This window comes from Micromonospora sp. CPCC 205558, assembly GCF_036902955.1.
In the GTDB taxonomy this organism is placed as follows: Bacteria; Actinomycetota; Actinomycetes; order Mycobacteriales; family Micromonosporaceae; genus Micromonospora.
Genome location: NZ_JBAKHR010000019.1, coordinates 115,344 through 157,004, shown reverse-complemented (window position 1 = coordinate 157,004; position 41,661 = coordinate 115,344). Strand labels below are relative to the sequence as shown.

General features: G+C 72.1%; 43 protein-coding genes (1 of these 43 cut by a window edge). 19 read left to right on the top strand and 24 right to left on the bottom strand.

The features are described 5' to 3' along the window. Positions 1–1,018 precede the first annotated feature (1,018 nt). Positions 1,019–1,801 carry a DedA family protein gene (locus tag V6U86_RS22000; RefSeq protein ID WP_334505902.1) on the bottom strand — a complete coding sequence of 261 codons (783 nt, stop codon included), beginning with the start codon at positions 1,799–1,801 and terminating at the stop codon, positions 1,019–1,021. On the opposite strand from V6U86_RS22000, the gene V6U86_RS21995 reads away from it, so the two are divergent. Genes V6U86_RS21995 through V6U86_RS21985 form a run of 3 tightly spaced genes read left to right on the top strand, consistent with a single transcriptional unit; the run spans position 1,800 to position 3,661 of the window. Further along, positions 1,800–2,582 carry a carbon-nitrogen hydrolase family protein gene (locus tag V6U86_RS21995; protein ID WP_334505900.1) on the top strand — a complete coding sequence of 261 codons (783 nt, stop codon included), beginning with the start codon at positions 1,800–1,802 and terminating at the stop codon, positions 2,580–2,582. The two genes, V6U86_RS22000 and V6U86_RS21995, sit on opposite strands and share 2 nt — an antisense overlap. A gap of 44 nt (positions 2,583–2,626) precedes the next feature. Beyond that, on the top strand, positions 2,627–3,127 hold the full coding sequence (locus V6U86_RS21990; protein ID WP_334505898.1) for a DinB family protein: 501 nt from the start codon (positions 2,627–2,629) through the stop codon (positions 3,125–3,127). A 9-nt stretch (positions 3,128–3,136) separates the two neighbouring features. Next, positions 3,137–3,661 carry a GNAT family N-acetyltransferase gene (locus tag V6U86_RS21985; RefSeq protein WP_334505896.1) on the top strand — a complete coding sequence of 175 codons (525 nt, stop codon included), beginning with the start codon at positions 3,137–3,139 and terminating at the stop codon, positions 3,659–3,661. Here V6U86_RS21985 and V6U86_RS21980 read toward each other — a convergent pair. The 6 genes from V6U86_RS21980 to V6U86_RS21955 form a co-directional block, all read right to left on the bottom strand. Then, positions 3,651–4,292: a histidine phosphatase family protein gene (locus V6U86_RS21980; RefSeq protein WP_334505894.1), complete on the bottom strand. Its 642-nt coding sequence runs from the start codon at positions 4,290–4,292 to the stop codon at positions 3,651–3,653. The genes V6U86_RS21985 and V6U86_RS21980 overlap by 11 nt on opposite strands. Before the next feature lie 33 nt (positions 4,293–4,325). Then, on the bottom strand, positions 4,326–5,777 hold the full coding sequence (locus V6U86_RS21975; protein WP_334505892.1) for a serine/threonine-protein kinase: 1,452 nt from the start codon (positions 5,775–5,777) through the stop codon (positions 4,326–4,328). Positions 5,778–5,874: 97 nt separating this feature from the next. Further along, the gene (locus tag V6U86_RS21970) at positions 5,875–6,078 is read right to left on the bottom strand and encodes a hypothetical protein (protein ID WP_334505890.1); all 204 of its coding nucleotides are present in this window, start codon (positions 6,076–6,078) and stop codon (positions 5,875–5,877) included. Positions 6,079–6,080: 2 nt separating this feature from the next. After that, on the bottom strand, positions 6,081–7,145 hold the full coding sequence (locus V6U86_RS21965) for a LacI family DNA-binding transcriptional regulator (RefSeq protein WP_334505888.1): 1,065 nt from the start codon (positions 7,143–7,145) through the stop codon (positions 6,081–6,083). A 102-nt stretch (positions 7,146–7,247) separates the two neighbouring features. Beyond that, positions 7,248–8,135 carry a helix-turn-helix domain-containing protein gene (locus V6U86_RS21960; RefSeq protein WP_334505886.1) on the bottom strand — a complete coding sequence of 296 codons (888 nt, stop codon included), beginning with the start codon at positions 8,133–8,135 and terminating at the stop codon, positions 7,248–7,250. Between the two features lie 142 nt (positions 8,136–8,277). After that, positions 8,278–8,517 (bottom strand): DUF397 domain-containing protein, encoded by a 240-nt coding sequence (locus V6U86_RS21955; protein ID WP_088947853.1) that lies wholly within the window; start codon positions 8,515–8,517, stop codon positions 8,278–8,280. Positions 8,518–8,781: 264 nt separating this feature from the next. Between V6U86_RS21955 and V6U86_RS21950 the strand changes: the two genes are divergently transcribed. Beyond that, positions 8,782–9,432 carry a GGDEF domain-containing protein gene (locus V6U86_RS21950; protein ID WP_334505877.1) on the top strand — a complete coding sequence of 217 codons (651 nt, stop codon included), beginning with the start codon at positions 8,782–8,784 and terminating at the stop codon, positions 9,430–9,432. 152 nt (positions 9,433–9,584) lie between these two features. Here V6U86_RS21950 and V6U86_RS21945 read toward each other — a convergent pair whose 3' ends face one another. From V6U86_RS21945 to V6U86_RS21930, 4 genes are all read right to left on the bottom strand, one after another. Beyond that, positions 9,585–9,779, bottom strand: coding sequence for a DUF397 domain-containing protein (locus V6U86_RS21945; RefSeq protein WP_130400667.1), 195 nt, complete (start codon positions 9,777–9,779; stop codon positions 9,585–9,587). Next, complete coding sequence (locus V6U86_RS21940) at positions 9,770–10,513, bottom strand: DUF5753 domain-containing protein (protein ID WP_334505916.1); 744 nt, start codon at positions 10,511–10,513, stop codon at positions 9,770–9,772. Before V6U86_RS21940 ends, V6U86_RS21945 begins: the two co-directional genes overlap by 10 nt. Before the next feature lie 403 nt (positions 10,514–10,916). After that, a complete protein-coding gene (locus V6U86_RS21935; RefSeq protein ID WP_334505875.1) occupies positions 10,917–11,384 on the bottom strand; it encodes a hypothetical protein in 468 nt (155 codons plus the stop codon). Positions 11,385–11,487: 103 nt separating this feature from the next. Continuing rightward, on the bottom strand, positions 11,488–11,979 hold the full coding sequence (locus V6U86_RS21930; RefSeq protein ID WP_334505873.1) for a type II toxin-antitoxin system PemK/MazF family toxin: 492 nt from the start codon (positions 11,977–11,979) through the stop codon (positions 11,488–11,490). A 50-nt stretch (positions 11,980–12,029) separates the two neighbouring features. Between V6U86_RS21930 and V6U86_RS21925 the strand changes: the two genes are divergently transcribed. Together V6U86_RS21925 and V6U86_RS21920 are read left to right on the top strand one after the other, a co-directional pair. Beyond that, positions 12,030–12,545 carry an NUDIX hydrolase gene (locus V6U86_RS21925; RefSeq protein WP_334505871.1) on the top strand — a complete coding sequence of 172 codons (516 nt, stop codon included), beginning with the start codon at positions 12,030–12,032 and terminating at the stop codon, positions 12,543–12,545. Positions 12,546–12,571: 26 nt separating this feature from the next. Next, a complete protein-coding gene (locus V6U86_RS21920; protein ID WP_334505869.1) occupies positions 12,572–13,813 on the top strand; it encodes a hypothetical protein in 1,242 nt (413 codons plus the stop codon). Positions 13,814–13,840: 27 nt separating this feature from the next. Here the strand turns inward: V6U86_RS21920 and V6U86_RS21915 are convergent, their stop codons facing one another. From V6U86_RS21915 to V6U86_RS21895, 5 genes are all read right to left on the bottom strand, one after another. Further along, entirely contained in the window at positions 13,841–16,615 is a 2,775-nt protein-coding gene (locus V6U86_RS21915; protein ID WP_334505867.1) for an ABC transporter permease, read from the bottom strand. Between the two features lie 256 nt (positions 16,616–16,871). Then, entirely contained in the window at positions 16,872–17,399 is a 528-nt protein-coding gene (locus V6U86_RS21910; RefSeq protein ID WP_334505865.1) for a DUF2267 domain-containing protein, read from the bottom strand. Positions 17,400–17,521: 122 nt separating this feature from the next. Then, a complete protein-coding gene (locus V6U86_RS21905) occupies positions 17,522–18,808 on the bottom strand; it encodes an MGH1-like glycoside hydrolase domain-containing protein (protein WP_334505914.1) in 1,287 nt (428 codons plus the stop codon). Between the two features lie 131 nt (positions 18,809–18,939). After that, positions 18,940–19,761 (bottom strand): sugar phosphate isomerase/epimerase family protein, encoded by an 822-nt coding sequence (locus V6U86_RS21900; RefSeq protein ID WP_334505863.1) that lies wholly within the window; start codon positions 19,759–19,761, stop codon positions 18,940–18,942. After that, on the bottom strand, positions 19,762–20,799 hold the full coding sequence (locus V6U86_RS21895) for a zinc-dependent alcohol dehydrogenase (RefSeq protein WP_334505861.1): 1,038 nt from the start codon (positions 20,797–20,799) through the stop codon (positions 19,762–19,764). It abuts the gene before it with no gap. Positions 20,800–20,914: 115 nt separating this feature from the next. Here V6U86_RS21895 and V6U86_RS21890 point away from each other — a divergent pair, with 115 nt between their 5' ends. Genes V6U86_RS21890 through V6U86_RS21875 form a run of 4 tightly spaced genes read left to right on the top strand, consistent with a single transcriptional unit; the run spans position 20,915 to position 24,788 of the window. Next, complete coding sequence (locus V6U86_RS21890) at positions 20,915–22,309, top strand: ABC transporter substrate-binding protein (protein WP_334505859.1); 1,395 nt, start codon at positions 20,915–20,917, stop codon at positions 22,307–22,309. Further along, positions 22,306–23,262, top strand: coding sequence for a carbohydrate ABC transporter permease (locus tag V6U86_RS21885; RefSeq protein WP_334505857.1), 957 nt, complete (start codon positions 22,306–22,308; stop codon positions 23,260–23,262). The genes V6U86_RS21890 and V6U86_RS21885 overlap by 4 nt, the downstream gene beginning before the upstream one ends. Continuing rightward, positions 23,262–24,128 carry a carbohydrate ABC transporter permease gene (locus V6U86_RS21880; protein ID WP_334505855.1) on the top strand — a complete coding sequence of 289 codons (867 nt, stop codon included), beginning with the start codon at positions 23,262–23,264 and terminating at the stop codon, positions 24,126–24,128. The genes V6U86_RS21885 and V6U86_RS21880 overlap by 1 nt, the downstream gene beginning before the upstream one ends. A gap of 54 nt (positions 24,129–24,182) precedes the next feature. After that, positions 24,183–24,788, top strand: a complete 606-nt coding sequence (locus tag V6U86_RS21875; protein ID WP_112589720.1) for a class I SAM-dependent methyltransferase — start codon at positions 24,183–24,185, stop codon at positions 24,786–24,788. 127 nt (positions 24,789–24,915) lie between these two features. Here the strand turns inward: V6U86_RS21875 and eccB are convergent, their stop codons facing one another. Then, positions 24,916–26,307, bottom strand: a complete 1,392-nt coding sequence (eccB, locus tag V6U86_RS21870) for a type VII secretion protein EccB (protein ID WP_334505851.1) — start codon at positions 26,305–26,307, stop codon at positions 24,916–24,918. Positions 26,308–26,435: 128 nt separating this feature from the next. On the opposite strand from eccB, the gene V6U86_RS21865 reads away from it, so the two are divergent. Both V6U86_RS21865 and V6U86_RS21860 read left to right on the top strand, forming a co-directional pair. After that, complete coding sequence (locus V6U86_RS21865; RefSeq protein ID WP_334505849.1) at positions 26,436–27,155, top strand: spermidine synthase; 720 nt, start codon at positions 26,436–26,438, stop codon at positions 27,153–27,155. Between the two features lie 97 nt (positions 27,156–27,252). Further along, a complete protein-coding gene (locus tag V6U86_RS21860) occupies positions 27,253–27,429 on the top strand; it encodes a hypothetical protein (protein WP_334505847.1) in 177 nt (58 codons plus the stop codon). 16 nt (positions 27,430–27,445) lie between these two features. Here the strand turns inward: V6U86_RS21860 and V6U86_RS21855 are convergent, their stop codons facing one another. Beyond that, positions 27,446–29,248: an acyl-CoA dehydrogenase gene (locus V6U86_RS21855; protein WP_334505845.1), complete on the bottom strand. Its 1,803-nt coding sequence runs from the start codon at positions 29,246–29,248 to the stop codon at positions 27,446–27,448. A 153-nt stretch (positions 29,249–29,401) separates the two neighbouring features. Between V6U86_RS21855 and V6U86_RS21850 the strand changes: the two genes are divergently transcribed. From V6U86_RS21850 to V6U86_RS21840, 3 genes are all read left to right on the top strand, one after another. After that, positions 29,402–29,824, top strand: coding sequence for an MmcQ/YjbR family DNA-binding protein (locus V6U86_RS21850; protein ID WP_334505843.1), 423 nt, complete (start codon positions 29,402–29,404; stop codon positions 29,822–29,824). Between the two features lie 57 nt (positions 29,825–29,881). Continuing rightward, on the top strand, positions 29,882–30,919 hold the full coding sequence (locus tag V6U86_RS21845; RefSeq protein WP_334505841.1) for an SMP-30/gluconolactonase/LRE family protein: 1,038 nt from the start codon (positions 29,882–29,884) through the stop codon (positions 30,917–30,919). An 82-nt stretch (positions 30,920–31,001) separates the two neighbouring features. Then, the gene (locus tag V6U86_RS21840) at positions 31,002–31,697 is read left to right on the top strand and encodes an alpha/beta fold hydrolase (RefSeq protein WP_334505839.1); all 696 of its coding nucleotides are present in this window, start codon (positions 31,002–31,004) and stop codon (positions 31,695–31,697) included. 48 nt (positions 31,698–31,745) lie between these two features. Here the strand turns inward: V6U86_RS21840 and V6U86_RS21835 are convergent, their stop codons facing one another. The 3 genes from V6U86_RS21835 to V6U86_RS21825 form a co-directional block, all read right to left on the bottom strand. Continuing rightward, on the bottom strand, positions 31,746–33,008 hold the full coding sequence (locus V6U86_RS21835; protein ID WP_334505837.1) for an MFS transporter: 1,263 nt from the start codon (positions 33,006–33,008) through the stop codon (positions 31,746–31,748). Then, the gene (locus V6U86_RS21830; protein ID WP_334505835.1) at positions 33,005–33,601 is read right to left on the bottom strand and encodes an ArsR/SmtB family transcription factor; all 597 of its coding nucleotides are present in this window, start codon (positions 33,599–33,601) and stop codon (positions 33,005–33,007) included. Before V6U86_RS21830 ends, V6U86_RS21835 begins: the two co-directional genes overlap by 4 nt. Positions 33,602–33,665: 64 nt before the next feature. Further along, a complete protein-coding gene (locus V6U86_RS21825) occupies positions 33,666–35,249 on the bottom strand; it encodes an LLM class flavin-dependent oxidoreductase (protein ID WP_334505833.1) in 1,584 nt (527 codons plus the stop codon). A 113-nt stretch (positions 35,250–35,362) separates the two neighbouring features. Here V6U86_RS21825 and V6U86_RS21820 point away from each other — a divergent pair, with 113 nt between their 5' ends. After that, a complete protein-coding gene (locus V6U86_RS21820; RefSeq protein ID WP_334505831.1) occupies positions 35,363–35,959 on the top strand; it encodes a MarR family winged helix-turn-helix transcriptional regulator in 597 nt (198 codons plus the stop codon). 93 nt (positions 35,960–36,052) lie between these two features. On the opposite strand, the gene V6U86_RS21815 is transcribed toward V6U86_RS21820, so the two are convergent. Next, positions 36,053–37,564, bottom strand: coding sequence for a phosphoesterase (locus V6U86_RS21815; RefSeq protein WP_334505829.1), 1,512 nt, complete (start codon positions 37,562–37,564; stop codon positions 36,053–36,055). A gap of 147 nt (positions 37,565–37,711) precedes the next feature. Continuing rightward, entirely contained in the window at positions 37,712–38,374 is a 663-nt protein-coding gene (locus tag V6U86_RS21810; RefSeq protein ID WP_334505827.1) for a hypothetical protein, read from the bottom strand. Between the two features lie 424 nt (positions 38,375–38,798). Between V6U86_RS21810 and V6U86_RS21805 the strand changes: the two genes are divergently transcribed. Beyond that, positions 38,799–39,761, top strand: coding sequence for a helix-turn-helix transcriptional regulator (locus V6U86_RS21805; RefSeq protein WP_334505825.1), 963 nt, complete (start codon positions 38,799–38,801; stop codon positions 39,759–39,761). 77 nt (positions 39,762–39,838) lie between these two features. Here the strand turns inward: V6U86_RS21805 and V6U86_RS21800 are convergent, their stop codons facing one another. Next, positions 39,839–40,243, bottom strand: a complete 405-nt coding sequence (locus V6U86_RS21800) for a winged helix-turn-helix transcriptional regulator (protein WP_334505823.1) — start codon at positions 40,241–40,243, stop codon at positions 39,839–39,841. An 87-nt stretch (positions 40,244–40,330) separates the two neighbouring features. On the opposite strand from V6U86_RS21800, the gene V6U86_RS21795 reads away from it, so the two are divergent. Continuing rightward, positions 40,331–41,188 (top strand): SDR family oxidoreductase, encoded by an 858-nt coding sequence (locus tag V6U86_RS21795; RefSeq protein ID WP_334505821.1) that lies wholly within the window; start codon positions 40,331–40,333, stop codon positions 41,186–41,188. A gap of 170 nt (positions 41,189–41,358) precedes the next feature. Continuing rightward, on the top strand, positions 41,359–41,661 hold the 5' portion of the coding sequence (locus tag V6U86_RS21790; protein ID WP_334505819.1) for a GNAT family N-acetyltransferase. The gene runs 159 nt beyond the window's last position; 303 of the gene's 462 nt are visible here — the first part of the coding sequence; it begins with the start codon at positions 41,359–41,361; its stop codon lies off the right edge, out of view.

Sequence of the window (41,661 nt, the reverse complement as noted above, 5' to 3'; positions counted from 1 at the left end):
CGCGGCGCCAGGTCCCTGTATAACGACCGCCGGGCCAGGGTCATTCCGGGGTTAGCCCATCCCATCGGCCACCCGAATGGAAGCGGCGCCGTGGTCGGTCGTGGGGGTTGCAACGACCGGCGGGCCGGCGTCATTCCGGGTTGGCCCATCCCGTCGGGCACCCCGAATGGAGGCGGTGCGTGCGGTCGGTCGTGGGGACTGCAACGACCGGGCCGTGGCTGGCATTCCAACCTGCGCGACCAGCCCTCAGGGGCTGGCGGCGGGCGGTGGTCCTGCGATCGTCAGGATGTGTAACGACCCCGCCCCGGCCATGATTCCGGCCCACGAGTGCACCCGACCACACCCCACAAACACCCACCACCAAACAAACCACCCATCCCGCCTCGGACGACACCGTCGAAACACCCCAGGCCGGGCTTAATCCACTCGCCTTCATGGAAGTCGGGGTATCCGAGACGCCGTGACACCCCGACTTCATGAAACCCGAGTCGATCATGGAGGCTCGGCCAGCGCATGCCCGGCCTCCGGCTCCGCGTGACCCACGGACGGCCTACTCGGCGCAATCCACGCGGCACAACCCCACACGGCACAACCCACGCGGCGCAGCCCACGCGGCGCAACCAACGCGGCCGGCCCAGGCGGCACAACCCACGCGCCGCAGCCCACGGCGCAAACCAACGCGGCCGGCCCAGGCGGCACAGCCACGCGCCCGAGCCCCACCCGGCACAATCCACCGCGGCCGGCCCACGCGGCACAGCGCACGCCGCCGCAGCCCACGCTGCACAACCCAACGCGGCGCAACCACGCGGCGCAATCCAACGCGGCCGGCCCACACGGCACAACCCACGCGCACAACCCAACGCAGCGCAACCCACGCGCCGCAAACAAGCGAGGCGCAGCCCACGCGGCCCGGCCCGCAGGAGACGCGGATGTCATACGGGGGCGTCATCCGACGCGCCCGCAGCCAACGCCGGTGCAATGCGGGGGTGCAGAGCAAAGGAAACCAGGGAGGGGCTGGCTAGCGCTCGTCCGAGGCCCACGATCCACTGCGGTAGAGGGTGCCGCGACCGCCCGGGTCAGGCACCCCGTTCAGCGCGCTCTGCTCAGGTTCGGTCGGCTCGGGGTTCCGTGCGGCGCGGCGGGCTCGCAGCACACGGGACCCGACGAACCAGGCGGCGCCCGCCACGCAGACCACGATCACCACTTTCTGAAGCGTGCCGACGTAGCCCTCGACGAGGTGCCAGTTGTCGCCCAGCAGGTAGCCGGCGAGCACGAAGGTGGTGTTCCAGATCAGGCTGCCCAGCGTGGTGTAGAGCAGGAACGTGCTCACCGGCATCCGCTCCACGCCGGCCGGAATGGAGATCAGGCTCCGGAAGATCGGGATCATCCGGCCGAAGAAGACCGCCTTCACGCCGTGCCGCAGGAACCACGCCTCGGTCTTGTCCACGTCGCTGAGCTTCACCAGTGGGAGCCGGGCCACGATGGCGCGCATCCGGTCGCGCCCCAGCGCCGCGCCGATCAGGTAGAGCGCCAGCGCGCCCAACACCGAGCCCAGCGTGGTCCAGAAGATCGCCCCGACCAGACTCATCCGGCCCTGCGCGGCGACGAACCCGGCCAGCGGGAGGATCACCTCACTGGGGATCGGCGGGAACAGGTTCTCCAACGCCACCGCCAGGCCGGCGCCTGGCCCGCCGAGTCGTTCCACCAGGTCAGTGACGTAGCCGACGATCCCGTCCTGCGGTGGTTCCGCTGCGGCGGCGGGGGTTCCGGTGGCGAACACGGCGTGGGACGTTCGAATCATGCGCCCACGTTACGAAGTCATCCTGAGAGTCGACCATGAGGCGGTCCGCCCGGCCGCGCGGGTAGACGACACCGGCGGGGGTGCGGAAAGCCGCACCCCGCTTCGGCTCGCGGTGGTGCAGCCGCCGTGCGTACCCCTGGATGTCGCGGCAAACGCGCGGGCGCACGCCGCCGTGGTCCGCGCGGCGCGCGCCCGGCTGGTGGTCTTTCCGGAGCTGTCACTGACGGGGTACGAGTTGGACGCGCCGGTCGTGTCGGTCGACGACCCGCGGTTGAGGCCGCTGGTCGAGGCGTGCGCCGAGACAAACACGTTGGCCCTGGCCGGCGCGCCGGTCGCGGGTGACCACATCGCGATGCTGGCGGTGACCGGCGGCGGTGCGACCGTGGCGTACCGGAAGATGTGGTTGGGGGACGCGGAGGCCCGCCGGTTCCGGCCCGGCGACGCGCCGGTCGTGCTCGATGTGGACGGTTGGCGGGTGGGCCTGGCGATCTGCAAGGACACCGGCGTGGCCGCCCACGCGGACCGGACGGCCGCGCTCGGGATCGACGTGTACGCGGCGGGCGTCCTGGAGGCCGCCCGCGACGCCGCCGTGACGGATCAGCGGGCGCACCGGACCGCCACCACCCATGGGGTCTGGGTGGCGGTGGCGAGCTTCGCCGGGTCGACCGGCGGCGGCTACACGGAGGCGGCGGGGCGGTCGGGCATCTGGACGCCGGACGGTGAGGTCTTCGCACGCGGGGGCACCGACCCGGGCGAGTCGGTCAGCGCCAGCATCAGCTGACCTCGGTGTTTGCGCGGCGGCGATGACCTTGGAATGCTTCGGGAATGACCTCCTTCCCGGGGACCTTCGCCGATGACGTCGTCGGCCAGTCAGCGCAGGCGCAGTTCGAGGCGTTCATCGACGAGCACCGCAGAGCGCTCGACGGCTACCTGGACGGGCTGACCGAGGAGCAGGCTCGCCGGTCGTTGGTGCCGTCCCGGACCACGCTGCTGGGTCTGGTGAAGCACGCCGCGTTCGTGGAGAAGGTCTGGTTCGACGAGGCTGTCACGTGTCGGCCCCGCTCGGAGATCGGCATCCCCGCCACGCCGGACGAGTCGTTCATCCTCGGCGACGGCGACACCATCGCCAGCGTCCAGCGCGCACACCGGGATGCCTGCGAAGCCTCCCGCCGCGCCACGTCGACCCTGGGCCTGGACGACCTGCTGCGCGGCAACCGGCGCGGTCCGCTGCCGCTGCGCTGGGTCTACCTGCACGTGCTGCGCGAGCTTGCCCAGCACTGCGGGCACGCGGAGATTCTGCGCGAGCAGATCCTGGCCGCCGAATAGCATCGTCGAATGCCCGAGTTGGTCGCGCCCACCATCCGTCTGCATGCCGCCTGGCTGGAGGCGCACGACGAGTGGGGGCCGGGCCGCCATGAGGACGGTTTCGGGCTACGCCCGGCCGACGAGGTGTGCTCGCCCGACGGGTTCGCGGCGTGGGTGGCCCAGCTGACCGACCAGTCCGATCCGGAGAATCCGCAAGACGCCGGTCGGGGGCGGAGCACGTACCGGTGGATCGTCGAGGACGACCGGGTGCTCGGCGGGATCGCGCTACACCACGAGCTCGACGACTACCTCCTGCGGGTTGCCGGCCAGATCGGTTACGGCATCCGGCCGTCCGCGCGGGGTCGGGGGCTGGCAAGCTGGGCGCTCGGCCGGATCCTCGCTGAGGCGCGGGCGCTCGGGTTGGGTCGGGTGCTGCTCGTCTGCGAGGCCGGCAACACCGCCTCGGCGAGGACGATCGAGCGCCAGGGCGGCGTCCTGGAGGAGATTCGGGACACCGAACTCGGCCTGGCCCGACGGTACTGGATCACGCTCTAGCCCACCCGCCGGTGTCGGCGAAGCGGCGCAGCGTCCAGCGTGCCGGCGGCCAACCGCCGGGGTCGTGGTCGGTGGTCCATTCGGTGATCGAGGCCGGTGGCACGTCCAGGTCGAACGCCCGGAATACCGGCTGCGCGGCGAGCGCGTGGAACGCGCCCTCGACGGTTTCGCTGTGGCCGACCAGGACCACTGTGGAGCCCCGGTGCCGGTGGGCGATCTCCATGATCGCGCGGCTGACGCGGACCACCAGTTCGGCCCAGCTCTCGTTGCCCTCCTCGAACGGTCGGAACACGCCGCCACCCGGCACCGCGTGTTCGGTGCGGAACCGGGCAGTGGGCAGGCCGTCGGCGTACGGGGGTGTGTGCCAGGTGCAGAGACCACAGTCGGCCACCGGCCGGACGCCGAACGCCGCGCCGATCGGTTGCGCGGTCTCGACCGCCCTGCGCAGCACCGATGAGTAGACCGCCACCGGGCCGTCGGCGGCGACCTCGACGGTGAGCCGCTTTGCCAGGTCGTGTGCCTGCTCGTGGCCGAGGGCGGTGAGGCCCTGACAGCCACGTGGCCCACCGACGATTCCTTCGAGCTGGTGGACCGACTCGCCGTGTCGCACGAAGATCAGACGTGTCCGCATCGGGACATCATGCCAGCGGTATCGACGGAGGTATCAGTCGTCCGTACGGCCGGTGGTGAAGGTGTCGGCCCGGGTGAGCAGAGCGTCCAGTTTCGCGCCCGTCTGCGCTGGTAGGCGGTCCCGCCGCACCAGCTCGGCGATGTGGTCACGCAGGTCGGCGACGCGCTTGGCGCGGTCCCGCGTGCGGCGGTTGAGGTCGGCGAGCTCGTCGCGCAGATCTTCGGCGGTCTTCCGGTCGACGTCGCCGCGGGCCACCGCGGTGGCGAGGACGGCGGCGAACTCGCTGGTCACCTCCCGGAGACTGACCGGTATCTGCTGCCCGACAGTCGGGGGCGCGGTGCTGGCCGCGGAGGACGGCGAGGGTGGTGCGGCCGGCGTCGGCGAGTGCGTCGTGGGGGCCGGAGCGGAGGTGGAGGGCGCGTCGGCGATCTCGGCCGGGTCGGGGGTGCCCTGGTTGCCGAACGGACCCTCCGCGAGCAGGGCGCCGACGCCGATCAGCACGGCGAGGACGGCCGCGACGAGGACGGGGAGGGCCCGACGGGATCGGCGTCGGGCCGGCGCGGCGGCAACCGGGGCGGGACGGGCCACCACCGACCGGTCGATCAGGGTGGGCGGGTGGGCGGCCGGCCGGATACGCAGCAGCTCGGTGGGCGGCTCGACCGGCTGGCCGGCGCCGAAGCGGCGGGCCAGGTGCGCGGCGCTCGGCCGGTCGGCCGGGTTCGTGGCCAGGCAGGCGACGGTCAGGTCGGCGATGTCGGCGGGGAGGCCGGGCATCCGCAGCGGCCGCACCGGGGTGCCCCGCCGGTGCACCTCCAGCGCGTCCTCCCAGCTCTGCACGGGCAGTGGCGCCTGCCCGGTGAGGGTGCGGTAGAGCAGTGCGCCGAGGGCGTACACGTCACTCGCCGGGTCGGGCGGGCCGGCGGTCAGCCGTTCCGGGGCGAAGTAGGCGGGGGTGCCCATCAGCGGTTCGCCGGACTGGCTGTCGAGGCCGCCGAGCGCCGCGATGCCGAAGTCGAGCACCTTGGCGCCGGTGTCGGTGAGCATGACGTTGCCGGGCTTGACGTCGCGGTGCACGACGCCGATGCGGTGCGCGGCGGCCAGCGCGGCGGCGATCTGCCCGGCCACCCGGACCGCCTCCGGCCAGGGCAACGGCCCGGACCGTAGCCGGTCGGCCAGGTTGTGACCGTCGACCAGCTCCATCACCAGGTACGGGACGACGACGCCGCCGGCCAGGGTCGCCTCGGCGTAGTCGTACACCTGGGTGACGTGTGGGTGGGTCAGCCGGGCGGCCGCGCGGGCCTCGCGTTGGATGGTGGCCCGTAGCTGCGGGTCGGTGGCGAACTGCCCGGCGAGCACCTTGATCGCCACCGGCCGCCCGAGCACCTCGTCGTCGCCTCGCCACACCTCGGACATGCCACCGAGACCGATCCGCTCGTGCAGTACGTAGCGGTCGTGGAGGCGGAGGGTGGGCGTGAGCGGTGACATGGCTTCACCAGTCTGCCTGGCAACACCGCTCTCGACCACTCTGCGTGCCCGGCCCCGCACTGTTCGTCCCGTGCGTGCCGGAATGGGATTGGTGCGGTCAGGAGCAGCGCGGGGCGCCGGGCAGCGGTCGCGGCTGGATGCGGTCGGCGAGTCGGCGCAGGGCGAGGGCGGTGGCCTGCCGGGTCGGGGCGAGCCGGGCCCGGCGGGGGTGTTCGACCTGGACCGGAGCGTCCGGTCGGGCCGAGTTGGCGTGTCGGTTCATGGCGTCGAGTGCGGCGACGTACCCGGTGGAAAGTTCCATGGTCAACTCCTTGGGACAGGTCCGGTGGAGTCCCGGACGACGAGTGCGGTGGGCAGCAACACCTGACCGGCCGCGGCGTCCGCCGGCGGGTCGAGCAGCAGTTCGGCGGCGATCCGGCCCTTTTCCTCGGCCGGTTGCCGGACGGTGGTGAGGCCGGCCGCGGCAGCCTCGGGGACGTCGTCGAACCCGGTCACCGAGACGGTTGGACGATCATGGGCCGGCCGCGCGGCCAGGGCGTCCAGCACACCGAGCGCGAGAACGTCGGAGCCGGCCAGCACGGCGGTCGGCGGTGCGGGCTGGTCGAACAGCCCGGCGATGGCTGCGGCGGCCGCCGGACGGCTGTTGCCGGGCGCGTTGACCAGCGTCAGCTCGGGCCAGCCGACGCCGACCTCGGCGAAGGCGTCGGCGAACCCGGTGAGCCGCCCCCGGGTGGTCGGGTGCGGGATCTGGTCGACCCCGGCCACTGTGAGCGGGCCGGCCGGCGCGTCGGGCAGCACCGACTCGGCGAGCAGCGCCACCCGACGGTGCCCGAGCCCGGCGATGTGCGTGGCGGCACTGCGCGCGGCGGCCCGCTCGTCGATGCCGACGAACCGTTCGTCGGCGCCGGCATTGTCGCGGGGGGCCGTGCTGACGAACGGCAGCCCGCGCTGGCGGATCACGTCCAACGCCCATTCCTCGTCGCCTACGCAGTAGACGCAGAACCCGTCGACAGCGGCGTTCTCCACCGCCCGCCGGGCGTCGGTAACCGCCGTGGGCAGCGGCACCAGCAGCATGCTCATGCCGTGCTGCTCGGCCGCCGCGCCGACGCCGGCGAGGAAACGGACCGCGAACGGGTCGGTGAAGGCGTACGACAGTTGCGAGGTGAACAGCACACCGATCGACCCGACGAAGCCTCGGCGCAGCGAGCGCGCGGTGGGGTTGGGGCCGGGGTACCCGAGTTGCCGGGCAGCGTCCAGGATCCGCTCGCGCAGCGCGGCGGAGAGCTGGTCGGGGCGGCTGTAGGCGTTGGACACGGTGCTGCGGGAGACGCCGACGGCGTCGGCCACGGCTTGCAGTGTTGGCTTCACCGGCACCTCTCTGTATCGATCCAGTCTGTATCGATACAGAGACTAACCCGGCGGTCGGCGTCGGTCAATACGTGAGCTGAGCGGGGGTCGGCGCGGTCGGGGTCAGGCCGGGTAGGTCTCGTCCAGCAGCCGGCCGAGGATCTCCGCCGTACGCTCCGGCGGCTCGGCCTCGACACAGAGCCGCTCCATGGCCACCGCGTAGTAATCCAGGTCGTCGCGCTTGTCGAGGTAGATGGCGCTGGTGAGCTGTTCGATGTAGACGATGTCCGGTAGCTCCTGGTCGCCGAAACGCAGGATGGTGTACGCGCCGCCGGCAGCGGCGTGGCCACCGGCGGCGAACGGAATGACCTGGAGCCGGATGTGGGGCGACTTGGTCGCCTCGATGAGCGCGGCGAGCTGGCCACGCATGACTTCGGCACCGCCGATGGGGCGGCGCAACGCCGCCTCGTCCACCACGGCCCAGAGCTGCGGGGGGTTCTCCCGCTGGAGCAACTGCTGACGCTGCATCCGCAGTGCGACGCGCCTGTCGATCTCGGCCGGACCAGCCGTGCCGTGCCCGAGCAGCACGACCGCCCGGGCGTACTCCCGGGTCTGCAGCAGGCCGGGCACGAACTGCACCTCGTAGCTGCGGATCAGCGCGGCGGCGGCCTCCAGGCCCAGGTACGACTGGAACCAGGACGGCAACACGTCGCCGTAGCGGTGCCACCAGCCGGGGCTGTTCGCGTCCCGCGCGAGCTTGAGCAGCGCGTCGCGCTCCTGCTCATCGGTGACGCCGTAGAGGGTCAGCAGGTCGGCGACGTCGCGCTCCTTGAAGCCGACCCGGCCCAGCTCCATCCGACTGATCTTGGATTCGGAGGAGCGGATCTCCCAGCCGGCGCCCTCCCGGGTCACCCCGCTGGACTCCCGAAGGCGGCGCAGTTGGGCGCCGAGCAGCATGCGCAGCACGGTCGGCCCGGTTGTCGGGCCACCCTCGGCGGGAACCATCGTCACGTGCGGACCTCCGGACACCGACCCACGGCGGCCGGGCGCCCCGGCCCGGCCGACGTGTAAGCATGCCATGGACCGACAGTGAGGTGAACTCCTCCGCGTCGGTGAATAAGTCCCGTCTCCGGGACGACCTACCCCCGGACGGTCAGTTGATCAGGTGGTCGAAATCGCCGTCCCGCGCACCGAGAACGAAGGCGGCGATCTCATCCACCGTGTAGATCAACGCCGGCCCTTCCGGGTGTCGTGAGTTGCGGACCGCGATGCCCGCTCCCCCGGGCAGTTCGGCCAGTTCGACACAGTTGCCGCTGGGGTTGCTACGGCGGCTCTTCTGCCAGCTCAGCGGGGGCAACTGGTGGATCGGTACGCCATTGGGTGGCTGATGCATGGAGGCGTCTTTCTGTTACGAGCCCGCCGGTGGCCGTGGGAGGAGCGGTAACGGCGAGGGGGTGCGGTATCGACATTGGACGGTTCTGCACGTGCATCTGCTATTGCATCTGCATCCGACGGCGAGCATGATAACGCACATGATCGGTGCCCATCCGTTCACTTTGTGTTACCCCCACACGGGCGACGATCAGGCAAAACTGGGCCCGACGCGGCGTCCCGCGTCAACCGAAGGCGGGAGGCGGTCGCGGCGATGGGAGGGTTCGTGCCGGATCCGATGAGTGTCGCCTCTGGCATCTGCGCGGCCGGCGCACTGCTCTCCTCCTGGCAACTGCGCCGACGGGCGGTCCGCGCCGAGGCCGAGATCGGCCACCTGCAGGCCGAGTTGGCCGCCGAACGGCACGCCGCCAGCCACGACCCGCTCACCGGGCTGCCCAACCGACGGGCCTTCTACCGCCTGGCCGCCGCCCTGCTCACCGACGCCGCCGGCCAGCCGCTGATCGCCGTGGTGCTCGACCTGGACGACTTCAAGCAGATCAACGACCGGTACGGGCACGCCGCCGGCGACCAGGTGCTGATCAGTGTGGCCGAGCGGCTCGCCGGCTTCGCCGGGGACAATCTCGTCGCCCGCCTCGGCGGTGACGAGTTCGCCGGCCTGCTCTCCAGCCCCACCGTCGACCGCGTCTGGATCGAGCACTCCACCCGCCGGCTCGCCGAGACCGTCGCCGCGCCGATCCGGCTGAACGGGTGCAGCGTCCGGGTCACCGCCTCCGTCGGGCTCGCCCCGGTGACCGGTCCGGCCCAGCTCACCGACGCGCTCAGCCGCGCTGACGCGGCCATGTACCAGGCGAAGAGCCTCGGCGGCGCCCGGTTGCCCCGCCAACTGGTCGACAGCGCGTTCCTCACGGAGCGCTGACCGCTCAGGTGACCGGCGCTCCTCGCCCGGCGCTCGCGCTCGGCGTTGGTGCTCGGCGTCCGCGCCCGGCGTTCGCGCTTGATCCACTCGGCTTGCCGGAAGTCGGGGTGTACGGGCTGCCCTGATACCCCTTTTCCGTAAACCCGAGTGGATCAGCGGCCGGCCACACGGACCGCGTCGACGAACGACGCCCAGGCGGCCGGAGCGAAGGTCAGGGTGCCGCCGTCGCGGTGCTTACTGTCGCGCACCAGCACCCGACCGGGCAGGTTGTCGGCCACCTCGACGCAGGCACCGCCGTTGTTGCTGCTGCGGGTCGCGGTACGCCAGCGGGCGTCGCTCATGTCCATGTCGTGGCCACTTCCCTGATCAGCTCGATCGACCGGCGTCGGGGGACCGCCTCACCGGTGACGCTCTCCCACCTGCGTCCCAGGCTAGCGACGTCGAGGGGATCGGTCACGACCTGACCGCGGAGTTGGTTGTCGAGATATGCCAATTCCGTCCCGTCGGGCAACCGCCCCAGGATGAAAGGTCCGGCCAGCCCGGTGTGCCACGGGCACTCGGCCGGAATGACCCGAACCTGCACGTGTTCCCACTCGGCCACACTCGCGAGGTGGGCCAGTTGGCCGGCCATCACGGCGCGGTCGCCGACCGGCCGGCGCAGCACCACCTCGTCGATCACCGCAACCAGCTGCGGTGGAGCGTCGCGGCGAAGGATCGCCTGCCGTTCGAGGCGACCCGCCACGATCAGGTCCACCTCGGACGGTGCGACCAGACCACCGGTGTTCAGCACCGCGCGGGCGTACCCCTCGGTCTGAAGCAGTCCCGGCACGAGCAACGGCTCGTACCACCGAATGCCGGTGGCGTCCTGTTCCAGTTCGGCCCAGGGCCGGAACCATGGCAGGTCACGACGGCGGAACGGCTCCGGCCAGAGGTCGGCCGCGTCCCGGCGCAAAACCTCGGCCACCGCCACCCGGGTACGCGGATGCGGAATGCGCCCCGACGCGAGCCACCGCGCCGCCGTCTTCGGGTCGACGCGGACCTTCTCGGCCAACGACTCGACCGTCTCGCCCGCCTCGGCCATCGCCACCCGCAACGCCTCGTTCGCCACCAGATCCTCCCGCCGCTCTCGGTGCCGTGGCTGACGAGCTGGAAGCCCTCGCCCAGCCGGCGCACCGCGACGCCGCTCGATGCACGTTGCGGCGGACGATAACCACGCTGCGTGCCCGTGTCTGCGGGCTACCGGCGTGTTGCGGTGTGACGTGTCGGCGCGCATCTCGGAGGCCCCCCGACCGCCCCCGAGATGCCCCGACAGCGTCCCATGGCTCGCGTCCCGGCCCACCCGCGCTCGAAGTGGATCGCGGCGGCCGTGCGGGGGGCACTACCACCGGGCTGGCGCTGCGGAGCTGATGTCGCAGACGATTCAGCTCCAGAGGCAACCAGCCGCACACCTCCGGCTCCCGCAAACCGCCGGATTCCTCCGCCACTCAGCGCGTCCGGTCGAGGTCGCGCAACGCCGCGTGCGCGAGAGTGACCAGACCCACCGGTGACACCAGCCCACGCACGATGCGCGCCGCCCGGTCCCGGTCGGCCGCCGCAGACCACACCGCCGCCAACTCTGCGAGCAACGGATTGGCACGGTCGGCCGGGTCCGGGTCGCGCAGCCGCGCGGCCATCGCGTGGGTCGCGGTCACGACCGAGGGGTACGCGGCACCGCCCGCCGGCAACAACCGGCTCAGCTCGTCGGTCACCGGCACCGCGTGTACGACGGCCAGCACCTCGCCATACGCCCGCCAGTGCGCGTCGGTCATCGGACCGTCGAGCGCCTGCTGGTCGGAGACCCACGGCACCACCGAGAGGCGACAGCCGTCGTGGTCGACGGACAGCCGTCCGTCGTTGGCTCGCAGCGGCGCGGTGATGCCCGGCACCCCCTGCTCGGCCAGGTACGCCGTCACGTCCACACCTGCTCGGTCACCTGCCGCACGACGTCCTGCACCATCCGGACACCAGGTGCGTCAATGTCGGCCTGCCCCACCTCCGGGGCGGGCCGCTGGGCGCTCAGCGCCAGCCGTAGCCGGCGCGCAACGCCTGCCCGACCCGGTCGAACCGGGGCCGATCCAACACGGCGCCTTCGCGGCGGATGCTGTCCTCGCGCATGGTGAGCACCCGGTCCAGCCGGACCCAGCTCGGCCGGTTGTCGCGGTCCCACTCACCCGGTCCGAGCGCGAACCAGTGCCGCTGCCCGTCCCGCTCAGTCTGGCTGGACAACATCAGCCCGAACAGGGTCCGGCTGTGCCGCCCGACGACCAGCACCGGCCGGTCCTTGCCCTGGCGGGGGTCGTCCTCGTACGGCACCCACGTCCAGACGATCTCACCCGGGTCGGCCTGACCGTCCCGCTCCGGGGCGTAGGTCAGCTCCCGACGCTGCAACGCGCTCACCTGACGGCGACGGGCCACCTGCGCGGGCGTCGGCCCGGTACGCCGGGGCGACGGGATGACCGCGCCGACCCGGGAGATACGAGCCGCGACATTCCTCAACAGACCAGCCACGGCGGGCAGCCTACCCGTCGCCACGGCGGGCGGTGCGGCAGACTGGCCCGATGAACGAGCTGCCCCGCGACCTGCCGATCCTGGAGCGACGCGCGGTGCGGGTGGTGGTCATCGACGGCACCGAGCGGGTGTTGCTGTTCCACACCCACGACCCGGACCACCCCCGGCTGGGCACCTGGTGGGAGCTGCCCGGCGGCGGCATGGACCCCGGTGAGACCTATCGCGACACGGCGGTGCGCGAACTGCGGGAGGAGACCGGCATCGTGGTCACCGCCGACCAGGTGGGCGCGCCGACCTGGCGGCGACGGGCCAGCTTTCTGCACCGTCAGGTGCGGCACCTCCAGGACGAGGTGGTCGTCACCGTACGGCTGGCCGGCCCCGGCCCGGACGTGGACGAGGCGCACCGTCTCGACTACGAACGGGAGGACTACTTCGGCTTCCGCTGGTGGCCGGTGCCGGAGGTGGTGACCAGTCAGGAGCGGTTCTACCCCGGGCAGATTCCCCGGCTGATCACCCCGTTTCTCGCCGGCAGGGAGATCGACGAGCCGTTCGAGCTGTGGTCCTGAACCAGGACGGCGGGCAGAGTAGGGGCATGACGACCGATCTGCACGGGCCGCTCTCCGCGTACGCCGCGCGGCTGCACGCCACGGCCGGCGACCGGCACCACGTCGCCTCCCCGCTCGGTGCCTGGCTGCTGCTCGCGGTCGGCGCCACCGCTGCGACCGACCCAGACCCGGCCACCGCGGAGCTGGCACGCGCCCTGGGTGTCGACCTGCCGAGCGCGGCCGAGGTGGCCCGAACACTGTTGGACGCGCCGCACCCGCTGGTCGGGTCCGCCACGGCGCTCTGGCACCTACCGGGGCAGGGCGACGGCGGGCCGGCCGGGTGGCGGGCGGCGCTGCCGAGCACGACGGAGGTCGGCGTACTGCCCGATCAGGCCGGGTTGGACGCCTGGGCGCGCGAGCACACCCTCGGCCTGATCGAGACGTTTCCGCTACGTGTCCGGCCGGACGTGGTGCTGGCCCTGGCCAGTGCGTTGGCCACCCGGGTGTCCTGGGCTACCCCGTTCGACGTCGCCGACGCCCGCGCGCTCGGCGTTGGCAGCCCGTGGGCGCACCAGCTGCGGCGGGCGCTGCGCAGCCCGAACCAGGGCCACCGGTGTGCCATCGTCTCCACCGCGCGGGCCGGTGACGTGATCGTGCACGCCGCGCCGGCCCAGACGACCGAGGGCGCAGGGCTGGTGGTCGTCTCGGTGGCCGCCGCACCGCAGGTGCCGCCTGCCGACGTGCTGGCCGTCGCGTACGACCTCAGCGCCGGCGTGGCCGACGGAACGCAACCGGCCGGCAGCCGATCCCTGTTCGACCTGCCGCTCGGCGTAACTCCCCTGTGGACGATCAACGAGGAGCGGGTACGCACCCGGGCCCGGGACGGCCGCGAAGAGCGACACCACGCCGTACTCCCCTGCTGGTCGGCCCGGAGCGAGCATGACCTGGCCGCCCCGACGCTCGGTTTTGCGGCCGCGTCGGAAACGCTGGCGAAGGCGCTGACCCTGGCGGTGGAGAGCTTCGAGGCGCGACAGACGGCGATGGCCCGGTTCGGCCGGTACGGCTTCGAGGCGGCGGCGGTGACCGGCATGGTCGGGGTGGTCAGTCTGCCGCCGGAGGGCGTCGCCCGCACCGCCGAGCTGCGCTTCGGCAACCCGTACGCCGTGGTGGCCGTCGCCACCGACACCCGGGGTGACGGTGGCACCGGGCCGTGGCACGGGGTGCCGGTCTTCTCCGCCTGGATCACCGAGCCCGAGGAACTGCCCGAGGCCGACTCCGCCGACCGGTGACCCGGGGCGGCGAGCCGTGGGTGGTCGTCACTGCTCGCCGAGGAGAACGGCGATCGGCAACCGCCGGATCACGATCGCCGGCACCAGCGCGGCGAGCACGGTGAGCAACAGCGCCGCCACGGTGACGGCCAGTGCCAGCAGCGCCAGCCGCCCGTCCACCCGGCCGACCAGCAGGGCGACCGAGCCGAGGCCGGCAGCGGCCCCGAGCGCGCAGCCGAGCACCCCGATGCCGAGCGCCTCGTAAACCACGAGGCGGTTGAGCGCGAAGTCGGGCCAGCCCACGGCCCGGAGCGCGGCGAATTCTGCCGACCGCTCCCGCACGTTGAGGTACAGCACGTCGGCCACGCCGAGCACCCCGAACAGCAGCACTCCGCCGACCGCCACCAGGTCCACTGCGCGTACCCGCACGGAGACCGCCTCACCGAGCAGCGAGCCGACCATGCCATCGTTGAACGCCCAGAGCGCCGCCACGACCAGCGTCACCGCGCCGACGCCAGCGGCCAGGCTCGTCGCGCCGGCGATCGTCCGCGCGGGTGCCCGTCGGAGATTGGCCACCGCAAGCCCGGCGAGACTTCTCGCCGCGGCTCGCCGGGCCGGCGCCACGCTCGGCTGCAGTGCCTCCGCCGACCGGGTCCGGGCGGCCCGCAGTGCGGGCAGGGCGCTGGCCGCCGCGGTCAGTAGCACCGCGAGCGGCACGCACAGCAGGGTCACCGCGCCGGAGACCTGTATGTCGGCAAGCCAACCGAGGAGCGCCGACAGGCCGGCGCCGAGCACGCCCGCCGTCAGTCCGAGTGCCGTGGTCTCGGCGAGGATCAACATGCTCAGCCGCCAGCCGGGCCAACCGATGCAGGCCAGGACGGCCAGCTCGCGTCTGCGGACTCGAACCGCCGTGGAGACCGCGTTGCCGACGAGCAGGGCGCAAACCACCAACAGCAGCCCGAGCAGCAGGACGTTCTTACGATCGACGGCGGTGACGATCTCGGTCGCCACGCCCTTGCGGGTACGCGCTTCCACCAGGTTCAGGTCGGGCCGACCGAACTCGCCCGCCGGTAGCAGCACCGGACTGCGTACCGTCGACCCACCCAGAACCACCTCGACGGCCAGGCCGGTCTGCCGTACGACCTCGTCCGCCACCATCCGGACCCGCTCCCGGGCCACCTCGTCGAACCGGTCGATCCCGGCGACCCGGATCCGCACGGAACTCAGCGGGGCGGCGGCCAACGCCGGCGCGACGCTCGCGTACAACTCGCCGGCGGCGGTCAGAGTGGTTACCAGGCTGGGCGGGTGGCGCGGGTAACCGAGCGGGTCGTCCCCGGCGAGCAGTGGACGGTTGCCGAGCAGAGCACGGGAGCGTGCGTCGGCACCAACCGGCGGGGTCGGACGGTAGAGGTCGAGGGCCTGCTGCGCGGTGCCAGCGGCGGATTCGAGCGCGTCGGGCGCGAAACTGCCCACCGGGGTAACGGACCACCCCGACCGGCCGGACAGGCTCACCGGATCCCCGGTGGCGACACCGCCGGTACCGAGCCAGGAGTCCCGCCACGCGTCGCCGATCGTCGGGTCGGCCGCGTCAGGCCCGTCGGATCGGGGCAGCAGTTGGTCACTCCCGTCCGGCTGCGGCGCGTAGGTCGGTGGACCGGGCCGGAGCAGGGCCATCATGAAGGAGAGTGGAGCGCGCTCGGCCAGGGCGGCATCGAGCCGGGCGCGGTAGAGCTGCGCCAGGTCGTGCTGGGCCGCCTGCGACGGCCCCTGCGCCGAGTCGCGTAGCAGCGGCCAGAGCGCCTGCGTCGCGGCGCCGGGCACCTGGTCGGCGACCCGGCCGGTCAGCCGGGACACGGAGATGTCCATCCGCTCGTCCACGGCGAGGGTGTCCGCGGCGAGCACCGGCAGCGTCCGGCCGGCCGGGCCGCTCGGCGGTAGGGAGGAAGCCCCGGCGACGCGGCCGGCCGGGGCGACGGCGTCGACCCCGGTCAGGTAGCGGCCCTGACGCACCGCCTGATCGAGGCCGACCAGGCGCGCCTCAGCCGCCGGATCGATCGCGGCGATCACCGCCGGTGCCACCGACGGCAGCTCGATCTCCAGCCGGTCGGTCGTCGGCACCGCGGACGCCGGACGGCCGGACGTGAACACCGAGGCACGCCGGAAGGTGCCGTCGGGCAGCAACTGGTACGCCTCGATGGTGCTGACCTGGGTGCGCCGGGCGTCTGGATCGAAGCTGCCCGCCGCGATGTCGCACACCTGCCGACGCCGGCCGTCAGGCTGCACCTCCAGCGGGCCGCCGCCAGCGGTGCCGGGGCACTCGGCGGCGGACACGGGCTGGCGGACCCGGGTGCCGTCGGCGTAGATGAACACCTGACTGTTCATGTCGGCCAGTGGCACCAGAGGGCGCCGGGAGATGTAGAGGTAGGCCGGCGCGGCCGCCACCGTGCTCAGTCCGCGGTCCCCGCTGATCCGGGGGGCGATCTCGATGACCTGCCGCTCGGCTGACCGGTCGACCTGCTCTGTCACGTCCAGCCGCAGTTCGGGCTGGATGTCGGCGATTCCGAGGACCGCCAGCGGGGCGGCCACCTCGACGCCGGCGATCTGTTCGATCTGCCGCCACTGGTCCAGCGTGATGCCGCCATAGGCCGCGGTGGGTCGGTCCTGACGCAGCAGGCCGGTGGCCGGCGCCGCAGGGTGGACCAGGATGTCGTACGACGGCCGGAACTGCCCGTCGACGGAACCGGTCGCGACCAACCGGGATGTGCTCGCGGCACCGGTGAGCACTGTGAAACCGGTGGTCGCGACCAGGACAGCGGAGAACACCGCCAGGGATCGGCCGGGAGTGTTTCGCAGCTGCGACCGAACCATTCGCCACATGGCGTCAGACGACCTGTCTGTCGTGGATGCGGACGGACCAGTCGCGATCGGTCGGCCACACTTTGGTGCTCTGCCCGCTCGGACCACGCGGCTCCGTCATCGCCCAGCCCCCGCACTGCTCGGCACGAGAGGCGAAAGTACCGAACGAGGCGCGGACACATCAACCCCGTGCAACGTGAGTGGATCTCGCCGCAGCGGCCGGTCAGGGCGTGTACGGGCCGGGCGGCGTGAGCCTGGGGCTGCCGTCGCCGTCGCGCGGCAGTCGCGCCACCATCTCCCGGAACTCCCGTACCGTCATCGCCGCCCGCAAGGTGGCGAAGACGGCCCCGGTTCCGGCCCGCGCGGTGGCAGGGTCCACCCCGGCGCGCTGTCCCACCCTGTGCAGGAACTCAGTTGGGCCGGCATCCGCCGGCGGCGGAACGGCGGTGGCGCCACCGACATCCAGGCCCACGCCGGTGTCGATCGCGTCCATGCCGGGCTCCGGGCCGACGGGCACGACCGGATCCGGGGTCGGGCCGCCGGTCCCGGCCACATCCGGGGCTGGGCCGCTCAGGTAGCCGCCGACGTCGTTCGGAAGATGCCCGACCAGGTCGTCGGGCGCGCCGCCGGTCACCCGCTCGGCCAGCGTCTGGAGCACGGCGCGGGCGAGCACGGCTGCCTGCTCGGCCGGCAGGCCGGACCGGTCAGACACCGCATCGATGAAGTACGGGAACCCGTCGCCGTCGGTCACGCTCGGGCGGTTACCCCTGGCCGGGCGCGACAAACTGCCGCTAGGCCAGCAGACCCTCGGCCAGCAGGTGGTCGAAGATGATCTGGTCGACCGGCGAGGTGCGGTGGCGGCCGGCAGCGCGCTCAGTCGGCCAGCAGGTCGAGCAGGAGCGCGGCGGTCCAGCTGAACGCCGGCGAGCCGAGCCCGGCGCCGGTGTCCGGGTGGAAGTACTCGTGGCAGCCGGCCCCGGCGACCAGCCCGATCATCGAGCGGCGCAGCCCGGCGGCCAACTCCGGGTGCCCGTGCGTGAGCAGCCCGCGCCGGATCAGCCAGCCGACGTTGAGCCAACTCGGCCCGCGCCAGTACCGCAGCGGCTCGAAGTCGGGCGCGGTGCGGTCGTAGGTGGGCAACGGCCGGGCCATCGCCCGGGCCACCCCGAAACGCGCCGAGCGGGCCTCGACGACAAGCGCGTCGACCTGCCGGGTCGGCAGCTCGGGCAGGATCAGCGGTGCCAGCCCGAGCACGGTCCGGGCGCTCACCAGCCGGTCGGTGCGCAGGTCGCGGGGCTGGAACGTGCCGGTGTCCGGGTCGTACAGCCGTCGTACCAGGGCTTCGGTGACCCGGGTCGCGCGGGCCCGGTGTGGCCCCGGGTCACCGCCGACGAGCGCGGCGATCTCGGCGAGGGCGTGTTCGGCGGCCCCGAAGGCGGCGTTGAACAGCGGGCACTCCACCAGGAACGGGTGACCGGCGGCCAGGTCGCGGTCGGCGTAGCGGTGGTCGCGGTAGGCGGCGACGATCGCCAGGTAGCGCGCGTAGTCCAGGTCCGTGGGGCGGTGCGCGGCGTCGGCGTGCGCGGTGTCGTGCCGACGGTACGCGGACATGACGGCCGCCTCGGCCGGCACCGCGGCCATCGGCTCGTCCCAGGCCGGGCTGTTGTCCAGCCCCGACTCCCACGGGTGCACGATGCAGACCAACCCGTCGCCAGCCACGTCCCGCCGCTCGGCCAGGTAGCGCTGCTGGGCGACCAGCGCGGGATAGAGCCGGCGCAGCGCGGCCAGGCCGGTGGCGCCGGGTGCCCGCCGGTACGCCAGCAACGCGGCGAGCGCGTGCACCGGCGGTTGGACCAGGCCGGAGGTGGCTACCGCCGGTGTTCCCGGCACGTCGGCCGTGCGCCACATCTCCGGCCCGGGGAAGTACGCGCCGACCCGCAGCGCCGGGTTGAACACGATGTGTGGCACCCGTCCGTCGGCCCACTGCGCCCGGAACAGGCTCGCCAGCTCCCGCCAGGCGCGCTCGGGGCGGACCTGGGCCAGCCCGATCGCGATGAACGCGGAGTCCCAGCTCCACTGATGCGGGTAGAGGGTGCGCGAGGGCACCGTGTGGTCGTGTTCCCAGTTGGCGTCGAGGGTGTCGACCGCCAGCTGACGCAGCCCGGTCGGGTCGGCCGGGCCACCCGTGCGGACGACGTCGGCGCGCGCCGCTTCTGCGTCGGCGGTCGCGCCGACGCTGGACGATTCGGCGCCGGCGGTCGCGCCGACGCTGGAGGGGCCGGCGTCGGCGGTCACGCGGCGACCTGCCGGGGCAGCGCGTGCCGCAGCACCGTGGCGGCCTGTTGGAGGGCCCGGACCGGGTCGCCGCGCAGCCGGCACTCCAGTGCCAGCCAACCTCGGTAGTCCAGCTCCAGCAGGGTACGCACCAACGCCGGCCAGTCCAGGTGCCCGGCGCCGGGCTGGTACCGGTTGGAGTCGCTCACCTGTACGTGCCCGAGGTACGGCGCGGCGGCGCGCAGCGCGCGGTGCACGTCGTCCTCCTCGATGTTCATGTGGAACGTGTCGGCGACCACCCGGACCGATGGCAGCCCGAGCGCGGCGCAGAGCGCCACCGCCTCGTCGAGACGGTTGACCATGTGGTCCTCGTACCGGTTGAGGGGTTCCAGGAAGAGGGTGACCCCCTCGGCCTGGGCGTGCTCGCCCAGCTCGCCGAGGGCGTCGAGGAGCACCTGCCGGTCGCCGGCCGGCGGGCGGGGCGGCTCGAACGGCGGCAGTCGCCGGGAGAACATCCCCCAGGCGGCCGGGGTCATCACCCCGACGCCGCCCAGCTCGGCGATCACCGAGAGCTGGGAACGCAGGTTGCGGACGGCATCGGCGGACCGGGCGGGGTCGAAGTCGCCGATGAAGTGGTCCATCTCGACGCAGACGGTGGGCATCACCACCCCGGCGGCGCGGGCCCGGCGTAGCTCGGGCAGTCGGCGGGCGAACGCCAGGTCGCCGCGGCCGCGTAGCTCGATGCCCTGGTAGCCGAGGGCGGCCGCGAGGGCGTACTTCTGGATCAGGTTCGTGCCCGGCAGGAGTTGTTCCTGACAGGCCAGCGCGATGGTGGTCATTTAGAACCTCAACACGACTTGGAGGACGTCACCGGCGCCGCGGTCGAGCAGCGCGAGGGCGTCGGCGACCGCGCTGGCGTCGACGATGTGGCTGACCAGCGGCAACGGGTCGACGCTGCGGTCGGCCACCAGGTCCATGAAGGTCTGCGCGACCCGGTCTCCGGTCCACCGACCGGCCATGCTCGGCGCGGGGGTGGGCCCGGAGACCTGGGCGGCGACCAACTGGATGCGGTTGTGGTGGAACTCCTCGCCGAGGCCGAGCGCGTCGGCCTGGCCCTGGTAGAAGCCGGCGGCCACAACCCGGCCGGCGTGGGTGGTGGAGCGGATCGCCTCGTGCAGCGCCGGGTACGCGCCGGACAACTCCAGGCAGACGTCGGCCCCCCGCCCGTCGGTGGCCTGGCGCAGCACGGCGGCCGCTGATGTGATCGTCGCGTCCACGGTGGATCGGGCGCCGTATCGGACGGCGTGCTCCAGCCGGGTGGGCACCGGGTCGACGGCCACCACCCGGGCCCCGGAGAGCACGGCGAGCCGGGTGGCGAGCAGGCCGATGACGCCCTGCCCGAAGACGCCGACCCAGTCGCCGAGGTGCAGGTCTCCGGCGAGCACGGCGGTCAGCGCGATGGCGCCGGGGCGGGCGAAGACCGCGGCGAGTGGGTCCAGCCCGATGGGGAGCGCACGGACCGCGTCGGCGGCGAGCACGGCCTCGGCCCGGTGCCCCCAGATGCCCCAGACGAGCTGCCCCGGATGCCGGTCGGTGACCTCCGGCGCGACCTCGATGACCTCGCCGACCTCTTCGTAGCCGAAGCCGATCAACGGGTAGGGCACCGGGGTCTGTCGGGGGACGAACATCCGGGCGGCGTCGTCCCAGTCCTTGCTGAGCCGGGGATTGCTGCCCCGGTAGAGGGTCAGCTCGGTGCCGGCGGAGATGCCCGAGTAGCAGGTGCGGACTCGGACCTGGCCGGGGCCGAGCGGATCCGGTGGGCAGGGCTCAAGGCTGATGCGTCGAGGCCCGGCGAGGGAGACCACCCAGTTGCCCATGTGTCACATCCCGGTAGCACTGGGCTCCAGGATAGCAAAAAATCGCCATATGTCTTGCTATTGATCAATCGAAGGTGTTGGATCCGTCATGTACCCTTCGAGAGGAGTGCCACCGATGTCAACACCTCCGAGGCGGATACTCGCCACCACCCTGATCCTGGCACTGACCACGTCCACCCTGCTGGCCTGCGGCGACGACGGATCGGACAGCAACAGCAAGAAGATCACCGTGTGGAGTCTGGAAGACGTGGCCGACCGGGTCACCGCCACCAAGGCGATCATCGCCGACTTCACCGCCAAGACCGGGATCCAGGTCGACCTCGTGACCGTCAACGAGGACCAGTTCCCCTCCCTGATCGCCGCCAACGCCGCCGCCGGCGACCTGCCCGACGTGGTCGGCTCGGTCTCCCTCGCCGGCATCCGCACCCTCGCCGGCAACGAGCTGCTGCACGCCTCGGCGAACGCGGAGGTCGTCGACAAGCTGGGCAAGCAGACGTTCTCCCCCCGGGCGCTGGAGCTCACCGCCGACGACGGCAAACAGCTCTCCGTACCCAGTGACGGGTGGGGGCAACTCCTCGTCTATCGCAAGGACCTGTTCGCCGCGGCCGGCCTGCCCGCCCCCGACACCTACGAGCGGATCACCGCCGCCGCGGCGCGGCTGAACACCGGCGGCGTCGCCGGGATCACCGCGGCGACCGCCCCCAGCGACGTGTTCACCCAGCAGACCTTCGAGCACCTGGCGTTGGCCAACGGCTGTCAGCTCACCGACGACTCGGGGAAGGTCAGTCTGGATTCGCCCCAGTGCGTCGAGGCGTTCCGCTTCTACGGTGACCTGATCCGCACCAGCTCGGTGAAGGGCGCGCAGGACGTGGACACCACCCGGGCCACCTACTTCGCGGGCAAGGCGGCCATGGTGATCTGGTCCCCGTTCATCCTCGACGAGCTGGCCGGGCTGCGCAACGACGCCAAGCCGACCTGCCCGCAGTGCCAGGCGGACCCGGCATTCCTCGCGAAGAACAGCGGGTTCGTCACCGCCATCAAAGGCCCGAACGGCACCGAACCGGCCCAGTACGGCGAGATCAGCTCCTGGGCCGTGCTGGACGGCGCGGCGGCAGACCCGGCGAAGTCCTTCGTGGAGTACATGCTCAGTGACGGCTACCCGCGCTGGTTCGGCATGTCCCCGGAGGGCCGCTTCCCCGTGCGCAAGGGCACCCCGGCCGAGCCGGAGGCGTACCTGACCGCCTGGAACACCAGCCAGGCCGGCGTGGACACCAAGAAGCCCCTCACCGACGTGTACGGCGACGAGGTGCTGGCCACGCTGCGCCGCAGCCCGGACACCTTCGGGCGGTGGGGGCTCAGCCAGGGGCAGGGCAAGCTGGTCGGCGCCATGCTCGGTGAGTTGCCGGTGCCCAAGGCGCTGGGCGACCTCATCGCGGGCAAGTCCGACGCGGCAGCCACCGCCAACCGCGCCAAGAAGGACGTGGACGCCATCAAGGCGGGCGTCAATTGACCGCCACGACGCCCGACACCGGCCGCTCCCCCACCCGTGGGCGGCCGGCACCACCGAAGCGCCGACCGTTGACGCTGCGCCGCCGCGAGTCCCGCGCCGGCCTGGCGCTCGTCGCGCCGACGCTGCTCGTCACCATCGCGGTCATCGGCATCCCGATCGTGTGGACGGTGGTGCTCGCCTTCCAGCGGGTCCGGCTCGCCACGCTGCGCAAGACCGGGCTGTTCGGCGAGTTCACGATGGACAACATCGACCGGGTGCTGCACACCCCCGGTTTCGCCGAGACGCTGTGGGTCACGCTGATCTACAGCATCGGCGGCACCGTCGGGTCGATACTGCTCGGTCTGGTCGCCGCCCTGGTCGTCCGCCGACCGTTCCGGGGTCGCACCCTGGTCCGGGCGTCCATGCTGCTGCCGTACGTGGCACCGGTGGTCGCCGTGACGTTCGTCTGGCAGGTGATGCTCGACCCGCAGCTCGGCATCGTCAACGCGTGGGGTCAACGCCTGCTCGGCTGGGACGCCCCGGTGCCGTTCCTCACCCAGGAGTCGACCGCGCTGGCCACGGTGATCGTCTTCGAGGCGTGGCGGTACTTCCCGTTCGCGTTCCTGTTCCTGTTGGCCCGGCTGCAGGCGGTGCCCGGCGAGTTGGAGGAGGCCGCCCGGGTCGACGGCGCCACCCCCACCCAACGGTTCCGGCACATCCTGCTGCCGCAACTGCTGCCGGTGATCGCCCTGCTGGGCGTGCTGCGCTTCATCATGACGTTCAACAAGTTCGACGACGTCTACCTGCTCACCGGCGGCGCGGCCGGCACCGAAGTGGTCAGCGTGCGGGTGTACGAGTTCCTCACCGCGCGTACCGACATCGGGGCGGCTGCCGCGCAGGCGGTCGTGCTGGCCGTGGTGCTCATCGTGTTCGTGCTGATCTATCTGCGCTTCTTCGGACGGAGGGTGGGCTGATGGACCGGGACGTGGTCGAGACGGTGAGCCTGCGTTGGCTGCGCCGCCTGGTGATCGCCGTGTTCCTGCTGGTCACCGTCTTCCCCTTCTACTACATGCTGGTGCTGTCGGTGCGCCCCATCGAGCGGCTGCTGCTCGACCCCGGCGCGCTGGTGGTCGGCTTCGGCGAGCTGACCGTGGCCACGTACGCCGAGGTGCTGAAGGCCACCGACGACGGCGGCCAGGGCTTCCTCACCTTCATCCGCAACAGTGGGCTGGTCGCCGTCGCGGCGACCGTGCTCACCCTGCTGGTCGCGATCCCCGGCGCGTACGCGGTGGCCCGGCTGCGGTTCTTCGGCCGACGGCAGGTGGACTTCCTGTTCCTGGCGGTCTACCTGTTCCCGTCGATCGTCATCGCGATCCCGCTGTTCGTGGTCTTCACCCGGGCCGGGCTGCGCGGCTCGCTCTTCGGTCTGGTGCTGGTCTACATCTCACAGACGTTGCCGGTCTCGGTCTACATGCTGAAGAACTACTTCGAGACCATTCCGGTCAGTCTGGAGGAGTCCGCCGCCATCGACGGTGCCGGTCGACTCGGCATCATCCGGCGCGTCAGCCTGCCCCTGGCCATGCCGTCGATCATGGCGGTCGCGCTCTACGACTTCATGATCGCCTGGAACGAGTTCCTCTTCGCGCTGTTGTTCCTGGTCGACAAACCCAACCGGTGGACGGTGTCGCTCGGGTTGTCCCTGCTCGCCGACGGGGTGGAGGTGCCCAAGACGGTGCTGATGGCCGGGTCGGTCGTCCTCACCCTGCCCATCGTGATCCTCTTCTTCGCCAGTGAACGCCTGCTCACCGAGGGGCTGACCAGCGGCGCGGAGAAGGGATGATCGTCTCGTCCGGGTCGCCCGCCCGACCCCCATCGCCCCGGTTACGGTGGCCTCATGGCCAACCCGACCCGCTGGGCGACCGACACCGGTCCCGAGCACTCACAGTGGTATATCGACCGGTTCCGCAAGCTCGCGGCCGAGGGCGCGGACCTGGCCGGCGAGGCCCGACTGGTGGACGCCCTCGTCGCGCCCGGCTCCCGGATTCTCGACGCCGGCAGCGGCACCGGCCGGGTCGGCGCCGCGCTGGCCGAGCGGGGGCACACGGTGGTCGGGGTGGACGCCGACCCCGCGCTGGTCGACGCCGCCCGCGCCGACTACCCCGGCCCGACGTGGCTGGTCGCCGACCTCGCCGAGCTGGATCTACCGGCGCTTGGTGAGGCGGAGCCGTTCGACGCGGCGGTGCTGGCCGGCAACGTCCTCGCCTTCGTCGCCGTCGGCACCGAACCGGAGGTGCTGCGCCGGGTGGCCGCGCACCTGCGTCCCGATGGCGTGCTGACCGTGGGCTTCGGCACCGAACGCGGCTACCCGCTGACCGCGTTCGACGCCGACGCGGTGGCCGCCGGGCTGCGCGTGGAGCAGCGCTTCGCCACCTGGGACCTGCGCCCGTGGCGCGACGACGCCCCGTTCGCGGTCACCGTCCTGCGCCGCCCGGCCGACTGAGCACCCCCCTGCCGCACGTTGCTTTCCGGTGATCAAGAGATTTGCGTCAGGCTCGCGCCACGTTCTGACGCAAACCTCTTGATCACCGCGGCATGGCGCACCGCGGCCTGCGGGGTTCGGACGGGGGTCAGTCTGGGGCGGCGGCGGCTACGGCGCGGGCGGCCGCCGGGTCGAGGGTGGCGCCGGCGGGCACCAGGCTGACCAGCCCGGCCGGTAGCCGCACCGGCCGCACGTCGCGGTAGCCGAGCATCGGGAGCACCTCCCGGTCGGCCAGCACGTACCGTCGGCCCAGGTCGGTGACGACGGAAACCGCGCCGCCGGTCGCGCCGGGCGCCGCGGCGGCCTCGACCACCGCGCCGCGGCCCGGCTCCACCACCACGTGGTCGGCCAGCACCGCGCCGCCGGTCGGCGCGGTACGGGGCACTGCCGTCAGGTCCCGCAGCGGTACGCCCCAGCGCACCTCACCAACCCCGCCGTCGTCGCCGATGCGGGTGCAGAGCGCCCCGCCGTCGCCGGTCGCGAGCCGGGGCGGGGTCGGTGGCGGAGCGTTCGGGCCCGTCGGCGCGAGATCAGGAACCGTGGGCAGCGCGGCGAACCGGCCCAACGTCATCGGCACCGGCCCGACCTGCCCGGTGCGGGCCAGCAACAGCCCCGCCTGCAACTCGGTGATGCCGGCCAGGCCGGCGTCGAGCGCCACCGCGTACTGCCGGCCGCCACCGGAGTTGCTCACCAGATAGACAGTGCCGATCGCGGCACCCGGCACCCGACGGGCGGACCGACCCAGCGCGGGCAGGTCGAGCGGGGCGAGGTCGGCGCCGGCGGGCAACGCGTTGAGCAGTGCCGGCGCCACCCCAACCGCCTGGGCCCGGGTGGTGGCGAGCGCAGCCAGCACCCGGCTCGGATCACGGACGAGGTAGCGGCGCTGATGCCAGACCAGGTGCAGCCCGCCGTCGGGGTGGCGCAGCAGCAGCGCGTCGTCGCCCAACGGCCGACCGCCGTCGGGCTCGGTGCCGATCAGCAGCGCGGAGCGGGGCGCCTCGACGCCCGCGCCGGCCGGGACCGTCGAGCAGACCGTCCACGCCGTGGCGGCCAGCCGGCCCGGGGCGGGCAGCGAGTCGGGTGCGTCGGCGATGCCCAACGGCAGCCCTCGCGGCACCCCGTCGATCGTGCGTCGGGACACCAGGACGGTCTTCGAGCGGTCCGCACCGACGATGAGCAGCGCCGACGCGTAGTTGAGCACCGGGTGCAGCTTCTGCTCGCGGTAGACGAACCGGGCGCCGGACTCCTTCTCGACGATCACCGCGCCCGGGTCGCGCCACCCCTTGCCGCCTCCGGCGAACAGGCCGTAGAGGGCGAAACCACCGAGCCCGATCGCCGCCACCAGGACGCTGGCCAGGCCGGCGCCGGCCAGCCGCCGAAACGGCGACTGCGCGGGATCGGTCTCCCGCATGACCAGGGCGGCGACAGCCCGCTGGACGCTGAACTGATAGGAGTGCAGCTGGTCCTGCCGCGACGGCATGAGTCCCTCCGGTGGATCGGCCGGGCACAGGATATGCGCTGCGTCGATGTCCCGCGGACCCTGCGTGGCCGCCCGTCGCGGGGCAACCGGTACCATCCGTGGACGAATCCGGCGGCGAGAGGGCACCCGTGGGCGCGCGTTTCGAAGAGCTGGCCTGGCGGGAGACTCCGATCGGCGCGATCAGCCTGCGCCGACGTCGGGACCCGGCACTCCAGGTCGAGGTGTACGAGGTCAAGCTCGACGACGAGTACCTGATGTCCAGCCTCTTCCCGGTCGCGGAGATCGAGTTGGCCCGGCTCGGTCTCGCCGAGGTGGCCGGTGACTCCCTCGACGTGGTGGTGGGCGGTCTCGGGTTGGGCTACACCGCCTGCGCGGCGCTGGGCGACCCCCGGGTGCGTTCACTGCTCGTGGTGGAGGCGATCGAGGACGTGATCGACTGGCACCGGCGCGGGCTGCTGCCGTTCGCTGCGGGGCTCGCCGAGGACCCACGGACCCGCTTCGTGCAGGCCGACTTCTTCGCGGCGGTGGCCGGAGACACCGGTTTCGACACCGAGGCGCCCGGTCGGCGCTTCGATGCCGTGCTGCTCGACGTCGACCACTCTCCACGCAACGTCCTGCACCCGAGCCACGCGGCGTTCTATCCGCCGGCCGGGTTGCGCCGCCTGGCCGCCCTGTTGCGCCCCGAGGGCGTTTTCGCGCTCTGGTCGGACGACCCGCCGGACGCCGAGTTCACCACGGCGCTCAACGAGGTGTTCGTGGACGTACGGGCGCACGTCGTGCCGTTCGCCAACCCGCTGACCGGCGGGGACTCGGCCAACACCGTCTACGTGGCGCGTACCGGCCCCTGATCGACTCCGGTGCGCCGCTCGCGCATGGTGTCGGCCGGACGGGGAACGAGAAGCCGGAGCCGGCCGCACCAGGCGCGGCCGGTCACGGGAGGTCGACATGCGTGCACTGCTCTGGGTCATCGGCGTGGTCGCCGGCATCCTGATCCTGCTCGGGTTGTTCCTCGAAGCGGTCCGCTGGCTGATCATCATCGGCGTGATCGCACTGGTGATCGTGATCATCTGGGGCGTCGTCAAGGGACGGCAGGCCATGAGCCATCAGTCCCGCCGACGGTGACGGGCGGCGGGCCGGATCAGAACCAGTCCGGCCGCATGTCCAGGGTGGTCCGGTCCCGGCTCTCCAGCAGGTCGAACTGCGGCCCGGTCCGGGGCAGTTCGACGGTGAAGAAGTAGCGGGCGGCCTGCCGCTTGCCGGCGTGGAACGCATCGCCGGCCCCCTCCGGCGGCAGCACCAGCACCTGCTCCAACCACATCCAGGCGATCACCACGTGCCCGACCGCCTCCAGGTAGGCGGTGGCGTTGGCCAGCGCGAGCACGGGATCACCGTCGGCCCACAGTCGACGGGTGACGGCGGTGATCCGGTCCACAGCGGCGGCCAGCCGATCCGCCAGTTCGGCCGCCTCTCCCCCGGCCTTGCGGGCCCGCTCGACCGTGTCACCGATCGTCGTGGTCAACAGCGCAAGACCAGCACCGCCCTGCATGGTCATCTTGCGCCCCAGCAGGTCCAGTGCCTGGATGCCGTGGGTGCCCTCGTGGATCGGGTTGAGCCGGTTGTCCCGGTAGTGCTGCTCCACGTCGTGGTCGCGGGTGTAGCCGGCACCGCCGAGCACCTGGATCGCCAGGTCGTTGGCGGTGAGGCACCACTGCGACGGCCAACTCTTGGTGATCGGGGTGAGCACGTCCAGCAGCAGGTGCGCGCGCTCGCGGTCGGCCTCGACCGGGGCGGTCTTCTGCTCGTCGAGCAGCCGCGCGCAGTAGAGCACCAGCGCCAGCGCCCCCTCCACGTAACTCTTCTGGGCCAGCAGCATCCGTCGTACGTCAGGGTGGTCGATGATCGGCACCTGCGCGGCGGCCGGGTCCTTGGCGCCGACCGGCCGGCCCTGCGGCCGCTCCTTCGCGTACGCCAGGCTCTTGAGGTAGCCGGTGTAGCCCAGCGCGGTGGCGCCCGCCCCGACCCCGATCCGGGCCTCGTTCATCATGTGGAACATCTGCGCCAGACCCTGATGGGGCGCGCCGACCAGGTGACCGACCGCTCCGGCGCGGCCGGCCGGGGTGTGCGCGCCGTCGCCGAAGCTGAGCAGGGTGTTGGTGGTGCCCCGGAACCCCATCTTGTGGTTGAGCCCGGCCAACACCACGTCGTTGCGGTCGCCGAGCGACCCGTCCGGGCCGACCAGCACCTTGGGCACGATGAACAGCGAGATGCCCTTGACCCCGGGCGGCGCACCGGGGATGCGCGCCAGCACCAGGTGGACGATGTTCTCGGCCAACTCGTGATCGCCACCAGAGATCCACATCTTGGTGCCGAAGAGCCGGTACGTGCCGTCCGCCTGGGGCTCGGCGCGGGTGGTGATGTCGGCCAACGAACTGCCGGCGTGCGGCTCGGACAGGCACATGGTGCCGAAGAACCGACCGTCCAGCATGGGCCGGACGTAGGTGTCCACCTGCTCGGGGCTGCCGTGGGCCAGCAGCAGGTTGGCGTTGCCCAGGGTCAGGAACGGGTACGCGGAGGTTGCCACGTTGGCGGCCTGGAACCAGGTGAAGCAGGCGGCCGCGACCGCGTGCGGCAGTTGCAGGCCACCGACCGTGGCGTCCAGCCCGGCGGTGAGCAGACCCGTCTCGGCGAAGCTCTCCAACGCCGCACGGACCTGCGGAATCAGCCGCACCCGCTGCCCGTCGAAGGTGGGCTCGGCCAGGTCGGCGGCGCGGTTGTGCGGCGCGAACTGCTCGGTGGCCACCCGCTCGGCGAGATCCAGGGCGTCGTCGAAGGTCTCCCGGGAGTGCTCGGCGTAGCGGGGACGCTCGACGAGTTCGGACACCCTCAGCCACTCGTGCAGCAGGAAGTCGAGGTCACGGCGGGAGAGCAGGGTGGACGGCACGGCACTCCTCAGCGGGCACGGGGCGGTCGGGCCGGGGCGACGGCCCACGGTCGCCCTCGGCCCATCCTGGCCGATCGGCAGGGCGCGCACCACTGGGCGGGGTGGGGTTCGACGAACGGAACTTGTCACACCGTACGGCTAGCGTCGTTGCCCGTGACCGCACCCGGAGACGTCCCGCCCGAGGTCCTCGACCGGCTGCGGCCGATCTGTCTCGGCCTGCCGGAGACCTACGAGGAGCCTGCCTGGGTGGGCACCCGCTGGCGGATTCGCAAGCGGACCATCGCCCACGTGCTCACCGTCGACCCCGATCGCCAGCCGGTGCACGCACGGGCTGCCGCACTCGACCAGCCCGCCTGCCTGCTGACCTTCCGGTCGCCACTCGACGAGATCGCCGGGCTTCTCGCCACGGGGCACCCCTTCTACAAACCGGACTGGAGTCCGAACGTGGTGGGCATGGTCCTGGACGACAACACCGACTGGGAGGAGGTGGGCGAGCTGCTCACCGAGAGCTACTGCGTCATGGCCCCGAAGCGGCTCGCCGCCCAGGTCGGGCCCCCGGCACCGCCGACCGGCTGAGCACGGCGGCGCCTTCGACCGGCGGTTTCGGCCGGCACGCTCCGGGGATACCGCGCGATGTCGTCGCTGCCCACCGATGAGGATCACCGGTTGACGCCGGTGTTCCAGGAAGACCGGGTGTGCACGGGCCTGACCACGGTGCGCGGGCGCGTGTTCCTGAGCTACCCGTCGGCGGATCGGCCCGGCGTCCAGGTGGTCGAGGCGCTACCGGACGGCCGCCGTGTCCCGTACCCCGATGTCGCCTGGAACCGTCCCGACCAGCCGCCGGACGGGGCGTTCGTACACGTCAACGGTTTACGCGGCGGCCCGGACGGCCGGTTGTGGATCGTCGACTCGGGCACGCCGCAGGTCGGTGGAGCGCAGGTGCCGGGCGGCGCCCGGCTGATCGCTGTCAACCTGGACGGCGACCAGGTGGAGCGGGTCTACCACCTCGACGAGGCTGTGCACCCGGGCAGCTACGTCGACGACGTCCGCTTCAACGGCCGGATGGCGTACTTCAGCGACGCCGGAGCCGCCGGCCTCATCGTGCTCGACCTCGACTCGGGTCGGCCCCGACGCGTGCTGGACGGGCATCCGAGCACGGCGGGCGGCCCGGTGGTCGCCGACGGTCGCGTGCTGCGTGACCCGGACGGTGCCGAGGTACGCCTGCACGTCGACCAACTGGAGGTGTCGCCGGACGGTCGCTGGCTCTACTACCAGCCGGCCTCCGGCGGGATGTCCCGGATCGCCACCCGCTGGTTGGACGACCCGTCGATGTCCGCCGACGAGATGGCCCGGACCGTCGAACGCTGGTGTGACACGCCCAGCACCGGTGGCACGGCCATCGACGCCACCGGCACCATCTACCTCAGCGACCTGGAACGGCGGCGCGTCCTCGTCCTCGCATCCGATCGCAGCGTACGGACGCTCGTCGCCGACCCCCGGCTGGCCTGGGTGGACGCGATGTGGCTCGACGCCGAGGCCCGGCTCTGGATGCCGGCGGCCCAACTGCACCTGACCGCCGGGCTCAACGGCGGGCACTCGGCCGTCGACTACCCGGTCCAGATCTACCGGATGACCGTCGCGGCCGGCCCTCCCTCGCTGGACCACGCCTGAGTGCCCATGTCCGCAGCCGCGGCATCGGGTGAGGTGGTCGTGACCCGCCGACCTGTCGCAGGTCGGCCTTAGGCTCCCGGCCATGGCTGATTTCGTGTTGGTGGCGGGGGCGTGGCTGGGGTCGTGGGCGTGGGACGAGGTGGTGCCGCCCCTGCGGGCGGCCGGGCACGGCACTCACCCGCTCACCCTCTCCGGCCTCGCCGACAAGCGGGGTGTGCCGGCCGGGCAGCAGACCCACGTGCAGGACATCGTCGACGAGATCGAGCGCCGCGACCTGCGCGACGTGGTGCTGGTGGGGCACAGTTACTCGGGCATTCCGGTGGGTCAGGCCGCCGAGCGGATCGGCGACCGGTTGACCCGGGTGGTCTTCGTCGACTCCGAGGTGCCGGTCGACGGTGGGTCGTTCGCCTCCGGCTGGTGGCAGGGCCAGGCGGCGTTCGAGGCGCAGCTCGCCGACAATGGCGGTGACTGGGCGCCGCTCGGCGCGGCCGACTTCGATGGTCAGGGTCTCACCGACGAACAGGTCGCCCGGCTGATCGAGGGTTCCACGCCGCATCCGGGCGCGACGCTGACCGAGCCGGCCGTGGTGAGCCGCCCGCTGGGTGAGCTGCCGGCGACGTACGTCAAGTGCCTGCTCGACGGGCCCGAGCCCAACGACACGGTGGCCAAGCTGCTGACCAATGACCGGTGGCGACTGGTCACCATGGACACCGGTCACTGGCCGATGTTCTCCCAGCCCACCGAGCTGGCCCGGATCCTGCTGGCGCAGACCTACTGACCTGTATCGGTCTGCCCCGGGGCCCAGGACACCGCGCCGCGTCGTCGGTCAGGCCGCCGGTTCGTCGAGGGTTCTGATGTGGCGCACCGGTGAGGCGAGCAACCACAGCACGGCCAGCACCCCGCCGAGGCCGGCGATGGCCAGGGTGGGCCGCAGCCCGATGGTGGTGCCCAAGGTGCCGCCGACCAGCGCGCCGAGCGGTCGGATGCCGTAGTTGACGGCGCTGTAGGCACCGGCCCGGCGTCCGAGCGCGTCGTCGGGTGTCACGGCGGTGAGCAGGGCGTTGAGGTTCACGTCCATCAGCATCACCCCGATGCTGGAGACGAGCTCGATGGCCGCCAGCATGGCCACCTTCGTCCAGGTCGGCCCGGAGACCAGCGCGGTCAGCGCCAGCGGCGCGGGGAAGAGCACCGCGCCGATCATGGCGGTGCGCCCCAGGCCGATGGCGCGCGAGATCCGCGGCGCGAGTGCCGCTCCCGCGAACCCGCCGAGCGCGCCGAACCCGAAGGCGATGCCGATCGCGCCGGCCGACAGGTCGAGTTCGCGGCTGGCGTAGAGCACCAGCAGCGCGCTGGCGATGAAGGTGAAGAAGTTGACAGTGCTGGTGCAGCCGAGGGCGGCCCGCAGCACCGGGTGCCGCAGCACCAGCGTGAGCCCTTCGCGGACCAGGCCGAGCGTGGACGTCCGACGCGGCGGGGGCGGCGTCTCGGTCACCGGGATGCGGCTGAGCAGCAGCGCGGAGCCGAGGAACGACACCGCGTCGACGACGATCGCGACCGGCGCGCTGAGCGCCTGGACCAGCCCACCGCCGACGGCCGGGCCGGCGATGAAGGACAGCGACCGGCTCATGCTCAGCTTGCTGGTCGCGTCGATGTACGCCGATCGCGGCACCAGGGCGACGAAGAACGCCTGACGCGCCATGGCGAACAGGACCGCTCCGAGGCCGGTGAGCAGTGCCACCAGGTAGAGCTGGGTGAGGGTGATCGCGTCGAACAGGTAGGCCACCGGCAGGCTGAGCAGCACCGCAGCGCGGATCAGGTCCGCGATGATCAGGAGTCGCCGCTTGTGGGTGCGCTGGTCGACCCACGCCCCGAGGAAGAGGCCCAGCAGGTTGGGCAGCCAGATCAACGCGGTGAGGACGCTGACCTGCACGGGTGTCGCGGTGAGCAGGGTGACGGCGATCAGCGGTAGGGCCAGTTCGCTGACCCGATCACCGAACTGGGAGATCGTCTCACTGATCCAGAAGGTGCGGAACCGCCGGTCGCGGTGCAGAGCCGGCGGGGGCACCGGAGGGCTCACGGTGCCGGTCATGGCGTGGCCGTGTCGTCGTCGCTGGGCTCGGGCAGGAGGTAGCGCAGCATCCGGACGATGCGCGCGCCGTCCGGGGCCGATTCCTCCTTGCGCCGCACGTACGGAGCGATCAGCTCTTCGATCGACTCCTCCAACTGCCGCAGCTCGTCGGCGGTGGCCACGAACCGGGTGTCGGCCATGCCGGCCAGCGCGCGCCACTCGGCGTCGAGTCGGGGCTCCTCGCGCAGCAGCCACTGCTGGGGCGCGTCGGCGTTGCGGGCGAACATCTCGCCACGCAACTGTTGGCTGGCGGACTGCCCTTCGACGCTGTCGGGCGCGCTGAAACGGAAGCCCCGGGCAGCGGCCTGCCACCAGCGTTCCCGCTTGCTGGTGGCGCCATCCCAGTCGGTGACCAGACCGAACGTCGCGAGGTGCCGCAGGTGCCAGCTGACCACCGACGGCGTGGCGCCGACGTGCGGCGAGAGCCCGGTCGCCGTCGCCGGGCCGTGCCGCTGCAGGTGTTCGAGGATGGCCAGCCGGACCGGGTGGGCCAGCGCCCGCAACGCCTGCGGCTCGGTGATCTCGAAATCCCCGTACGGATTCTTGAGAGACATGTTTCGAGAGTAGTCTCTCAGGTTAGATCGGAGCAACCCCGCGGCCGCAGGGGTGCCCCGCCGATCAGGCGATGCCCAGCCGCGCCAACGGCTCGACCAGCTCCCGCTCCTCGTAGCTGAGGTGCGACAGGAGGGCGTCGGTCAGCAGGTCCACCGCGGCCCGCAGCTCGGCGAGGCCGTCCGGAGACCCGACGTACGCGACCAGGGCCCGGTCGACACCCTCCAGCACGTCGTGAATGACGTGATGCTCCTGCTCCAACCGGTCGACCACCGGGCCGAGCCGAGGGTCGCGCGCCCGCAACCGGGGAAAGAACGACTGGTCCTCGATCGTGTGGTGGGTGGTGACGATGCGGCAGTACGACTCGCAGTAGACGCCGAGCGTCCACCGGTTCTGCCGCATGGTCATCGTGTTGATGTGGGAGCGGGCGGCCCCGGCGTCGATCTCGCCGGCCGCCACCTGGTCGATCAGATCGTGAATCTGGGCCAACTCGGCACGCAGACCGTCGTGGATCTGCACGAGGTGCGCACCGGTGGCCTGCTCCTGCGGGGTGTAGGTGCGCTCCGGGTCGGGCGCGGGCCCGCTCGGCCGGGTCGACTCGTCCCACACCCGCCGCTCGCTTCGCCGTACGCCGTCGTCGGGTGTCGGCACCACGGCGAAGGCGCCGCCGGTCGCGGTGGCGCGGCTCGTCCGGACCGGCGCCGCAACCGCCGTCGGCTCCGGCTCCGGCTGTGCCGGCGTACGCCCCGGAGCCGCGCCCTGGTCACGTTCGGCCGCGACCAACTCGCGGACGGCGGGGACCACCTCGCCGGCGAACCGGCGCAGGTCGTCGGGGTCGTCGCTGCCGAGGATGAAGGTGCCGACGCCGTCCGTCAGTGCCAGCTCGGCCAGTTCCTCGGCCCACTGCTCGGCGGGCCCGTTCAGGGGGCCGCGCCCGACGGCCGAGAACTCGCCGGCGATGTTGAGCAGCCGACGCACGTCCTGCGGGGACCGGCCGGCCTCCTGCGCGGCATCGTCGATGATCGCATTGCCCTTGGCCAGGTCACCGGGCTGGAGGTAGCCCAGCGTGGGCAGCCAGCCGTCGGCCCGACGTCCGGTGAGCTGGAGCATCCGAGGCTTGTACGCACCCAGCCAGATCGGCACCGGGTGGGCCGGAGCAGGCCCCCGCTTGGCGCCCATCACCCGGTAGAACTCGCCGTCGACCCGCACTCCCCCGCGCGTCTCGACGTCCCAGAGCTGACGGATGACCTCGATGGCCTCCTCCAGCGCCCGCACGCCCTGGCCGGGGGTCAACCGCCGGCCGCCCATCGCCTCGATGGCATCCCAGAAGGCCCCCGCCCCGAGGCCGAGGCTGACCCGGCCGCCGGTGAGCAGGTCCAGGCTGGCAACACTGCGGGCGAGCACGGCCGGCGGGCGCAGTGGCAGGTTCGTCACGTTCGCCGCGAGGTGCACCCGACCGGTGCGGGCCGCGACGAAGTTCAGCAGCGTCCAGGTGTCGAGGAACGCCGGCTGGTACGGGTGATCCTGGAAGGTGACCAGGTCCAGCCCGACCTGCTCGGCCAGGACGGCGACGCCGACCGTACGGTCCGGATTGCCAGCGCTGGGCGTGACGAAGGATCCGAAGACCAGGTCGTGGCCGTAGTCGCTCATCTGCGAGCCTCCCGATTCGCCGACGCCTCGGGTGATGCGTCGTGACGATAACCTTATGCCACACAGAACATCTTCTGCCAGCAAGGTCTGTTCCGCTGCGGTATTGTCGGGGGATGACGGGTGCCACTCACCGGCCGGACCGGCCCGATCCGCTCGACGACGACCTGGGCTGGATGCTCGGGATCGTCTTCCGCGGCTACGTCCGGGCGGCCGAGCACACGCTCGCCGACTTCCCCGGTGGCCCTCGGGGCTACCAGTTGCTCACCGCGGCGATCAACGGGCCGGCCCGAAACCAGGGCGCGATCGCCGAGGAGATCGGCATCGACCGCACCGTCCTCACGTACCTGATCGATGACCTGGAGCGACCCGGCTTCGTTGCCCGTCGCGCGGACCCGGCCGACCGGCGCAACCGGCTGATCGAGGTCACCGACGCCGGCCGCGCCACCTGGGAGCAGCGGCGATCGACGCTGCGGCAGGTCGAGTCGCACCTGCTGGGGGCGCTCACGCCGACCGAGTCGGCGACGCTGCGGTCACTGCTGCAAAAGGTCGCCTGCTCGGCCCAGGCAGCGGATCCGCTGCGCGACCTCTGCGAGGTGGTGACCCAGGTGCACGCCGAGTCGGCGGCGCCCTCTGCCCGCCGGACCGGTGCTGCGGCGGAGCGAAGCGGGCGAGCCGCCTCCCCCCGAGCCCGCCGCCGCAGCACCGACTGACCCGCGGAAACGGCCGACGGGCCGGCCCGGCACCACCCGACGTCGTCCATCGAGCGATGTCGGGCGGGCCCGCGGTGTCGCCGGGGCGCCCGGTCAGCGCACGTGCACGAACACCGGGTTCGAGTAGAACCACAGGTCGTCCCACGGGCTCTCCAGCCCGTCGGCGAGCGGCTCGGCCTCGTCCGTGCTGGTGCCACGCACCCGCGCGTAGGTGTCGGCCTCGACATTGCGCAGGGTGTGTCGGATGACGTAGTCCGCACCCTGGCGACGCCAGTCGCGCGGGCCGAACCGGGCGACGACCTTGGTGGTGGAGTTGGTGTCGGCGTCCAGGCTGGCGCTCGGGCCGGTGATCTGGCCGACGATCAGATCGACCCTCCGGACCTCGGGCCGGTCACCGTTCGCGTTGACGCCGTCCAGCGGACGGAACTTGATCTCGATCTCGACATCGGTGCGACTGCGGCGGTTCACCGTGATGGTCTCGCCCACCTCGGCGGTCTGGCCCTGGGACTTGGCCGTGACGTCGAGGCTGCGGATCAGGTCACCGGTGGTGACCCAGATCCGGCCGTTACGCAGACCGTCCATGATGTCGCCGTAGTCCTGGCGGGCGTGCACGTAGGTCTTGCTGTACTCGCCCGGCCAGAAGTCGGACCCACCGCGGGTCCAGTGCACGTGCGAGTCCGAGGTCGCGGTGATCCACCAGCGCCGGCCCTCGCCGAGCAGTGAGTCCCACAGGCCACCAACCCGGGCGGTCATCTGGTCGAAGCCGCCGTAGGTGGGGTGGTTGCCGTACCCGCCCCGCGCCCCACCGTTGAGCGGGCCGGCCTGGTGACCGGGCGCGCCCTCGAAGCCGATGTAGACGTCCGGCGCGGCGTTGTTGCCGTTGCGGAACTCGCGCGGGGTGTCCTGGCCGTAGACGCCGAGACCGGGGGCCGAACGGGACGCGTGGTGGGCGATCACCAGCGGCTTGTGCGGCATGCCCCGGGCGACCTTGAGGAACTCCACCATCTTGGCCTCGGTGTCGCGGGCCGGGTCGCCCGGGAACGCGTCGTGCTTGGCGAACCGGCTCTCCAGCTCGAAGAGCTGCTTCGCCTCGTCATCGTGGCGCGGGATCATCAGCGTGTGGTGGTCCAGCGACGGCGCGTCGAACTCCATGCCCCAGAACTGGAGCACCTCGGGGACCAGCTTGCGGGAGCGCAGCAGGTCGGGGTACGCCTGCTCGATGTTCACCTTCGAGTGGGTCGGTCCACCGTGGTCGGTGCACATCGCCCAGGTCAGACCGAAGTTCTTCGCCATGATGGCGTTGGTGACGATCGGGTAGACCGCGTCCGCGCCCTTGTGGAAGACAACCGGCGACCTGGTGGTGTCGAACTCGCCGCTGTACTCGGAGTGGACGTGGTGGTCGCCCGCGCGCCACACCCGGTTCTTGGAGTTACCCGGGTCGGGCTTGTCGTGGTCGCCCGGCCGGCGGTCCTCGTCGGCCCACGCCGCTCCGGCACCGACCAGTGGGCTGGCCGCGGCCAGCGTCGCGCCGACGCCCGCGTACTTGACCAGCTTGCGCCGGGACAGCTGCGGGTGCCCGGTCTCTTCAGGATGCTTGTCTGACACGTGTGAGCCTCTCCTCGATCAAGCGAATGCTCGTTCGATCAAGGAGCCTTGAAGAGCCGGGTGAACACCCGCCGTACGCAGCAGGTGCTCACGATGAACACCCTGCTCCGACCGGTAGGGAGTGCCGGCCGGGCGGCAGCGGACCGATCAGATCCGGGCCCGCGGAAGCCAGCCGAGGAAGCGGAGCCGGGCCCCAGGCAGCGGCAGCGTGGGCAGGTCCTCGGCGGCGGCGACGAGGCACGAGCCGAGATAGACCGCGAGGGAAGCACGCGCTCCACCGAACTCGGCGAGCAGTTGGCTCTGCTTGGTGGCGCAGGGCCACTCGCGGCCGCAACCGGTGCACGTCCAGCTCGGCGGGTTGGGGAGGTGCTCCGGCAGCTTGGCGCGGCGGTACCGGCCGACGACGCTGTTGTCCGAGCGCACGTCGCGTCGTCGTGCCACCGGGCCCTCGTTGCGGTGGGCCACCGGACGGGCACCGGGCAGGTAGCGCCCGACGGTGCCGAGGAGCACGCCGACGCGGATCAGGGCATCCGGCCCGACGTGCTGGGTCAGCAACGCGGTCATCAGGTAGTGCCCCAGCAGGTCGAAGGCGTCACGGTGCAGACCCAGGTCACGGCAGAGGTCGACGAAGTCCGGCGTGGTCAGTGGCACCCGGTCGTCGAGTGCGCGGCGCAGCACCTCACGCAGCCCACCCCCGAGCCTCTCCAGCGCGTCCCCCTCACCCAGGCCCAGGCTGTCCTCGTCCGCCACCCGGGCCAGCACCGCGCCGACGGCCAGCCGAACGATGCGGTCAGGATCGGTACTGTCCAACGCTTTCCCCCTCCGATGACCGGTTTCCCGGCAGTGACCCGGTCGCCCCCGGAACGAATCATGAACAAGATTTCGCTGTCCGCCATGCGGGTGGCTAGGACGGCAGACGTAGAACCATTCGGCGCGTTAGCCGGAAAACGAAGCCGAGCTGCCGACACACCGCACTGATTCTCGGGACGTCAGGTCCCTGATTGTCGTATGGTGAGATTCCCATCTACAGATATTGCGGCTCAGCGCCACTGAATGATCAGACCAGATCCGACACCCTCAACCGGTCGCTGCCGTCCCGCTCGCGACGTTCCGCCTCACCGCACCGCCGGCCAACGACGTGCCGGGTCACCGCCGAGCACCCCGGCACGTCCCGACCCTGCCGTCGGCACCCGTTCCACCACCGGGCGGCACCTCCACCGGACGGAGACAGCGGATGACGTCATCGCCAGTGCAGACCCACCAGTTCGACAGCCGTGACCCGGCGGCCATCCAGGAATTCCTGTCCGCCACCTACGATCCGAAGCTGCGCATTCACAGCAGGAACGGATATCGGCTCACCCACCGCCGCATCTCCACCGGCCCCTTCGCCATCGCGACCACCAGCCAGACCGGGCACCTGGAAATCGACACCAACACGCTCGGCGGGCTGGTCATCGGTCGCACCCGCAGCGCCCGCGTCGATCGCTCCTGCTCCGGATCGGCCCACCGGTTCGGCCCCGGCGAGGTCTTCCTCGTCACCAGGCCGGAGGAGCCGTGCGCCGTCCGGTGGCACCCCGGCGAGGTGGAGCTCTGCGTACTGGACCTGTCGGTGCTGACGCAGGTGGCCACCACCGCGCCGGCCCGACGGCCCGGTCGGATCGAGTTCACCGAACTGGGTGCCGCCAGTACGGCCCTCGCCCGGCAGTGGCGCAGCACCACCAGCTTCGTCCGCGACGTCGTGTTGAACAGCCCGGACGCCGGGGCGCAATCGCTGGTGATCGGCAATGCCGCCCGGATGCTGGCCGCGGCGGCGCTGGCGGTCTTTCCCAACACGGCGTTCACCGAACCCACCGCCGCGGACCGGAACGACGCCACCACCGCCACGCTGCGACGGGCGATCGCGTTTCTGGAGGAGCACGCCGACCGGGACATCAGCGCGGCCGACATCGCCGGCGCGGCTGGCGTCTCCCTCCGGGCGGTGCAACTGGCCTTCCGCCGTCATCTCGGCACCACCCCCATGGCCTACCTGCGTCGGGTCCGGCTCGTCCGGGCACACCACGACCTGGTACGCGCCGACCCGCACCAGGAGACGGTCTCGGCGATCGCCAGTCGGTGGGGGTTCGCCAGCCACAGCAGGTTCACCGCGCGATACCACGCCAGCTTCGGTGTGCCACCGCGCGAGACGCTGAACGCCTGAGACGCGGGCTCCGCCCCCGCCGACAAGGCGCGCGCAGGACGCCAACCGGCGCGGCGTCGACCGACGTTCGTCGGGCCCTAACCCCGGTCGAGGTCGCGGCTGTCGCGCGCGCTCTGCAACTCGGGCACCGAGGCCTCCAGCAGATCGGCGAGGCCACGCAGTTGCTCGGCGACCCGGGCGCCGAGCGGGGTCAGCGAGTATTCGACGCGCGGTGGGATCGCGGTGAGCACCTCTCGGGTGAGCATCCCGTCGCGTTCGAGGGTCTGCAGGGTCTGGGAGAGCATCCGCTCGCTGACCCCGTCGATGCGGCGACGCAGCGCGTTGAACCGGTAGCGGCCCTCGCCGAGCGCCAACAGGGCCAGCGAGGCCCACTTCGAGGTGACGTCCTCGAACGCCGCACGGGAGGTGCACCCCCGGGCGAAGACATCGCTGACGAATTCCTGGGTAGGCCCCGCCGGATCCTGGGCCGGCCTGTCGCTCACCTCACCAGCCTATCCCATGCCGCGCCTTGGTTAGTGCTGTAGATTCGTAAGTGCCTGCTGATCGGCCACTGACTTCCGGAGGTTCCCATGCCCACCTACGCCGTCACCGGCGCCACCGGCCGACTGGGCCGGCTGGTGATCGAGCAACTGCTCGACAGCGGCGTACCCGCCGTCGAGATCGCCGCCATCGTCCGCAGCCCGGAGAAGGCCGCCGGCCTGGCCGCGCGCGGGGTCGAGATCCGCAAGGCCACCTACGACGACCCGTCGACGCTGCCCGGTGCGGTGGCCGGCGTACGCCGCCTGCTGCTCATCTCCGGCGACACTCCCGGTCAGCGCGTCGCACAGCACACCGCGGTCATCGACGCCGCCAAGCTCGCCGGGGTCGAGCGTCTCGTCTACACCAGCATCCTGAAGGCCGACACCACAGCGAACCCGCTCGCCCCGGAGCACAGGGCCACCGAGGAGGTCCTCGCCGCGTCGGGTCTGACCTACACCGTGCTGCGCAACAGCTGGTACACCGAGAACTACACCGACCAGCTGCCGCAGTACCTGGGGTCCGGCACCATCCTCGGCGCCACCGGCGGCAGCAAGATCTCCGCCGCGACCCGGGCCGACTACGCGGGGGCCGCCGTGGCGGCGCTGACCCGCGAGCAGGACGGCAACGCCGTCTACGAACTGGGCGGCACCGCGTTCACCTTCGACGAGCTGGCCGAGGCCGTCACCGAGGTGACCGGCACCACCGTCGTCCACCAGGACATGTCCGCCGCCGAGCTGGCCTCGGCCCTGCAGAACGTCGGCCTCGACGCGGGCACCGCCGGGTTCGTCGCCGCGCTCGACCACTCGATCGCCAACGGCGAGTTGGCGACCGACAGCGACGACCTCAGCCGGCTGCTCGGCCGCCCCAGCACCCCGCTGCGCGACGCCATCCGGGCCGCGCGGGCCTGACCGGGGCCATCACCGGAGCGGGCGGCGGCGCGAGGTAGCCGTCGCCCGCGAGCCGGTGACCGTATCCTCGGCGGCATGGTGAGGCACTTCGGCGATCGGCTCTTCCGGCACGCGGGGCCGCGACGTCGGCATTCGGCGTCGTCCGCTTCGGACAGTCGGGAGTCGGCCCGGTGAGCGGCGACTTCGTCGTCCGCGCCGCCGTGCCGGAAGACGACCCCGAACAGGTCTTCGACGTGCTGGGGCAGCTCGCCCCCGACGACGCACGACCGGATGCCACCCGGCTGACCAGCGCCTGGCGTGACCTGCACGCGCAGGCTGGCCGCCGCCTCCTGCTGGCCGTCGCCGGGGAGACCGTCGTGGGCACCCTCGACACCCTCGTCGTCCCCAACCTCACGCACGGCGCGCGTCCGTACATGGTGGTGGAGAACGTGGTGGTCGCGGCCGGCTGGCGCCGTCGTGGTGTCGCTCGGGCC

Excerpts from the sequence above, each read along its gene's own strand:
- eccB (WP_334505851.1), bottom strand. The coding sequence starts at position 26,307 with ATGCCGTCGCGGCAGGACCAGCTGCACTCCTATCAGTTCAGCGTCCAG.
- V6U86_RS21820 (WP_334505831.1), top strand. The coding sequence starts at position 35,363 with ATGACGGGTGCCACTCACCGGCCGGACCGGCCCGATCCGCTCGACGAC.
- V6U86_RS21940 (WP_334505916.1), bottom strand. The coding sequence starts at position 10,513 with ATGGCCGAGGCGGGCGAGACGGTCGAGTCGTTGGCCGAGAAGGTCCGC.
- V6U86_RS21900 (WP_334505863.1), bottom strand. The coding sequence starts at position 19,761 with ATGACCACCATCGCGCTGGCCTGTCAGGAACAACTCCTGCCGGGCACG.
- V6U86_RS22000 (WP_334505902.1), bottom strand. The coding sequence starts at position 1,801 with ATGATTCGAACGTCCCACGCCGTGTTCGCCACCGGAACCCCCGCCGCC.
- V6U86_RS21880 (WP_334505855.1), top strand. The coding sequence starts at position 23,262 with ATGGACCGGGACGTGGTCGAGACGGTGAGCCTGCGTTGGCTGCGCCGC.
- V6U86_RS21980 (WP_334505894.1), bottom strand. The coding sequence starts at position 4,292 with ATGCGGACACGTCTGATCTTCGTGCGACACGGCGAGTCGGTCCACCAG.
- V6U86_RS21955 (WP_088947853.1), bottom strand. The coding sequence starts at position 8,517 with ATGCATCAGCCACCCAATGGCGTACCGATCCACCAGTTGCCCCCGCTG.
- V6U86_RS21895 (WP_334505861.1), bottom strand. The coding sequence starts at position 20,799 with ATGGGCAACTGGGTGGTCTCCCTCGCCGGGCCTCGACGCATCAGCCTT.
- V6U86_RS21975 (WP_334505892.1), bottom strand. The coding sequence starts at position 5,777 with ATGTCACCGCTCACGCCCACCCTCCGCCTCCACGACCGCTACGTACTG.
- V6U86_RS21945 (WP_130400667.1), bottom strand. The coding sequence starts at position 9,779 with ATGGACATGAGCGACGCCCGCTGGCGTACCGCGACCCGCAGCAGCAAC.
- V6U86_RS21985 (WP_334505896.1), top strand. The coding sequence starts at position 3,137 with ATGCCCGAGTTGGTCGCGCCCACCATCCGTCTGCATGCCGCCTGGCTG.
- V6U86_RS21830 (WP_334505835.1), bottom strand. The coding sequence starts at position 33,601 with ATGTCTCTCAAGAATCCGTACGGGGATTTCGAGATCACCGAGCCGCAG.
- V6U86_RS21835 (WP_334505837.1), bottom strand. The coding sequence starts at position 33,008 with ATGACCGGCACCGTGAGCCCTCCGGTGCCCCCGCCGGCTCTGCACCGC.
- V6U86_RS21875 (WP_112589720.1), top strand. The coding sequence starts at position 24,183 with ATGGCCAACCCGACCCGCTGGGCGACCGACACCGGTCCCGAGCACTCA.
- V6U86_RS21920 (WP_334505869.1), top strand. The coding sequence starts at position 12,572 with ATGACGACCGATCTGCACGGGCCGCTCTCCGCGTACGCCGCGCGGCTG.
- V6U86_RS21860 (WP_334505847.1), top strand. The coding sequence starts at position 27,253 with ATGCGTGCACTGCTCTGGGTCATCGGCGTGGTCGCCGGCATCCTGATC.
- V6U86_RS21840 (WP_334505839.1), top strand. The coding sequence starts at position 31,002 with ATGGCTGATTTCGTGTTGGTGGCGGGGGCGTGGCTGGGGTCGTGGGCG.
- V6U86_RS21990 (WP_334505898.1), top strand. The coding sequence starts at position 2,627 with ATGACCTCCTTCCCGGGGACCTTCGCCGATGACGTCGTCGGCCAGTCA.
- V6U86_RS21970 (WP_334505890.1), bottom strand. The coding sequence starts at position 6,078 with ATGGAACTTTCCACCGGGTACGTCGCCGCACTCGACGCCATGAACCGA.
- V6U86_RS21805 (WP_334505825.1), top strand. The coding sequence starts at position 38,799 with ATGACGTCATCGCCAGTGCAGACCCACCAGTTCGACAGCCGTGACCCG.
- V6U86_RS21925 (WP_334505871.1), top strand. The coding sequence starts at position 12,030 with ATGAACGAGCTGCCCCGCGACCTGCCGATCCTGGAGCGACGCGCGGTG.
- V6U86_RS21890 (WP_334505859.1), top strand. The coding sequence starts at position 20,915 with ATGTCAACACCTCCGAGGCGGATACTCGCCACCACCCTGATCCTGGCA.
- V6U86_RS21845 (WP_334505841.1), top strand. The coding sequence starts at position 29,882 with ATGTCGTCGCTGCCCACCGATGAGGATCACCGGTTGACGCCGGTGTTC.
- V6U86_RS21795 (WP_334505821.1), top strand. The coding sequence starts at position 40,331 with ATGCCCACCTACGCCGTCACCGGCGCCACCGGCCGACTGGGCCGGCTG.
- V6U86_RS21995 (WP_334505900.1), top strand. The coding sequence starts at position 1,800 with ATGCGCCCACGTTACGAAGTCATCCTGAGAGTCGACCATGAGGCGGTC.
- V6U86_RS21825 (WP_334505833.1), bottom strand. The coding sequence starts at position 35,249 with ATGAGCGACTACGGCCACGACCTGGTCTTCGGATCCTTCGTCACGCCC.